We start from the raw sequence: 54,402 nt of genomic DNA, 5'->3' as shown, positions 1-54,402 counted from the left end.
CCAAGAGGAGCTGGATCGAGTTGCCAGAGAGCTTCTGCAACGCCGCCCCGAAATCCGCACCCTGTTTCTTGTGGGATCTTGCCCCAGCGAAGTGATCAAACTCGATCTGGCCAGGGCCGCGGAACGACTCAACGAGGAACTCAGCGGTCGGGTGCAAGTGGTGAACTACTCCGGGAGCGGCATCGAGACGACCTTCACCCAGGGAGAGGACGGCGCCCTCGCAGCCCTGGTACCAATGCTTCCGACCAGTGATGAGAAGCAATTGCTGCTGGTGGGGACACTCGCCAATGCAGTGGAAGATCGCTTGATCACACTGTTTCAGCGCATGGGAATCGCGACGGTGCGCAGCCTCCCCCCCAGGCAGTCCACCGAGCTACCTCCCGTGGGCGAGGGCACATGCGTCCTGCTCTGCCAACCATTTCTTGGCGATACCGCGCGCCGGCTCCGTGATCGGGGAGCAACCATCCTCGCGGCTCCTTACCCCTTAGGTGCGGAGGGAAGTCGTCTCTGGATGGAAGCGGCCGCTCAGGCCTGGGGCGTCGATCCAACAACCGTGAGCGACATCCTTGATCCCTTGATGCAAAGAGCCAAGCAAGCCCTGGAGCCCCACCGGCGCAGATTGGCAGGACAGAGAATCTTCCTCTTGCCCGAATCCCAGCTGGAGATCCCCTTAGCTCGCTTTCTGCACAGGGAATGCGGCATGGAGCTGGTGGAGGTGGGCACGCCCTATCTGAATCGGGAGCTGATGCAGGCGGAGCTGGACCTGCTGCCCGACGGCACTCGGGTGATGGAGGGACAGCACGTGGAACAACAACTGGATCGGGTGCGAGACAACCGACCCGATCTCGTCGTCTGCGGCATGGGTCTGGCCAACCCCTTGGAAGCCGAAGGCATCGCCACCAAATGGTCGATCGAACTGGTCTTCAGCCCCATCCACGGCATCGACCAGGCCGGAGAGCTGGCAGAGCTCTTTTCCAGACCCCTTCAGCGCCACCAGCTGCTTCACCCCACAGCCCCCTAACCAATGGACCTCACTCTCTGGACCTATGAAGGGCCGCCCCATGTGGGGGCCATGCGCATCGCTGCCTCGATGGAGGGTGTGCATTACGTGCTCCATGCCCCCCAGGGCGACACCTATGCCGATCTGCTCTTCACCATGATCGAACGGCGCGGCCGGCGCCCACCCGTCACCTACACCACGTTCCAGGCCCGCGACCTCGGCGGCGACACCGCCGAGCTGGTGAAGCGGCATGTGCGCGAAGCCGTCGCACGCTTCAGGCCCGATGCCCTGCTGGTGGGGGAGAGCTGCACTGCCGAACTGATCCAGGACCAGCCAGGGGCCCTCGCCGCCGGCATGGGACTGGACTTACCAATCGTGAGCCTGGAACTTCCCGCCTACAGCAAGAAGGAGAACTGGGGTGCAGCAGAAACCCTGTATCAGCTGGTGCGCGGGTTACTCCTCCACGACGCCGCTGCCCAATCTCCTGGGGCTGCCAACCCTGGCCCCCAGGCCTGGAAAGAGCAGCAACGACGCCCCAGGGTGAACCTGATGGGCCCATCCCTCCTGGGCTTTCGCTGCCGGGATGACGTGCATGAGATCCGAGGACTGCTGAAGGACCACGGCATTGACGTTCAGGTCGTGCTGCCGATGGGAGCCTCCGTGGCTGATGTGATGCGACTGCCCGACGCGGACGCGAACATCTGCCTCTACCCGGAAATCGCTGAGCCCTGCTGCAGCTGGCTGGAGCGCAACTACGGCATCCCCTTCACACGCACTGTGCCGATCGGAATTGGGGCAACAACACAGTTCTTACAGGAACTGCACTCACTGCTCGGCATGGAGCCGCCGGATCCGGAGGAGGGAAGGCAGCGCTCGCGCTTGCCCTGGTATTCGGACTCCGTCGACTCCACTTACCTCACCGGGAAGCGGGTGTTCATTTTCGGCGACGGTAGCCATGTGCTGGCAGCGGCCCGGATCGCCCGACAGGAACTGGGCTTCCAGGTGGTGGGCCTGGGCACCTACAGCCGAGAGATGGCGCGACCGGTCCGGACTCTGGCGAAGGAGCTGGGCCTGGAAGCCTTGATCAGTGATGACTACCTAGCGGTGGAGGCCGCGATGGCGGAGGCGGCCCCTGAACTGGTGCTCGGCACCCAGATGGAACGTCATAGCGCCAAGCGACTGGGGATTCCCTGCGCCGTGATCAGCACACCGATGCATGTGCAGGACGTTCCAGCCCGCTACAGCCCACAGATGGGCTGGGAAGGAGCCAATGTGATCTTTGACACCTGGGTGCATCCGTTGATGATGGGCCTGGAGGAGCACCTGATCGGCATGTTCCGCCATGACTTTGAGTTTGTGGATGGCCACCAAAGCCATCTCGGTCATCTTGGCGGGTTGCAGGCAGGCCAAATGACGGCCGAAATCAGCGCTGACAGCGAGGAACAATCGACTGCAGCGCACTCACTAACCCTGCAATGGACCGCCGATGGAGAAGCGGAACTCAAGAAGATCCCCTTCTTCGTGCGCGGCAAGGTTCGTCGTAACACTGAGGCCTATGCCCGGGAAAGCGGGCGGAAGGAGATCAACAGTGAAACCCTGTATGACGCCAAGGCTCACTTCAGTGCATGAGCACGAGGATGCGCAGCGATTCATGCAAGAAATACCTAGGCAGAAACCACCAGACAATCTGTGATTAATGTCGGCAAACGCACACTCCTCAACCTGTTATGTCATTTCCAGATCGATTACCTGCAATCCACCCCTGCTGCAGTTCAATGAAAACAAGTGGTTCTTTCCAATGACAACAACCCTGAGCAGGCCTGCCGATGGCGAAGGCAGCGTGCAGGTCCACCAGGATGCCTCGGTGAGCATCCAGGAGGGAGCTCTGGTCATCGCCGTTTATGGCAAAGGGGGAATCGGCAAATCGACCACGTCCTCCAATCTCTCCGCTGCCTTTTCCAAGCTGGGCAAACGGGTGCTTCAGATCGGGTGCGACCCCAAACATGACAGCACCTTCACCCTCACCCACCGCATGGTGCCAACGGTGATCGACATCCTTGAGGAGGTTGACTTTCACAGCGAAGAACTACGACCGGAAGATTTTGTCTTCACGGGATTCAATGGCGTGCAATGCGTGGAAAGCGGGGGGCCTCCTGCTGGAACGGGCTGTGGTGGTTACGTGACCGGACAGACCGTGAAGCTGCTGAAGGAGCACCACCTTCTGGAAGACACCGATGTGGTGATCTTCGATGTGCTCGGCGATGTGGTGTGTGGTGGTTTTGCCGCGCCGCTGCAGCACGCCAACTACTGCCTGATCGTGACGGCCAACGATTTCGATTCAATCTTCGCGATGAACCGAATCGTGGCGGCGATTCAAGCCAAGGCAAAGAACTACAAAGTGCGCCTTGGTGGAGTGGTTGCCAACCGCTCAGCTGACACCGACCAGATCGACAAATTCAATGCGCGTACTGGCCTTCGCACCATGGCCCACTTCCGCGACGTGGATGCGATCAGGCGCTCACGCCTGAAGAAATGCACCATCTTCGAAATGGACGACAGCGACCCAGCCGTGAAGGAGGTCCAGAACGAATACCTCAACCTCGCCCAGGCGATGCTCGACAAGGTGGAACCCTTGGAGGCCGAGCCTCTCAAGGATCGGGAGATCTTCGATCTGCTCGGCTTCGACTGAGCTCAGCTTTCGGCCTCGGAGCGGCCCACAAGCTTCATCGACAGATCCCAAACCCGTTCAGCGGTTGAGGGGTCCGTGGCCTTGTCCGAGAGCTCTTGGTTGAACTGACGGCCATCTTTTTTCTGGCGATTGCCCCAGCTCCAGTGCACCCCGGAAACAGCAAACTCCGGATCAGCAACCACCTGGGCCACCCGCTCACCAGCCAAGGCCTGACTGACATAGCCGCCGGTGATGTTTTTCTGAAACCAGGGGAAAATGGTTTGGAACGCCTTCGGCGTGTTGCGGAACAAAGGGGTATCCGCCACACAGCCTGGGTAGAGCGAACTGAACACGATTCCTGACCCCTCATGAAGCCGACGATGCAGCTCCTGGGTCGTGATCATGTTGCAGAGCTTGCTGTCTTTATAGGCTTTTCCAGGCTTGAAGGCTTTGCCGCTGGCCATGCTGATCGGGGCCTGAAAACCCTGCTCGAACCCTGAGAGATCACCAAGATCAGCGGGTGCAGGAATTGGAATCTTGCCCCCAAGTTCTTTGGAATTGGCGGTGACGGTGCCGAGGATCACCACCCGGCGTGACGGATGACTGGAGGCCTTCAGGGACTCCATGAGCATCTGAATCAGGAGGAAATGGCCAAGGTGGTTCGTGGCCATGGAAATTTCGTACCCCTGGGGTGAACGCTCGGGCTGCTTGAGGCGAGGCTTGTAAACCGCCGCATTGCAGACGAGGGCGTCCAACTCACCGGACAGGGAACCCACGAGAGTCTCAACACCAGCACGCACACTCTCCAGATCGCCAAAGTCGATGCGCAGGTGATTCAGCTGTCGGGAATCAATGCCGAGAGCGTCCGCAGCCTCGGCAGCTCGAACAGGGTCACGGTTGGCAGTCACAACCCGCCAACCCCGATCCACCATCGCCTTGGCGGCATTGAGTCCGACCCCGGACGTGGTGCCAGTGATCAACACGGTTCCAGGTGTACCGGCCTGGACACCGGAAGGAATTGATGGGGCAGCCATCAGAGCGATTCTTGCGACTCAGGGGAGTCAAGCTAAGCGGGGGGAGCCCCCCCCAAGACCCCAGCAAAGAGGGAGTGCAACAGTTGGCGGATCAGCGCCAGATCACCCTCAACCGATTGGGCTCGATCCACTGATCCTGCTCATCCATGAGTCGGCGGTCACCGCCAAGGCTGAAGAGACGATCAAAGCGTTGCTGCAGTCCGTGAAGCTTGCTGGTCTCGACCTCAACAACTGCAGCCAGCTCACCATGACGATCGAGCCGTTGTTGGTAAGCCAAGGAGAGCTTCACAAGGCTGACCGTCCCAAGGGCAATCAAACCAACTTTCACAGCCAGAGCGAGGGCACTGCAGACCATCTCCCTGCGCTCGGCCTCGAGCTGGAGCTCAGATGCAATGCTCGCAGCATCAGCTGGACCGCCTGCAGTGGTGACAGATGGACGACCACGAAGGGATCGGCTTGATTGAGCCAGGGAGGAGGCCACCGCTTGAGTTCAGATGCCCGCTTGTAACGCAGCAAACATCAGTTGCCTAGGCCTCCCCAGATGCATTCAGGCGCGTGCATTCAGGCGCGATAGAGGCTGACGCACAGACGCACGGCCAGCACACCGGCGTGAGCCGCCACCACAAGAGCGATCAGCACTTCAGCCTGGGTGAGGGAGCTGGCCATGATTGTCGGGGAAAAGCCTTTCCATTCTTCCTGCATTGCCGCACAGGACGCCATCATTCGCAAAGGCCTGTCACACCATCCATGTCTGTGCTGATCTCGGAGGAGGCGATCCGCCGCCTGGATCTCGCTCCCCTCTCCGAATGGCTGGCGTTACCTCTGAAGGATCGACTCGAAGCAGGTGCTGTACTAACGCTGGAGTACGTCTGGCCCCGAGAGTCGGAGGATCCCCGGGAGCTGAGCGAATGCCCAGAGCCAAGGCTGTGGGCGCTTCGTGCGGATGGCCGCTGCCCCTGGCTACCGCTTCTCCTCGACCGGAACAGTGGCTCCCTCGCTCAGCACGTGGCGATGCTCGTTCCCCATCACTTCAGCCGCAGCGAAGGTCTTCGCTTCGATCCCCAGGCCCTGGAGCTCTGGATCACCCAACGCTTGATGCTGCTGGATGACCTCACAAAGCAAAGGGGCGAGAGCCAGCGCGGCAATCTCACCCAGATGGCCCAAAGCCTTGGCTACGAACTGGAACCCGCCTTCTGGGCCCTGCTGGATCAGGCGTGATCCAGGAGCGCAAGCATCAGCGCCCTGCGACCGCTATCGAAAGCCAGCAGTAAGGAAAGGGCTCGGAGCATCCAGGCGAGCCTGGCCCCGCCGACCCGATCGAGCCGGGAGGCACTCCACTGAGCCGCCAGAGCCGCCACTCCCCCCAGCACCAGACCAAGCAGGGGGACCCCCCGCCCCATCTCCAGAAACTGCAGGGAGGCGGCACTGGCTGAACAGGCCACCGCGAGGGTGCTGAAACGAATCGCCAGATGAATCGGCACAGAGAGTCCCCGCACCATCAAGGGCACCATCAGAAGTCCACCCCCGAGTCCCAACAATCCACCAGCCAGGCCGGCCACGCCGCCGATGGCTGCCATCCCGACCAGAGGTTCTCGCGCGTCAGAGCGCGTCTCAAGCCCGGCATGATCTGCCTGGATCGTGAGTGCCAACAGCAGATACAGAAGAGCCTGTAGTGCCAGGAGGTGCCAGCCGGCCGCAAAGCGACCGAGGCGGCTGAACAGGAGTGCCGCCACGAAGGCGGCTAGACCCAAGACGAACCCGGCTCGGCCTGGGAGCCCCCTGGCGCGAAGGTGGGTGAGCGTGCCCCCAAGGGCCGTGGGCACAATTGCGAAAGTGCTGGTGGCTAACGCTTGATGGGGACTCAGCCCCATCCAGAGGAGCAGAGGCGCGAAGATCAACCCGCCACCAATTCCCAGCAGACCGGCCAGCAGGCCAGCGAGCAGCCCGAGGGGCAGCACCAGCAGCAGATCCCCGAGCTCCATGCCGATCCTTTCAACCACCGCATCCTGCCGACCCATGCCCGCGGGACAGGGCTGGATGCTTCCGTTTCTGGAGCTGGACGGGCCCAGTCAGATGGCTCTGGACCGCTGGCTGCTCGAGCAGAGCGTGACCTCCGGAACGAAAAGCCCGGTGCTTCGCTTTTACGGTTGGAAGGGCCCCTGGCTTTCCCTGGGTCGCCACCAGGTCGCGACGCCGCCCCACTGGCAGGCCCTAGCGGATGCAGGTGTCATCAAGCTCGTGCGACGGCCCAGTGGCGGCGGCGCCGTGCTCCACTCCGGAGGGCTGACCTACGCACTGATCTGGCCGGATGCCCACCGCCAGCGGCGCGAGGCTTACAGGCAGACATCGACCTGGCTGATCGACAGCTTCAAGAGCCTGGGTCACACGCTTGAGCCCGGCCGATCTGCGGCCACTGCAAGGCTGCAGAACTGCTTTGCTGGCGCCAGTGCAGCGGACCTGGTGGACCGTGAAGCTCACAAACGGATCGGTAGTGCTCAGTACTGGCTGCATGGACACCTGCTCCAGCACGGTGAGATCGTGCTTCAGCCCCCAGCTGATCTCTGGGAGACGCTGTTCGACAGCACTCCCCCCGCCCCGCTGGAAGCATTAACCCAACAAGAGCTGATCACCGCCCTCACCCAAACACTGCAGAACCGTTGGCCGGAGGTCCATTGGCATGGGCAAACCCTTGGGGATGATGCCTGGCAACAGGTGAAGTCGGCTAGCGGGAACTACCGCCTGGCCTGAGCATCCGCCGGAACTTCAGGGTCCTCCTCCAGGAGTCCCGAGGCCCGCATGGTCTCCACGGCCTGCACAAGCGGAAGTCCAAAGGGATAAATGTTCTGGCGCCTGGCGGCCTCAAGCAGCGAGGGCGGCAGGCGCAGAGACAGGGCTTTGAGCACCGCTTCCCCCACATCACAGCGATCGATCGTGCCCCCGGGCAGTCCTGCCCGATTCATCACGAGCAGGCGGCCCTCCGCACTGCTCTCCAAGGCCAGAACCGCCCTCCAGAGAGGAGCGGTGTCAGCGATCGAGGGAAGCTCCTCCAGCGGGCGCAGATGATCCCCCAGCCGCTGTCGATCCCACTGCTGCACGGGCAGATCCCTGAGGGGGGCATCGGTGACATAGCCAACCCAGCGCCCGGATCGGGTAATCAGCACCCAGTCACCCACAGAGTCCGTCCCGTCATTCGCGCCGGAGGAAGCCAGTCGCAGCTGACTGAGGCGTCTGAGGGTCTGATCAAACTCAAGGACCCGGAAGCGGCGGCGGCTGGCATCAGCGACGGTGATGCGACGCAGCACCTGCTGAAGAGCGAGAACCTGACCCTGGCTGCGGGAAGCCCCGAGACCAAACCAGCCCAGCATCACCAACCAGAGTGCCCCAAGACCGCCGCCTCGCAAAAACAGCCAGGCTCCCATCACCATCGCAAACAAGGAGAGGGTTCGACCCGTGGCACTGGCCACCTGGATGCCCTTGCGCTGACTGCCGGTCCACTGCCACACGAGGGCCTTAAGAATCAACCCACCATCGAGGGGAAGTCCTGGCAGCAGATTGAACAGCGCCAGCACCAAATTGAGGGCACCGAGCTGGCCGACCAGATTGCCGAGCAGAGGATTGAGGTGTCCGGCCGGGTGAATGGATAACAACAGCAGGGCCGCAAGGCCGAGGCTGACCAAGGGGCCGGCAGCAGCGACCCGCAGGGTGCCCATGGGGGTCGAGCACTCGCGTTCGACACTGGCGACACCGCCCAACAGGAAGAGCGTGATGCTGCGCACCTTGACCCCCTCCTGCAGCGCGACAAGGGAGTGGCCGAGTTCGTGGAGCAGCACCGAAACGAACAGAAGCAGCGCCGTCACAAGGCCGAGCAACCAGCTGAGCCAAGCTCCAGCTGCCTGAGCAGCAGGCTGAGTCGCCACCTGGTTCTGAAACGCCAGGGTGGCCAGCATCAAGATGAGAAACCAACTGGGGTGGACCCGTAAGGGGATACCCCGAATCCTCATCAACTGCCAGCCTTCACCCACGAAACCCTCCACCGGGCAGTTCAAGATCCCGGGCTGTTCAAAATCCCGAGTTGATTCAATCCTAGAAACTGTGCCCGTCATGCCCAAGCGACGCCCGAACCTGAAGATCTGTGGCCTGAAGGACCCACAGCAGGCCCAAGCAGTCGCAGCCATGGGTGTGGAGGCGATCGGTGTGATTGGAGTACCGGAATCCCCGAGACACCTGAATGCAACGGAACGCCGTGATTTGTTCGCTGGCCTTCAGACATCGTTCCCAGACCTGGAGCGGGTCTGGGTGGTCGCCAACCTCGACGATGCCGCGTTAGCAGCGGCTCTCTGCGGTGACGGCGCACCGAGCGTGGTGCAGCTGCATGGAGGCGAATCGGCTGAACGCTGCCGCAGCTTGCGGCAGCGTCACCCTGAGGTGCGCTGGTGGAAAGCCATGCGGATCCGGGAGCCAGCGGATCTGGAGCAACTCGCCGCCTACGAGGACTGCGTTGATGCCCTACTGCTCGACGCCTGGAGCCCTGAGCAGCTCGGTGGTACCGGGCATCGCCTGAATCTCGACTGGCTCCAGACCCTACAAAGCCTGCGTCCGTCCAGCCTGCCCTGGTGGCTGGCCGGGGGGATCAGTGCGGAGTGGATCCCAGACCTGCTGGAACGCGTTCAGCCCGATGGACTGGATGCCTCCAGTCGCCTGGAAATTTCCCCGGGCGTGAAAGACCTTCAAAAAGTGCAGGCTCTGGTGGACGCCATCGGGAGCAACCAGGGATAGCGTTAGCGCCTAAGCTCTTTTGACTGATGGGATCCGCACTGATCCGCCTGGCCCCCCTAGGACTCGCCAGCGTGCTTGCATTCCTTGGAACCCCTGGCGTGCGCAGTCAGGGAATGCTGGCGGGATGCCGGCTCGAGAACGGAAGCCTTCAATGCGTGCCAGGGATGACGGCGGATCCTCAGCAGCAGATCCAGGTGCTGGATGGGGAGATCAGCAGTGGTCTCCAGGCTGAAGGACGGATCCAACAGACCATCAGCGATCTGCAGCGTTTTGTACTGGTGGGTGAGGCCCGACAGGGGCAGCTGCTGAAGGCAGAGCTGATGCTGAATGGCGGATCCATTTCAGCCGTTCATATCCACTGGTACCGCCACCAAGGCAACGGGACCTGGATCTTGGTGCAGGACGTGAGCGAGAGCACCTACACCATCGGGCCTGACGATGCAGGCAGTTCAGTGATGGCTGTTTTGACTGTCACCGACCAGAACGGAAACGTGAGCCGCGTGAACAGCAACACAATCGGACCTGTGCCTGTGAACTGACGCTGTGGGCGGTCAGGTGCTCAGAAGGGCTTCCTGCTGACGCACCAATTCAAAAAATTCCTGCTTCAGGCTTGGGTCGTGACGGAAATCTCCCCTCACGACCGAGTTCACCATGCTGGTCTGCGGCTCACGAACACCACGCCACTTCATGCAGTAGTGCTGGGCTTTGACAATGATGCCAAGACCCTGGGGTTCACAGAGTCGCTCAATTTCGTCCGCCAGGATCATCACGGCTTCCTCCTGGATGTGAGGCCTTGAAAAGACCCAGTCGGCTACACGGGTGAACTTAGAAAGACCGATCACCCGGCTACCAGGCTTGATCCCGATCCAGCAGTTGCCCATGATCGGCACCAGATGGTGCGAACAGGCGGAGCGCACCGTGATAGGTCCCACGGTGTAAATCTCATCGAGATTTTTGACGTTGGGGAAACTGGCGACCTTGGGCTGCTGGTGGTAGCGACCCTTGAACACCTCCTGGAGATACATGCGCGCAACACGCTCGGCTGTCTCCTCAGTGTTGTGATCGTTCTCAATGTCAATAACTAGAGAGCGAAGAAGATCACGAACGCGATCCGCAACCTCACGTTCCAACCCCTCAAGTTCACCCTCGAGGATGTAATCAGCAATATTGTCGTTCGCCAGGAAGCTGACGTCAGCTGCTTTCAGGCGCGCCCGAATCCTGGCAGAGATGCTCTGAGGCAGCACCGGGGCTTTTTCACGGCTGAGACCGTTGGCTGAGGCAGAAAGCGTAGAAGTCATGAATGCCGGGTTCAAAAAGCGCCAGTTGCTGGCATCAGAGTGAGATCCTCAATCACCTGCGTAGCAGGTTGCTGAGCGAGATGGAGGAGGGCTGCCGCTGCCTGTTCGACAGGAAGCATGGCACGGCGGTCGAAGTCGCTCTGCACCGTGGGGGAATCCCAGAGAGGGGAATCCACTGCACCGAGCGTGAGCGTGCAAGCACGCACTCCATGCTTTCGCTCCTCCTCTGCCAAACATCGAGTGAAGCTAGCCAGAGCAGCCTTGGTGGTGCAGTACGCCCCCCAGCCTGGGAAGGCGTTGCGAGCAGCATGGCTGCCCACATTGATGACGAGACCTCCGGAGGGGCGCATCACCGGCACCACTGCTGCACAGATCTGAAAGACGCTGGTGAGATTGAGCTGGAGCAACCACTGCCAGCGGTCAAGGGGCATCTCCAGGAGCTCACCGGTCCAGGCAGCGCCTGCGTTGTTGATGAGCACGGAAGGACGCAGCCCCAAGCTGAGGAGTTCCTCCGCGCCGGTAGCGATGGCTTCGGGGTCACTCAGGTCAATGGCCCGGTAGTGCACTTTGCGACCGGTGCTGGACAACTCCGAGGCAAGAGACTGAAGAGCCGCCTCACTGCGGGACACCAAAAGGAGATCCCATCCGGCATCGGCGAAGCGTCGTGCTGTCGCATGACCGATGCCTCGTGAAGCACCGGTGATCAGAACAGAAGGCAAATCGGCCTTGCAAGCCGGGACACCCTAGACAGCCGGATCGATTTCCGGAGTCCCCGATGAAAGGACCCGACCCATCGCGCGGAATTTGCGGTACCGCTGCTCCCGCAGATCATTAGGAGACAGCAGCTCGAGTTCGCTCAGGTGGCGCTCAATCGCTTCCTTGAGCACTTCACCGGCCTGAAGAGGGGCCCAATTGTTGCCTCCAGCCGGCTCAGGGAGCACTTCATCCACCACTCCGAGGCTTTGGAGGTCAGGGCCGGTGATACGCAGGGCCGCTGCGGCCTCAGGGGCCTTCCCTGCATCGCGCCAAAGAATGGACGCACAAGCCTCCGGACTTGCCACGGTGTAGACGCTGTGCTCGAACATCAACAGGCGATCGGCCACACCAATTCCCAAAGCACCACCTGAACCGCCCTCACCAATGACCGTTGCGATGATCGGCACGCGCAATCGGAACATCTCACGCAGGTTGACCGCGATCGCCTCACCCTGTCCCTGCTCCTCGGCCAGCAGACCGGCGTAGGCCCCTGGTGTGTCGATGAAGCTCAAGATCGGCAGACCAAAACGATCGGCGTGATCCATCAGACGCAAGGCCTTGCGATAGCCCCCTGGAGTGGCCATCCCAAAATTGCGGGCCACGTTTTCCTTGGTGTCCCGCCCCTTCTGATGACCAAGCAGAAGCACGGAACGCGATCCGATTCTGCCCAGACCTCCCACAAGGGCCTGATCATCGCTTCCGCGGCGATCACCATGAAGCTCAACCCAGTCGTCACAGAACATCTGAATGAAATCCAGGGTGCTCGGACGATGGGGATGACGGGCGACCTGAATCTTCTGCGCGGGCGTCAGGTTGGAGAAGATCTCTTCACGACGCCGGGCGGCCAGGGTCTCCAACTGCAGGAGCTGCTGGCTCACATCGACCTCTGAGTCGCGAGCCAGCTGTCGAATCTGCTCGATCTGCTGCTCCAGCTCCACCAGGGGCTTCTCAAAATCGAGCAGGGGACGACGGGCCATGACAGAGATGGGGGAAGAGTTCAGGCGGCTGCGGCCTGAACAGAGGTGGGCAGGTTGAGCGTGGAGAAACCGTGGCGCTGGGATGCTGCACCAATGAAGTCCATCTTCTCGAGCGTGATGTTGTTGCGACCCCAGCTGAAATTCGTATGACAACCCTCAAATTCCAGAAGCATTGCTTCAGCGAAACAAGCAAACATCTGTCGTTGCGGCTTTTCCATCTCAGCGATCTCCATCATGGTCCAGCCGATGTCGGTGCTGAACTCGACAATGCCACCTTTGAGCACATGAACGCCTGAGCCGGCGACACGAGCGTCGAGATTCTTTGGATAACCGCCATCAATCATCAGGCAGGGTTGATGCAATGTGCTGGCGTCGATTTCAAGTGTGCGCGGCATGCTTGCGACCCAAACCACCACATCCGCCTCTGGAAGAGCCTCCTCAAGGGTGAGAATGCGTCCACCACCAAGCTCTTGCTGCAAATCAAGCAGGGGCTGCTGCTGACGGGCCACCAACAGCAATTCAGCCACTCGAGTGCGCTGCGAAAGCCAACGGCAAACAGCGCTGCCGATGTCTCCAGTGGCTCCCACCACAGCCACCCTGGCCTTGGAGAGGTCAATCCCTAGCAGGGGCGCGTTCACTTCGACCTGACGGCTGATCACCCATGCGGTGTGGGTGTTTCCCGTGGTGAAGCGTTCCCACTCCAGGGTCGTGCTGCGCACGTGCTGATGCTGAAGCAGATTGAAGTTCTCGAAAATGATCGAGGTGAAGCCGCCGAGGGCTGTGATGCTGATGCCCTTCTTCTGAGCAAGCTCCATCGCATTGAGAACCTTGCGACGAGCGGTCTTGAATCGACTCAGCATCTCCGGCACGAAGCAGGAGTCGATATAGGCACCGGTAATGGTGGTGCCGGTGGGGCTGGTGACGTCAAAGGTCTCGACCAGCTGAGGGGGTGCGCTGCACCACACGTCCAAATCCCCTTCGGCAATGTGATCGAATCCAAGCTCCGAGGCTTTACGCCGGGCAGCCTCAAAGCTTGTGGAGTGTCCGATCAGACCAAACATGTCCCGCCGACGTTCAACAGATTTAGAGCCAGGGGCACAAGGGAAGGCGGCCTGGCCCGCCATGCTCCCACGAAAGCATGTATCCGAAGCTACGTGAGTGTGCACGAAGCAGAACCGGAGCGTCGTATCCCAGGCCTGGGAAACCGAGGCCCGGGATCCGGAAGATTGCCCTCAGATCAAGTGATTGCCCTTAACAGTTTGCTCAGATGGCGAGAGCAGCAGCGGCCATACGGGCGATATCGCGGGAACTAAAGCCGATCTCGCTGAGCGCTTCCTGGTAAGCGATCAGGAAATCCTCGATCAGGTCTTCTTTCTCCATCTGCAGAGCAGAGGCGTCGGCAGCGACTTGCTCGAGCATGGAGCGGATCAAGGGGAGGTTGACCTTGTTGGCCTCCATCAGCTCGTCTCGGCTGGCTTCGAAGTTGGCCTTGAGCCACTCCTGGCCGTAATTGAGATGGGTGTATTCATCCTTCACCACACCCTCAGTGATCTTGCGAGCGAAGGGATCAGCCACCGGGATGTAGATGTGATAGGCCGAAATCGCGAACGCCTCGATCAGGAGTGCCTGGATCAGCAGGCAAGTGACCACCTTGCCCTCCTTGAGCGCCGCCTGAAAGTTGCCGTGCAGGGGAGCAAAGAACTCACGGGCGAAGGGCATATCGGCGTCAACTCCGAGATTGCGTCCGCAGGACATGAAGCCCTTCATGTGCTTCATCTCCATGCGTGCAAGACGGGCCAGCTCCTCCTGCTGCTCGGGGATGAGCGTGCCAAGGGCGATGTAGTTGTCGTGCGCTTCCTGCTCGCCCTCGATGACGATCGCGTTGATGCGGCTGTAGGCGTCTTTGTAGGCCGCGCTGGTGAAGTCGGGCAGCTGGGATGCGGACCCTGACTGGACTTCAAGGACGGCGACCTCAGACGTCTCGAGGGTCGGCATGGGTCTCTCGTGATGAGCAATGGGACCGACTGTAACCAGCACATCCGCTGTTGGACTGCTTCCGCGTTCTGAGATCACAACCTGATGACCTGCGCTCTCGGAGGCCAGTCACTGGCAAGCAAGGCCTGGAAGCGATCCAGCCAATGGCGAACCAGGGCTTCCTCGAGTGCCTTCCCCAGCGCCTCTGATGCCTGACGGCTGTCCCCGATCACGCCGGTTGCACTGAGCTCCCTGGTGAACCAGGCACAGGGGGCATGCCCCTCCAGGCTCCAACCTGGAGGGGGTGTGGCCGGCAGGGACGGATCGTGATGGAGGCCATCAACGGGCCGCTCGGAGCCGACCAGATGGGGAGCTAGCGCCAGCATCAGGCTGGTCTCCGCCAAACCGGCATGGAGCCCCTCCCGAGCCTCCTGCTCGGGAAGCAAGGCCTCCAGACCCGCCACGCCACTCCAAAGGAAACAGGGCAGCACCGCCAGGGAAGGCCGAAGGGCCCGCAGGCTGCGAGCCGCCGCCTGAAGCAAACCGATTTGCCCACCATGGGCGTTGAACAACACCAACCTCTGCGCTCCGGCATCGGCCAGCTGAGATCCCACCTCCTTGAGCAGACGGATCAGGAGATCGGCCGAAAGGCTGAGCGTGCCTGGGAAGCCCGCGTGCTCAGGAGAAAACCCGATGGCCTGCACAGGCAATGCCCAGATCGGCAGCTCAGAAGGCAGTTGCTCCAGGACCACCTGAAGGATTCGTTCAGCGAACAGCGCATCGGTGGTCAAAGGCAGTTGAGGACCGTGTTGTTCACAGGCGCCGAAGGGCCAAACCACCGTGGAACCTTCTCGATTCAGGGCGGCCTTCACCTGAGGCCAGGTCAACGCATCCAGACGATTCAGTGGGGAAAGCATCACGACTGAAGACGGCGCTCAATCTCCACCCTGCCTGTCAGACTGTCCGATCGACACCCCCCAGGGCCCATGGCCGGATCCGGCAGTCCGCAGCCCAAGCAGCCGAAACCTGCAGTGCCATCGGCGGAAGCACCACGCAAACCCCAGCTGGTGATGCACATCAGCAAAAAGGAGGAGCAAGAGCGGCTGCTCAAGGAAGCCGAGGAAGCCAGGGCTGCGGCTGCGGCAGCCGAAGAGCGTGCCAGAGCCCTCGAGCAAGCTGCCGCAGCCGCCGGCAGCCCAATGGCCCCCAAGGCCCCCAGCCGGCCAGCTCCGCCGCAGCGATCCGTCGCTGCGGATTCAGAGGACGACAGCCGCTTCGACAGCTCCGAACTTGAGGGGCTGACCATGGCAGACCTTCTGGGCCCCGCAGACCAGAGCCGAGGCGGTGGTGCCGGCCAGCAGCAGCCGGCTGCTCGTGCCGCCAGCCGCAGCGTGGATGATTTCGATTTCGATGAGGACGCCTTCCTCGCGGCACTCGATGAGAACGAACCGGTCGGTACCACCGGAGAAGTGGTCACCGGGATCGTGATCGGGATGGAAAGCGACGGTGTCTACGTGGACATCGGAGGTAAAGCGCCCGGATTTATGCCCAAGAGTGAATGCGGGCTCGGGGTGATCACCAACCTGAAGGAGCGCTTCCCCAAAGGACTGGAAGTGGAGGTGCTGGTCACCCGCGAACAGAATGCGGATGGCATGGTCACGATCAGCTGCCGTGCGCTGGCCCTGCGCAAGAGCTGGGACAAGGTGAAGCAGCTTGAAAAGGAAGGGAAAGTTGTTCAGGTGAAGGTCAGCGGTTTCAACCGCGGCGGCGTGACCTGCGACCTGGAGGGTCTGCGCGGCTTTATTCCCCGCTCCCAGCTGCAGGACGGTGAAAACCACGAGGCCTTAGTGGGCAAGACCCTTGGCGTCGCCTTCCTGGAGGTCAATTCCGAAACCAGGAAACTGGTGCTTTCTGAAAAGCGGGCAGCCACCGCCGCCCGCTTTGCGGAACTCGAGGTCGGTCAGCTGGTGGAAGGCACGGTGGTTGCGGTCAAGCCCTACGGCTTCTTCGTGGATCTCGGCGGTATCAGTGGCCTGTTGCACCAGTCGATGGTGACCGGAGGCAGCATGCGCTCCCTGCGCGAGGTGTTCGATCAGGGCGACACGGTCAAGGCCCTGATTACTGAACTCGACCCAGGACGGGGGCGGATCGCCTTGAACACCGCCATGCTGGAGGGACAGCCCGGTGAGCTGCTCATCGAAAAAGACAAAGTGATGGCAGAAGCCGCCGACAGGGCCAACAGGGCTCGTAACGTCCTCAGGCAGCAGGAACAATACGCCGGATGATCACGGCCGACCCACCGTCGAGCGACGCGACTGCGAGCTCTCAGTCAGCCCGTCAGGCCGATTGGGAGCTTGATTTCTATTCCAGGCCGATCCTCGAACCCGACGGGAAGAAACGCTGGGAACTCCTGATCACCGGAACACCGGATCTTTCAGGAGCTGAGCCCTTTCGATTCGAACGGCGCTGCCCCGCTGGAGACGTCAACTCCACCTGGCTGGCCGCCGCTCTGCGGGATGCGCTTGAACAGGCCAGCAGGGAGGGCTGGGCACCACCGCGGCGCCTGCGTTCATGGCGCAGTGCCATGCGCACGATGGTGCTGCGAGCCGCTGCCGAACTGGAACTGGATGTGATCTCCAGCCGCCGCACCTATGCACTGATCGACTGGCTGGCCCAGCGCGATCAAGAGGTGTATCCGCTCGAGGAGGGCTATATGAGCGGTCCCCTCGCTCCCCCTCCAGCGCCCGTCAGCACCCCGGCCGTCCCTCTCCCTGAGGCGGTTCGAGGTGACGCACTCAGCTTGGCCAGCCTGCCTCTGGGCAGCCTGAGGGAGGCCGCCGACTGGCCTTTGGGATTCAGCGACCTGCTGCCGATTTCCGACAGCCTTGATCCAGAGCTTTCGGTGCCAGGACTGCGGCTGTTCAGCCGTTCCCGTGCCCTCGCCCTGGCCGGATGGCTCGGTGGGCTTGAACCAGTGCGCCTTCGAGTCGACGGTCAACAACTGGTGTTGGATGCCGGTCAAGACGACACCTGGCTGGTGACCGACCTCAGTGCCGATGCGGCAACTGAGACGATCGAGCTGCTGGCTTCAGCCCGTGAACAGGTCAAGGGTCTGCAATTCATTGCCGTGCAGGCCACGCCTGACACCCCTCGGTTTGAGGGCTTCTGGATGCTCCGGGACCAGCCGGAGCCATGAGCGCAGGCCAGGAGCGCGATCCGCTCGCCCAGCCCGATACCCGCTTCAACACCCTGAACGGATGGACCTGGGTTGGCTGCTACGGGGGCTACTACCTGAGCGCAGACCTGCTGCAGGACCAGGGCTTTGAGCATGGATTCTTCACCAGGCGCTGGCAGGGCCGAGACCCGGATGTGTTGGCGGCCTATCTCTCGGCCGGCGTCAGCGTGCACCGTCCCCAGCAGGTGCATGGCTCACGGGTGCTGGAGGCATCGGCGGCCAGCGGTCCTCCCTGGCCGGAGGCCGATGGACTGGTCAGCGACAGGGGAGGGCAAAGCCTCTGGGTTTGTGGTGCTGACTGCACCCCAGTACTGCTCGCAGATCCAGACACCGGCCATGCGGCGGCCTGCCATGCCGGCTGGCGTGGTGTGGCGAGCGGAATCCTGGGCGAAGCAGTGGCCCTCCTCGAGCAACGCGGCGCCAGTCAAAGCGCCCTGGTGGTGGCCCTTGGTCCTGCCGTGAGTGGAGCTTGTTATCAGGTGGAGGATTCCGTAGCGGATCAGGTCATCGCCTCCGTTGATCCCAACCTTCAGGAGGGCATCGCCAGCGATGATCCAGAACCGGGTCGCTGTCGGCTCGACATCCGTCAGGCGGCCCGCGCCCAACTCATCGGCCATGGACTGCGACCTGAGCGAATCAGCGTCTGCCCTCTCTGCACGGTTAGCGAGCCGGATCTCTTCCATTCCTGGCGACGGGATCAGGTGAAGGCTGTGCAGTGGAGCGGCATCGTTGCTCAGGCGCCGCTCTGAACCTCAAGCAAACGAAGAGCCACTGCTTCTGCTGCACGGATTCCATCGATCGCCGCTGAAAGGATCCCACCGGCATAACCGGCGCCCTCTCCCGCCGGCATCAGCCCCTGGGTGTTGATCGACTCTCCCCGCTGATCCCTGGTCAAGCGCACCGGTGAGGAGGTGCGGGTCTCAACTCCAGTGAGGATGGCGTCTGGATGGTCGTAGCCCTCAAGGCGTGTCGCGAAACGAGGCAACGCCTCCTGCAAGGCCTCAATCATGGCCGCAGGCAGAGCATCACGAAGATCGGCAGGGCGAACTCCTGGTTGATACGAGGGTTGAATCAGGCCTAGGGCTGTGGATGGGCTGCCGGAGAGAAAGTCCTCCAAACGCTGCACAGGAGCGCTGTAGTCCTCTCCACCCAGGGTGAAAGCCCGTTCTTCGAGTGCGCGCTGAAAGGCCATGCCTGCCAGTGGATCTCCTGAATAGCGTTCAAACGGCTCTAGATCCTCAGCCTGAACAGGAACCACTAAACCGCTGTTGGCATTACGTTCATTCCGAGAGTGCTGACTCATCCCGTTGGTCACCACTCGGCCTGGTTCGCTGGTGGCACCCACCACAAGGCCTCCGGGGCACATGCAGAAGCTGTAAACACAGCGTCCATTGCTGGCGTGATGCACGAGCTTGTACTCCGCGGCACCAAGGCGCGCATGCCCCGCCTGCTGCCCCCAGCGGGCGCGATCGATCAGTGGCTGCGGATGTTCGATGCGCAAACCAACCGCGAAGGGTTTGGCCTCCATCGCCACACCCACCCGCTCCAGCATCGCGAAGGTATCGCGGGCGGAATGCCCAGGTGCCAGAACAAGATGCCGGCAAGCCAAAGCCGAGCCATCAGCTAATCGAACCCCCACCAGGCGTTGGGTCTGCCCCTCCGCCTCGGCCTGGAGCGGTTCGACAAGCAACTCCTCGACCAGGGCTCCGAAGCGCACCTCCCCGCCCAGGGCCTCGATTCTGGATCGGAGCCCGCGCACAACCGTGGCGAGCTTGAAGGTGCCGATATGAGGGCGATGCACGGTGAGGATGTCTGGGTTGGCACCGCTGGCCACTAGCTCCTCCAGCACTTTGCGGCCGTAATGCTCAGGATCACTGACCTGGCTGTAGAGCTTTCCATCGGAGAAGGTGCCAGCGCCCCCCTCGCCGAACTGCACGTTCGACTCGGGGTTCAGAGGCAGGGCACCGCGCCAGAAACCGAAGGTGTCAGCGGTGCGCTGCCGCACGGGCTGACCACGTTCGAGAAGCAGGGGCCTGAAGCCCATCTGTGCCAGCAGCAAGGCTGCGAAATAGCCGCAGGGACCAGCCCCCACCACCACCGGACGCTGCTCCTGTGCGCTGGGGAACCCCTCTGGCGCCAGGCCAACGGCGCGGTAACCCGTCTCAGGTGCAGGACGTAGACGGGCTTCGCCGCGATGGCGCCGGAGCAGCGCACGCTCATCCTGCACCTCAACATCGACGCTGTAGATGATCTGAATCCGCTCGCGACGACGGGCATCGATGCTGCGCTTGACAAGCCGATGGCTAAGGAGCTGATCGGCCGGCAGCCGCAGCCGCCGCAGGATCGCAACCTCGAGATCCTCAACCCCATGGTCGAGGGGTAACCGCACTTCGCTCAAGCGCAACACGCGCGTCGCCCGCCGAACCTTTTCAAACCTACTGAGCCGCAATCAGGCGGGTGCTGGCACGGCCTGAGGGGGCCTGACCGGCACGCAGATCAAAGCGGCTGGCCACTCCCTCCAGTCGCACCCTTTGTCCATCACGACGACGCACCATCGCTTCACACAGAGGGCGGACCTCGGCATCCGGATCGATCCAGCCGAGGGGATCACGGGTTCCCTCGCTGGAGACGGGCGATGGTGCCAGCGTGGAAAGGGCAAGAACACGCGCTGTCTCATAACCAGCCGCGGCCAACTGATCAGGTTCCCGACCAAAGCGCTGCTGAAAGCGATTGGCGAAGGCAGCCCAGGCAGGCCCCACCGCCGGGCGCTTCAGAGCCAGCTGGGGCCAGTCCTGAGATGGCAGCCTGGCCGCCTGATCCGCAGGCAAAAGCCAGATCCAGGCGGGATGTGCCGGGACGAACTCACCCTGCCGCTGGGCTTGGCGCAGGGCCTGAGCAAGCGCGCCATCCGGAGGAGCCGCCAGCACCATGGCATCAGGAGCCAGCCAGGCCAAATCCTGCGCCAACTGCGACAGCTGTTCAGGACGGGATGGATCCACGTCCTGCACCAGGGTCTCGTTGTACGAGAGCACCTGCCCCCCATCGCCCTGGAACAGCTCCACAAAGGCGGCGGCAGCCTCGCCCTGCAGGGTGGTGGGGTCACGCACCACCACAAGCCGCTTCCAGCCTCGTTTCAAGGCATCGATGGCAAGGGCGCGGTAATCCTCCTCCCGCGAAGGCACGAGCGGCCAGAGCCGAGCGCCGGCATCCAGGCCCTTCAATCCCTGAAGGGAGGCACCTCTCTGCAGGGGCAGCAAGACGCGAGCATCACTGATCTCCGCCAGCTTGCTGAAGGCACGCAGATCAGCCGCATAGGGAGCAACCACTAGCGGTGGCACCGTCCCAGTCGGGAACAAGGCGAGCGGATCTCCATCCCAGGCAAACGGTCGCCAGTCGGGGATGAGGGGCTTCAGACCGCAGGAGCGCACGGCATCCTGTCCGAGTTGAAAGCCATCGAGGAAGGACACCCTCGCCCGATCGGGCCCAGTGGGCAGAAGCAAGGCCACAGAGGCCCTCGGCATCTGCGCCGCTGCCATGGCCTGACAACCGAGCAGAGTCGCCAAAACGATGGCCCCCTGCCTCGAGCGGCGACCCTGACGCCACCAGAACGTCCCAAGAACCCGCTCGTTCCGATCAGGGCCGAGGGGCCCTGAAACAGCAGAATCTTGAACGGGAGCCTCCGGCGAGGCGGCCATGGCAGGGAGGGGTGCGCTCTGAAGACTTCAAGCTAGGGAGAGTCTTCAACCCCGTCCGGCTTTGTCACAGGATCCGGCAGACCCGCGTCGGCCACCGCTGGCAGACGCAAGGACGCCAGACCTGCCAGCATCAGAAGAACACCGATCACCGCTGCCAGAGGTCGGTTCTCCCCAGCCGCTTCGGTCCACACCGCCGTACTCAAGAACGCGGCCCCAAGCAGCACACAGGGCACCATCACCACGCCTGCAGCCACACGATTGCGCTCCATCTCAGAGGCTGGCGACAGTGGGAGGTTCAGAGGGGCAAGTGAAATGCCCGACACCGGCCTGATCCATCGCCATCGATAGATCCTGTTCTGCACCAAGCGGAGTCACACGGGCGAGCAGGGTTCCGTCTTCAGTACCCACGGGACGAAGATTGACACGACGGCGCCTCGGCAGGGCCTGACGCAGCCAATCGATGGCCTCCGCCTCCTGAGCTGCATCCACCTCCAGGCAAGCGAGACGAACGGTGTAATTGCGGTTGCGGTCACCGATTTGCAGCAGCGAGGGGCTGCGCACCTGCAGGACTTCTGCGGCAGCGGCAGCCAACGGCAGAGTCAGGAGCAACACCACCACGCAGACCAGATGGAGGAGTCGGGCTTTCCAATCCCTCCCCATCAGAGCGAAGCCCCACAGGATGGACAGAAGCGATGTTCATGGGCCGTTGTGGCACCACAGCTGCCACAGCTGCGGGTTGTATCCATGGCCAGCTCGGGATGGGCCGGCAAGCCGACCATCTGAGCATTGCTCTTGCCAGGGGGAACCATCGGATAGCAGTTCTCGCCACGGCGCACATGCACGTCGATCAGCATCGGGCCAGGAGCACGCAGGGCCTCGCCGAGGTCTGCATGCAAGCGGGTGCGTTCCGTGATCTTGACGCCACCCACTCCGAAGGCGGAGGCCAGCGCGATGAAGTCAGGCATGCCATTGAGCATGTCGGAGGCCGAGTAGCGCTCCTCGTAAAAACTCTCCTGCCACTGGCGCACCATTCCCTGCCAATGGTTGTTCACGATCACCACCTTCACTGGCAAGCCATAGGCCGCAAGCGTTCCCAACTCCTGAATGTTCATCAGGATGCTGGCGTCGCCAGCGATGCAAATCACCTGACGCTCGGGACAGGCCATCTGAGCGCCGATCGCAGCAGGCATGCCAAAACCCATAGTGCCAAGACCAGCACTACTGATCCAGCCGCGGGGCCCATTGCGCAGATACTGGGCCGCCCACATCTGATGCTGGCCCACGTCCGTGGTGACGATGGCGTCGTTGGCAAGATCACGCACAGCCAACAGCACTTCCTGGGGATAGATCGGACCTTCCGGCTGGGGAACCGTGAGCGGATAACGCTGCTTCCAAGCCTCGATGCGCTCGAGCCAAGCAGCGGTTCGCGGCTCCTCATGACGCTGAAGACTCAGATCCACCAGTCGCGAGAGGCTGAGGCCAAGGTCACCGAGCACGGCCACATCGGCGGGGCGATTCTTGCCCACCTCAGCAGGATCAATCTCGAAATGCACAACTCGCGCCCGGGGCGCGAAGGTGTCGAGTTTGCCCGTGACACGGTCATCAAACCGGGCGCCTACGGCAATCAACAGATCGCATTCCGTCACCGCGAAATTGGCATAGGCCGTGCCGTGCATGCCCAGCATGCCCACCGAGAGGGGATGGTTCTCGTCAAAGGCCCCTTTGCCCATCAACGTGGTGGTGACCGGCAGCTGAAAACGTTCGGCAAGCATCCGCAGACTGGCGTGAGCTCCAGCTGAGATCGCACCACCTCCGACGTAGAGAAGGGGACGACGGGCCTCCTCGATCAGGGCCAGTGCCGCTGCCACCGCTGCCTCTTCAGGAGGCGCTGGCTGACGGAAACCGGCAGGAATCACACTGCCGGGCGCAACGGGCACGTAATCAAACTCCTCCTGGCCGACGTCCTTAGGGATGTCGATCAACACGGGACCGGGCCTGCCGCTGGCAGCAATCAGAAACGCTTGAGCAACGATCGAACCGAGATCGGCGGGATCACGCACCACCCAGGAGTGCTTCACGATCGGAAGGGTGATCCCGAAAATATCTGTTTCCTGGAAGGCGTCTGTGCCGATCGCCGCGCGGGGCACCTGACCGGTGATCACCACCATCGGCACCGAGTCCATCTGGGCGGTAGCAATGCCGGTCACCAGGTTGGTAGCGCCAGGCCCAGAGGTTCCGAAACACACCCCGACCTTGCCAGTGGCACGGGCATAGGCATCGGCGGCATGGGTACCCGCCTGCTCATGACGCACCAGGATGTGCTTCACCCAGCCTTGGCTTTCCGCCACATGCAAGGCGTCGTAGATCGGCAGGATCGCCCCGCCGGGGTAACCGAAAATCGTGTCAACGCCATGGCGATGCAGGGCATCCATCAGGGCCTCTGCCCCGGTGACCCGGCGACTGCCGGCTGCATCGGACGCACTGGAGACCGAGGGAGCGGAGGTCAGGGTCACTGCGTCATCACACGGGTCTAGCCCTCAAGATTAAGGGCCCGGGCGAAAGGCTGCTTCAGAGCAGGCCGAGGGCATGCAAAGGCCCCTGACCGGTGATCAACTCCAGCAAGAAAGCCGAGAAACCGATCATTGCGAGACGGCCGTTCCAGACCTCTGAACTGTTGTTCCAACCCCACTCCCACTTCTCCTGCGGGTAGAGCTTGACCTTGGTGGGCAGCTCTGCCGCCTGGTCGAGGTTGATCTCGGGCCCTTCAAGGCTGGTGGAGACCAGATCGGCCAATCCTTCGATGAAAGGTGCGTAGGTATCGAGCGCAGGCACACGGCGGAAATTCACCACCCCGGCCTCCGTCGCCAGCTCCCTGTATTCGATATCGATCTCCTCGAGGGTTTCGATGTGTTCACTGACGAAACTGATGGGCACCACCACCAGATCCCTGGTACCGGCATGGCCGAGCTCTTCAAGGGCCTCCTCGGTGTAGGGCTTGAGCCACTCAACGGGGCCAACCCGGCTCTGGTAAGCGAGGGTATGGGAATTGGACCATCCGAGGATCGCGCCAAGCTCGGCCATGATCAATTCCGTGCAGGCCTCGATCTCCCGTTGATAGGGATCGCCCGCTTCCTCCACATAGCTCTTCGGCACACCATGGGCGCTGAAGAACACATGGGCGGCCTCAGGACAATCAGAGGCGCGCACCTGACCAGCGATCAATTCCGCCATCGCACGCACGTAGCCGGGATGGTCGTACCAACTGCGAATGCAACGGATCGGCAAGGTCTGAAAGGCTGGATCCTGCTGACGCAGCCGTTGCAACTCCCTGAAGCTGGAGCCGCTGGTGCTGATCGAAAAATGGGGGTAGAGGGGGAGCACCACCACTTGCTCAATGCCATCGGCCTTGAGGTCGGCCACAGCGGATTCCGTAAACGGATGCCAGTAGCGCATGGCTACGTAGGTGGTGGCTTCGATCCCCCGCTGACGCAGCACGCTCTGGAGTTCACGGGCCTGCTGCTCGGTGATCCGTCTCAGGGGAGAGCCGCCACCAATCGAGCGATAGGCCTCCTGAGACTTGCCGCTGCGAAGGGTGCTGATCAACCAGGCCAGAGGCTTCTGCAATGCCGGGATCGGCAACCGGATGATCTCCGGATCGGCGAACAGGTTGTAAAGGAAGGGACCGACATCCTGAATGCGTTCGGGTCCCCCGAGGTTGAGAAGAAGGACACCGACCCGGGCCATGGAGGATGTGCGGGGCAAGAAGGGGCTTGAGCGTAACCCCCATCAACGCCAACGTGGCATCAAAGCCAAGCCTGGAGGCGTCACCCGGACTGGATGGATCTGAGCAGCGCACTGACAACAATCAACGCTGACCTGGCGGCGCATGGCATCCGCCTGCGGATCGAACAGCGGGGGGAACGCCTGAATCTCCGCGGTCCCCTGCCCTGCCGCAAGGACTCCGCAACGCTGCGGGTGCAACGGCTGAGCCTTGGACTTTCCGCTGCTGAGGAGAACCTGCAGGAGGCTGAACGACTGCTGCAGATGGTGGATCTGCAGCTGAGGCGTAGCCAGTTCCGCTGGGACCAGTGGCAGAGCCCTGCCCGCCAATCCGCTACTCCCGAAGCACGCTCAGACCAGAACTCGCTCAACAGCCAATCGCTGAACAGCCAACTGAACAACTTTAAGGACGCCTTTTTCCGCGATCCGATCCGACGACGGGCGGCTGCCGGCAGCCGCAGCACCTGGACGGCCGCCTACCGCCCTTACCTGCGCCGGCTCCAGATGCTGGCGGAGAGCAGGCCGTTACCGCTGGGCGTCGAATTGCTGAAGGCCACCCTTGAGAGCTACGAGGAGGGCAGCCGCAGCAGACAGCAATGCGCCACGGCCCTCGCCGCCCTGGCGCGGCACTGCGCCATCACACTCCCCCAGAACTGGCGCGCAGAGGCCGGTGGCTACGGACTGCACCGGGCCCGCTTCCGCAGCCTGCCGACTGACGGGGAGATTCTCGAAACCTGCCTGCGGATTCCCAACCCCCGATGGCGACTGGTGTTCGGCTTGATGGCCACCTATGGCCTGCGCAATCACGAGGTGTTTTTCTGCGATCTCTCAGCCCTCGCCCCAGGAGGTGATCGTGTGATCCGCGTGCTGCCCACCAGCAAAACGGGAGAACATCAGGCCTGGCCCTTCCATCCTGAGTGGGTCGAGCGCTTAGGGCTGGAGCCCCTCGGCAGCGATGACTCGCTACTGCCAGCTGTCTGTACCGATCTACGCCGCACCACCCTTCAGCAGGTAGGACGCCGGGTGGCGGAACAGTTCCGGCGCTACGAACTGCCCTTCACCCCCTATGACCTGCGCCATGCCTGGGCAGTGCGGACCATTCACATCGGCCTACCCGACACAGTCGCCGCAAGAATGATGGGCCACTCCGTGGCGATTCACACCCGCACCTACCACCACTGGATCACCCGCCGTGACCAGCAGCAGGCGGTGGATGCAGCCTTGGCGCGCCACAGAGCCTGATCGGAATCCATGGCCTCACCTCTACGTCAGCTCGCCTACCGCCACCGCTGGATCTACGACAGTGTCACCGCGATTTCAGCGCTGGCGGTGGGAGGCGTTCCTCGGCTGCGTGCCCTGGGGTTGGAAGCCCTGCAGCCGCTGTTGCCCCAGCAGGCCACCGTGCTGGACCTCTGCTGCGGGAGTGGTGAAGCGGCCTCCCCCTGGCTGGCCTCCGGCTTTCAGGTGACGGGGCTCGACGTTTCACCCAGGGCCTTAGCACTGGCGGCCCAGCGACACCCAGCCTTAAAGCGGGTCGAAGGCCTTGCCGAAGACCCGCCACTGCCGGAGGCCAGTTTCGACGCCATCCAAATCAGCCTGGCGCTGCATGAATTCAGTCGCCAGGAACGGGAGAGGGTGCTGCGCAGCAGCCTTCGGCTGCTGAAGCCGGGGGGCTGGATCGTGATCGTTGACCTGCATGCGGCAGGTCCGTGGCTGCGCTTGCCCCAGAGGCTGTTCTGCGCCCTGTTTGAAACCGAAACGGCCCTGGCGCTCCTGGAGGACGATTTACCCCGCCAACTGACAACAATCGGCTATCGAAGCGTGGATTGGGAGTCGCTCGCAGGCGACGCGCTGCAACGGATCGTGGCGCAACGCGATCCTGCGGCCATGCTGCTCACAGACCAGGACGCGATGGCATGAATTCTGGAGCAACCCACGAGGGCAACACGCTCGATCAATCCGCAGAAGAACTCGGCATGGGGGGCGATCTCGCCCCTGAACGCGATGCGGAGGCCTACCAGGCGCGCATGCGTCGACGGCAGGAAGTGCAACAGCAACGCGTGCAGGAACGCTCCCTTGAAAAGGGTCTGGTCATGGTGTTCACAGGTCATGGCAAAGGCAAGACCACAGCCGCCCTTGGCCTGGCTCTGCGCACCCTCGGCCATGGCCATCGGGTCGCCATTGTGCAGTTCATCAAGGGTGGCTGGGAGCCTGGGGAAGCACGAGCCCTACAGACCTTTGGTGATGCCCTGAATTGGCACGCCCTCGGGGAGGGATTCACCTGGGAAACCCAGGATCGTGAACGGGATCGGCTGCTGGTGCAGGGAGCCTGGCGACAGTCACTCGACTACCTGCGCAGCGAAGAGCACCAGCTGGTGATTCTCGATGAGGTGAATGTGGCCCTGAAACTGGGTTACCTAGACCTTGAGGACGTGCTGGCCGGCGTGGATGCCAGACCGATCCTCACCCATGTAGCTCTGACGGGCCGAGGTGCACCCCAGGGACTCATTGAACGGGCTGATCTCGTGACGGAAATGACTCTGGTGCGCCATCCATTCCGCGAACAAGGCGTCAAGGCCCAGGCAGGGATCGAATACTGACGCAAGGTTCAGGAGCGGTTGAGATCGGCCTCCAGAAGGCTGGAGGCGGTGGTGAGCACAGACAAACCACTCACGAGCAAGGCCCGATGGACGATTGGGTCTCGCCAGCAGGCCGGATCGCGACTGGCCCGATCGAGCGCGGAAAGGGTGAGACGGGCCATCACACCGCTGCGAGGTTCCTGCTCCGCCGCCATGCACTGCTCAGCACTGCTCCATGGAAGCGATTCCAGGGGCGATTCACCAGCCCCTGGCCACTTCAGTTGCGAAGTCCCCACCGGAAGAAACGTTGAGTGGCTGTTGCTACTGTCAGCAAGATCTGGTGGATGCATGGCCTACGCGCGTGCCCTTCTCAAGCTCAGCGGCGAAGCGCTGATGGGTGATCAGGGGTATGGAATTGATCCAGCCATCGTTCAATCGATCGCCGAGGACGTGGCACGGGTCGTTGCCAGTGGCACCCAGCTGGCGATCGTTGTCGGCGGAGGCAACATTTTTCGGGGTCTCAAGGGATCAGCTGCTGGGATGGATCGAGCCACTGCTGATTACGTCGGCATGTTGGCCACGGTAATGAACGCGATCACACTCCAGGACGGCCTGGAACGCGCCGGTGTGCCGACCCGAGTGCAAACCGCTATCGGCATGCAGGAAGTCGCCGAGCCTTACATCCGCCGCAAGGCGATCCGGCATCTGGAGAAAGGTCGCGTCGTGGTGTTCGGCGCCGGCTGCGGCAACCCCTTTTTCACCACGGACACCACCGCTGCCCTGCGGGCTGCAGAGATCAGCGCCGACGTTGTCTTCAAGGCCACCAAGGTGGATGGGGTCTACGACAAGGATCCGGAGAAGCACAGCGATGCCGTGCGCTACGACAGTCTCACCTTCCAACAGGTCCTCAGTGGGGAACTGGCCGTGATGGACAGCACCGCCATCGCCCTGTGCAAAGACAACAACATTCCGATTGTGGTCTTCAATCTGTTTGAACCCGGCAACATCGGCAGGGCCGTGGCCGGTGAACCGATCGGATCCCGCATCAGCAACTAGAGAACGTCATGACTCAGAACGAGATCGAAGCCAGCATGCAGAAGTCGGTGGAATCCACCCAGCGCATGTTCAACACGATCCGCACCGGGCGGGCCAACCCCTCCCTGCTCGACCGCATCAGCGTCGAGTACTACGGCGCCGACACCCCCCTGAAGTCGCTGGCAACCCTCTCCACCCCCGACTCCCAGACGATCCAGATCCAACCTTTCGACATCGGTGCCCTTGGCGCGATTGAGAAGGCGATTGCCATGAGCGAACTGGGCTTCACCCCCAACAACGACGGCAAGATCATCCGCATCAACGTGCCGCCCCTCACCGAAGAACGGCGCAAGGAGTTCTGCAAACTGGCCTCCAAATATGCAGAGGAAGGGAAGGTGGCCCTTCGCAACATCCGCCGCGATGGCATCGACAAGGTGAAGAAGCTGGAAAAGGAGGGTGAGTTCTCGGAGGATCAGAGCCGTGACGAGCAGGACGGTATCCAGAAGCTCACCGACCGCTACATCTCCGAGATCGAGAAGCACCTCGCCACGAAGGAAGCCGACATCCTGAAGGTGTGAGCAGACACCTGTGACCGGTTCTGCATGGCGTAGCGATGCCGATGTGCTGATCCTGGGGGGTGGTGCAGCCGGCGGTGCTGCGGCCTTCCATCTGGCCAGCGCGGGACATCGGGTGGTCGTTCTTGAACGGGATCCCTCACCCAGGGTCAAACCCTGTGGCGGGGGCATGGCGGCGTCCGTGCAGCAATGGTTCCCCTTCCCACTCACCCCGGCGGTGGAGGAGGTGATCAACAGGGTCGATTTCAGTTGGTGCCTGGAGGATCCTGTGGTGGCGAACCTTCCTGGCTCGGCACCGTTCTGGATTGTGCGCCGCGAACGACTCGATCAGCTTCTCCTGGAGCAGGCCCAAGCGCAGGGGGCTGAACTTCTGCAGGGCTGGTCAGTGAAGGAGCTGGAGCGGAAGAATGAGCGTTGGCTGGTCCGCAGTGACGACGGCCAGGAATGTGTCGGCCGAGCCGTGGTGATTGCCGATGGTTCGAACTCCCCCTGGCCGGCGCGTTTCGGCCTGGGCCCCTCCAGCCTTCACACAGCACGCACCACCTCTGTGCGCCTTCAGGGTCGCGGAGCGCTGCAACCCGGTTCGGCCCGGTTCGAATTCGGCCTGGTGCACCACGGCTTCGCCTGGGCTTTTCCGATCGGTGACGGGGTCAATGTGGGGGTCGGCACCTTCATCGGTCGTCAGGACACCGACAGCGAGGCGATCCTGAAGCAACTGCTTCCGGATCTGGGTTTCGCTGCGGATGCGGGGCTACGCCAACAGGCTTCCTTGCGGGTCTGGAATGGCCATCAGCGCCTCCACGGCGAGGCCATCCTGGCGGTGGGTGATGCTGCCTCTCTCTGTGATCCCTTCCTGGCGGAGGGGTTGCGGCCCGCGCTGATGAGCGGGTGTGAAGCGGCGACCCATCTGGATGGTTGGCTCCGAGGCGAGAACCGCGATCTCAGCGGCTACAGCGCCGGCATGCGGCGACGCTGGGGAGACTCCATGGCCTGGGGTCGCCGGATTGCTCAGGTCTTCTACCGCTTCCCGAAGGTGGGCTACCAGCTGGGAATCAAGCGGCCAACAGCTCCCCAGCGCATTGCCCAGATTCTCTCTGGTGAGATGGGCTACGGCGACATTGCCCAACGGGTGATCCGCCGTCTGATGCTGCAGCGCGGTTAAATCTCTGCCCCCAGATCCAGGGTCAGCTGCTGGGCGCCTGCCCCCTCCAGGGTCCGGCGTGATCGACGTTTGCCCAAGGGCCGAAGCCCCGCACGCCGCGATCCATGGCGCTCCTGGATTGCATCAGCAAGCTGATCGAAACCGGAGGCGCGCCGAATCGCCCAGATACGATCGCGCGCCTCCCGGGCCGCAACCATTGGATCGACGATCGGCCGTGGATGGTCAGGGTTACCCCGCCAGGGTTCGTGCAGCACCACATCAGGAACTGCTGCCAGCTCTGGACACCAGCGACGGATGAACACCCCGTGCGGGTCATGGTCGAGCCCCTGCTTGATCGGGTTGTAGATGCGAATCGTGTTGATTGAAGTGCTGCCCGACTGCATCTGGCACTGACTCCAATGGATCCCAGGCTCGTAGTCCACGAACAACCGGGCCAGGTACAAACCGCTCTCTCGCCACGGAAGCCAGAGGTGGTAACTCGCCACTGACATCAACATCGCCCGCATCCGGAAGTTGAGCCAGCCATGGGCGATCAGCGCACGCATGCAGGCATCCACGAACGGCAGACCGGTGCGCCCCTCCGCCCAGGCCTGCAACCGCTCGGGGTGCGACGGACGGATGCCGCGCATGAAGGGGTGGAAGTCTTGGAATTCGATCGCAGGCTCGCTTTCGAGCTTCTGGATGAAATGACAATGCCAGTGCAGGCGGGAGCGGAACTGACGTCCACCGCGTCCCTGAATCGGCGCACTGGCCTGGACCACTTCCCGCAGGGACAGACAGCCCCAGGTGAGATAGGGCGAAAGCCTGGAACAGACCTCGAACGCGCTGAGCGGGCTGGAGATGCCACCGGCGTAGCGGTTCACACGACGACGCAGGAAGGTGTCCAGGGTCTGTTGTCCTTCACGACGACCGCCGATCTGACGATGGGGACAGGGATCGGAGCGCAGATGCAGATCGGCGGATGTGGGGATCGCCCCAGGGGCCAGGCCATCGAGCCGGAGCAGAGACTGCGGCTCAGGAGCAAGCTCGGCCCGCATCCGTGTCTCCCAGTGCTGTGCCCACCCCTGCCGCCGTCGCAACCCCCTGATCACCCCGAACTGGGGAATCTCCCTCCAGGGAATGCCATGCTCCCGAGCCCAGGCCGCCACCCGCCGATCGCGGGCGTAGCTCAGCGCATGGCCTGTTTCCTCATGGCTCCAGAGAGCCGCAATACCCAAGCGCTGCCGAGCCCGCTCAAGCACAGAGATCGCATCCCCCACACGCACCACAAGCGGTTGCCCGAGCTGCTGGAGTCTCTGGCGCAGATCTGCAAGCGCTTCAGCGCAAAAAGCCCACTGCCTGGCGGAAGCATCGGGCTGACGCCAAAACTCAGGCTCAACGATGTAGAGGGGAAGCACTGGCCCCTGCTGCAAAGCCTCAAACAGGGGCCAGTGATCAACCGTGCGCAGATCACGCTTGAACCAGACCAGCTGGAGGGGCCGGTCGTGATCCGGCATCAGCCTTAAAGCACCGGAAATGACCCTAGGAACAGAGCGCTCTGTTCAGCGGCTTCCCAGCTTCAGGCCTGGCCCTTGAGCTTGAGATCACGCAGCCGTTCATCGACGGAAGCGAGCAACTCGATCGCAAACATCGGGGCCTCCTGCACAGCAAACAGGAACTTCTCCCGGTTCATCTCAAGAAGCCGACAGGGCGTGACGGCGATGGCGGTGCCGAGCCGTCGGTGATCGCTCATCACGAGAGCACCAGCACCGAACACATGGCCCGCTTCGATCAGCTCGTAGCCCTCCGTGCCGGCATCGGTGTGCCAATTCAGCCGGACCGATCCCTCGAGCACACCAAACATTGATGTGCCCGAATCACCGGCCGCAAAGATCACATCCCCGGCATTGCAACTGCGAGATTCACCCTTGGCGGCAAGAGCTCGCATCGTATCGAGAGCGTTCATCTCAGGCGGTGGCCAGGGTGAGTGCGGCCCCGAAGCCCTGACGCACGTCCTCGGGAGTGAGGCGACCGTCATGGTCCTGATCGAGGGCATCGAAAACGGCATCACTACCGAGCCACTCGTCACGTGTGATCGAACCGTCGCCATTCATGTCATTGAGCATGAAGATCTCCTGAACGGCATGACGGAATGCCGCTCCCCCCTCCAGCTCGGCCAGTCGATGCGCCAGCTGCTGCTCGAGGGTCTCGATGGCCTTGCTGAAGCCCTTGATGCCCTCACCGAGCTTGTCAGTCGCCATGCGATCGGCACGCATGAGTTCATCAAAGCGATCACGATCCACATGGATCTGCTCTTCGCTGCTCACCGGATTGGAGCCATCAAGCTTGCGGGTGAGTAAGGCATCACTCTCACGCAGCTGATCAAGAAGCTTGGGTGAAATGGTGAGCAGATCGCAACCGGCCAATTCGACAATCTCATCGATGTTGCGGAAGCTCGCACCCATGACTTCGGTTTTGTAGCCGTAGGTCTTGAAGTAGTTAAAGATTCGCGTCACCGACAGCACGCCCGGATCCTCAGGACCGGGATAGAAGTCGCGGCCGGTATCGGCCTTGTACCAGTCGAGAATGCGCCCGACGAAGGGGGAGATCAGGGTGACACCTGCCTCGGCACAGGCCACGGCCTGACCGAAACCGAACAGCAGGGTGAGATTGCAATGAATGCCCTCTTTTTCCAGCACTTCTGCGGCCTTAATCCCCTCCCAGGTGGAGGCGATTTTGATCAGGACACGATCATTGCTGATCCCAGCATCGTTGTAGAGCCGAATCAGCTTGCGACCCTTGGCAATGGTGGCCTCAGTATCGAAGCTGAGGCGAGCATCAACCTCAGTCGACACCCGGCCGGGCACGATCTTGAGGATCTCCTTACCGAAGATCACGCTGATCTCATCGAGGGCCTCATGCACCACGTCCTCCACGGGTGCGTTCTCGCCGATCAGCTTGCGTGAGCAGCGCAAGGCTTCATCAATGAGGCTCTGGTAAGCGGGAATCTGTGCCGCTGCCAGGATCAGGGACGGATTGGTTGTGGCATCCCGAGGGGTGAACCGACGGATCGCCTCGAGATCACCGGTGTCGGCCACGACAACGGTCATGGCGGACAGCTGCTCGAGAAGTGAAGCCATGGGGCAAAGAACAGGCTCAATGCCCGTAACGTAGCGGCGGTTTTCGAACTGACAGCCCTCTGCGCTACTCGGGTGCTGCGTTGACCGCGACCTGGGGCGGAATCTGTTCCAACACCAGCAAGCCATCAATGATCTGCTTGGCCACAGGCACGGCAACGGTGGATCCATAGGCGTTGTCTCCCTGAGGTTCATCCACCACCACCACCACCACGAAGCGGGGGTCGTTGACGGGAAGGGTGGCCACGAAACTGCAGATCCGGGCCCCGGGGATATACACACCGTTGTGGGCTTTTTGAGCCGTCCCGGTTTTGCCCCCGATCCGGTAGCCGGGGGTTTTGGCTCCCTTGCCGCTGCCCTTATCCACCACCGACTCCATCCAGGCCATCACGGTGCGGGTGACCTCCGGTCGGAGCAACTGCTGACCAGACGAACGCCCCGAGCTGGCGAGGGCATCACCGGCGCGAAGACCACGCGTGATGTGGGGACTGACCAGCCGACCACCATTGGCAAGCAGGGCATGGAGCTGAGTGAGCTTCAACGGCGTGAGGGCGAATCCTTGGCCGAATGCGGCTGTAGCAGGCTCAATCGGCTGGGTTGTGAAGAGCTCCTTCGCTTTCAACTGGCCAGCCTGGGCACCAGGGAGATCCGTATCCGGACGGGTCTCGATGCCGAGTCGGTAAAGCCAATCCCAATAAACGGACGGTTTGAGATTGCGCATGGCCTGCACCATGCCGACATTGCTTGACACCTGAAGCACGGTGGGGAAATCAATCACGCCATTGCCCTGGCGGTCATGGTTGAAGATCGGCCAGCCACCGACCTGAAGCTGACCGGTGTCATTCACTCGACCGTTGGCTTGGATCACCCCCTCCTGAAGAGCGATCGCAAGATTGATGGGCTTGAAGGTGGAACCAGGTTCATAGAGATCCTGCACAGACCATTCCCGGAACCGTGCCGCAGGGAACGACCAGTAGCGATTGGGGTTGTAGGTGGGGGTGGAGGCAAGGGCAAGCAGCTCGCCGTTGCGCACATCCATCACGATCGCAACACCCTTGCGGGCCTTCCATTTCTTGACCTGAGCCGTCAGTGCCTTGGCAGCCAGCTCCTGCAGTCGAGCATCGAGGGTGAGCTGCAAGCGCAGATCATCTCCAAAGAAGACCCCGGGGCTGAGGCTGTCGGGCAGGGGCGTGCCGTCAGCACCGCGCCTCAGGCTTCGGGACTGCTCATGACGGCGTAGGTCTTCATCCCGGCTCTGCTCCAGACCAGCCTGTGGAACCCGCTCCAGATTGAGAAAGCCCACCACATTGGCGAAAAGGTCACCCTGCGGATAAACGCGATAGGGGTAGGCCTCAAGATCAAGACCACTAATGCCAAGCCGCCGGATCTCGGATGCGGTTTCAGGATCAATGCCCTCGGCGAGACGAATCCCCGAGGGACGATCACCGATTCGCTTCACGAGTTCAGCCATCGGCACCGCCAGTAGGCCGGAGAGGCGACGGGCCACCTCAAGGGGCGGGCGCACCCGCTGGGGGTCATCACCGGGGAAGTTGAAATAGCGGGGATGAGCCCAAAGGCGAAAGCGCTCCTCATCAAGAGCGACAAGACGACCGGAACGATCGACGATTGGACGCCGGGTTCCGAGCGGATCGGTGCGCTGGGTCTGCAAGGAACGCGCCCGAGCCTCAAGGTCCCGTGACTGCACCACCTGCAACCAGGCCATCCGCCCGCCCAGACCGATCAATCCCAGGCAGAGCAACGCATAGACAATGCGCATCCGACCTGCGGGAACCGGTTCAAGGTGAATCACCCGCTGGCGGGGACGCGCCGGCCTGCGCGTCCTCTCATCCATCGCCCTCGGCATCAGCTCAGTACCCCTGATGAATGGGCCTGTCCATCCAGGCACCGATCATCGCCAGATGATTCAGCGGTGGCTGACTCGCAGCAGCGGGCCGCTCTAGATAGACAAGATCCGATGCCTTGGTGGGAACCAAGGTGCGGGGAAGTCGCGCTTTTTCGAGAAGATGTCGCTCGAGCATCGCCGTGGATTCCGTCAAGCGATGGGACAGGGAGCGGGTGACTTCCAGCTGGCGGAACGCCATGGTCCAGCGGTGCTGCCAATGAAGGGTGAGGCCACTCAGCACGACCACAGCCAGGAACACGCCGAGCAAGGCCCCATCAGCTGCACGATGACAACTGGCTAGCAAGGGGGAACGCCGAGCCACCCTCTGGGCTGACATAGAGCCCTGAATCAGCTCAAAAGCCGCGTTAGCGCGACTGCGCTTATGGGCAGTCTCTCTGGGCTGGGGAACGGCGGTCACGGCAGCTGCCAACCAATGCGCCAGTGAACCACCTGAGACAGGCTGCTGCAAGCGGCAGACACCTGATCATCACAGGGGCTTTGGGCTAGCCACCCAGCAGGATCAGATTGAGGAAAGTGGCGCCGTTCCAGAAGGCGTGCATGACCACACAGGGCAACAGACGACCGCTGCTGAGACGCAGCAACGCCAACCCCAGACCAAGCACGAGCAATGGTGGCAACTCCCCGATGCTCAGATGCGCAACTGCAAAAACAAGACCGCTGAGAAACACACCCCAGCCGCGGCCGAGAGAACGCACAAGCACCGGCAGCAGCACCCCCCGGAAGACGGTCTCCTCAAACAGGGGAGCGAGCACGATGGCCGTGGTGGCCAGCAAGATCAGCGCAAGCGGATCCTGGCTGCGCAGCACAAGTTCGAGCAAGGGATTGCTGCCCCCCTGATCGCGGAGAAGACGCCCCATCAGCCAACCCGTGAACACCACCGGTGGCATCACCATGAGCCAGGCCCGTCCCCCCTGGATCAGGGACGTCCCAGCAGGACGGAGCCGCCACTGCAGCCAACCACCCTCAGGCCTTGTGGCCGGGTCCACACCCTTGAGCTGCTGGCGGATGATCAACAAGGGAGGCAGAGCCAGGGCGGCGTAACCAAACAGGACCGACACCGCCTGACCCAGGGGAGGAGCCAACCCCCGGGACAGCGCCGCCGTCACCGGACTCACCACCAGGGGCAGAAGCACCTCCCCGAGCACGACGAAACCACCCGCCACCAGGAGCACCATGTCAACGAGCGTCAGGGGCGGAGCCGTGAGCGCTGGCCAAGGGTTGAGCACCCCCCGCCAGAGCAGCCACAGATGACGCAGCAGCAGGCCGGCACCAAGCACCAGAGCGAGCAAGGGCAGCAATTCCGCTAGGACCAGACGACGGGCGACGGCCCTGGCGATCGCCGGCTGCCGGCAATCAACGGTGGTGCCACCAAGCGCCAGACAACTCAACTCCCGCAGGAGTGGATCGGCCTTGGGGTCAGCAAGCAGTTCTCGCTCCGACACCGACAACTGTGCGGACTGCGTGTCATCCACCAGAGCGCGCTGCAGTGGTTGCAGGTCAGGGCTGCCGAGCGGTGGTGCCAGCACAAGTCGCCGCTTGTCTGAGTCAGCCTCCAGGGAAGCCAGCAAAAGACGCTGCCGATCGTCCAGTCGATCGAGAGGGATCTCTCTTAGAGCATCCCGAAGGGTGGCCGCCGGATCGGTGCCGACCAAGAGGGAGCGCAGCGGACCCGGCAAGGCGGATCCGGCCAGCAAAGCCATCTCCTGCTGCTGGAGGGACAGGGCTGGCGCCACTGAGGGGCGACCGAGACTATCCAACAGTCCCACCACCCACACGGTCACTGCCAAAAGCAGAGAGAGAACGGCCAGAAATCCCTTGACGGGAGTGGTGCGTCCGAGCGGGGGCGTGGTCAACGGCCGGCGGCGACTGGCACTGATTCTCACCGGCCGCCCATACGATGGCCGCGCCTTCGCCCCTGATCCGGTGTCTCTGCGACTTCTCCTCGTTCGCCATGGCCTGAGCAGCTTCAACGTGGAACGCCGGATCCAGGGACGGGATGATCTGTCCAAGCTCACCAACGAGGGTGAAGCGCAGGCGAGGCGGACCGGCGAAGCCCTCCAGGAAGTGCCGATCGATGCGGTCTACAGCTCCCCGCTCCAGCGAGCGGCAGCCACCACCGCAGGCCTGCTCGCCGCGAAGGGCGGTGATCTCCAACCTGTGCTGGATGAGGGATTGCTGGAGGTGGACCTGGAGCCCTGGAGTGGTCTCACGGCCGATGAGCGGGCTGCCAGAGATCCAGAGGCCTACAGCGCTTGGCGCCTGCACCCAGAAACACTGGAACTCACCCGCAAGGACGGCAGTCGCTACCGGCCTGTGCCCGAATTAATGGAGCAGGCCCGCCACTTCCTGACCCGACTGCTCGAGAAGCACCCGGTGGATGGGAACGAAACCGTTCTCGTGGTGGGGCACAACGCGATCCTGCGCTGCCTGATCCTGGTGCTCCTGGGGGAACCGGAGCGGGGATTCCGACGCCTTCAGATCGACAATGCCTCCCTGTCGGTGTTCAACCTCACGCCAAAGGCCGATGGCCATCAGGTGCAGATCGAATGCCTCAACAACACCTCCCACCTCGGCCAGGCCCTGCCGGCGAAGGGCAAGGGCGCCCGCCTCGTCCTGGTTCGCCACGGAGAAACCAATTGGAACCGAGAGGGTCGCTTCCAGGGACAGATCGACATCCCCCTCAACCAGAACGGTCACGCCCAGGCGGAGGCCGCCAGGGCCTTCCTTGCTGACGTCTCTCTGCAGCGGGCCTACAGCAGTTCCATGTCCAGACCCCGTCAGACCGCAGAGGGCATCCTGCGCTCCCACCCAGGTGTACCCCTCACCGTGACCCGCGGCCTGGTGGAGATCGGCCATGGGCTCTGGGAGGGCAAGCTGGAAGCCGAAATCCAGGCGGAGTGGGGTGCCCTTCTCGAGGAGTGGAAGCGCACGCCGGAAACGGTTCAGATGCCGGAGGGGGAAACAATCCAGAAGGTTTGGGATCGCTCCGTCAAAACCTGGTCCACCATCGCCGACAGCCTCGAGCCTGAGGAGACCGCCCTTGTGGTTGCCCATGACGCGGTCAACAAAACCATTCTCTGCCAGCTGCTCGGCCTCAGCCCCGGGGACATTTGGGCGGTGAAACAGGGCAATGGTGGTGTGACCGTGGTCGACATGCCGGTCGATCCGGGCCAGCCTGCAGTGGTGACCTGCCTCAATCTCACCTCCCACCTGGGAGGCGTTCTCGATCGCACCGCCGCCGGAGCCCTCTGAGCTGATGCGCCAGACCCTGTTGCTGGATCCCGTCCGGCTCCTGATCAGTCGTGACCAGGAGCCCAATGATGGTGGCGCCGCACTGATCCAGGACGGCGTTCTCGTGGCCTTCGATGACGAGGCACGGCAACAGGCTTCCACGCTCGGGGTGGCGCCCGATCCAAGGCCGGGCCAGATCCTGGCCCCCTGCCTTGTGGACCCCCATTCGGTGCTGGATCGCCCCTTCTCAGGAGCGGCCGAGACGCTCCTGAGCCTGCGCCATGCCGCCGCCCGAGCGGGCTACGGCCAGGTGGCGCTGCTGCCCAGAGCCAACTCGTGGCGCGACCGGGTGGAGCGCCTGCAGGGATTTGCCGGGGAGGACAGCGATGTGCGAGTGCACCTGTGGGGTGGCTTCAGCCTCGAGGGCCGTGGAGAGCAGCTCTCAGCCCACGGCGACCTGCTGGATCAGGGTGCATGCGGTCTCGCCGAAGACGATGCCTGCCCGCCGATCGCTCTGCTGCAGCGGGCACTCGTGCTTGGTGAAATGGGTGAAGCGCCAGTCCTGTTGGCACCCCGCGATCCCGGCATCCAGGGTGATGGCCTGGTGCGCGAGGGGGTCGCCACCCTGCGGGCCGGATGGACGCCTGACCCTGTCGCCAGCGAAACGCTGCCGCTCGGACAGCTGCTAGACCTTCAGCGCCAGTTTCCACAGCGGCGGCTTCGGCTGATGAATCTCTCCACCGCCGCGGCCGTCAGCCAGCTTGCAGCTGCGAGCGTCCGCCCGCAGGCGAGTGTTTGCTGGTGGCATCTGGTCAGCGACCACAGCCGGCTGAGCCCCACGGAGATGGGCTGGAGCATGACCCCATCCCTCGGTGCCCCGGAGGACCGGGAGGCCCTGATCCAAGCCCTAGGGGCCGGCGTGATTCAGGCCGTGGCGGTGCATGCGGTGCCGATCGACGAGGAGGACTGCCTGCTCCCGCCGGACCAGCGAAAACGAGGCTTAGCCGGTCATCAGCTGGTGCTGCCTGCGCTCTGGCAAACCCTGGTGCTGGAGCGGGGCTGGACGATCCGTCAGCTCTGGGAGGTGCTGAGCTTTGGCCCCTCACGCCTTCTTGGCCGGCCGGAGGAGCGCCTGGAAACTGGCAGCAGACGCTGGCTCCTGTTTGATCCGGAGCACAGCTGGCGCATGGATCGCCGAGACCCTGATCAACCCCGAGCTGCCAATCAGCCCTGGCAGGGTTTGATGCTTCAGGGTCGGGTGACCAGCTCAGGCCTCAGGAGCCCAGGGAACCGGTGCGATTGAGGGGCCAGAACCTCCAGACCGCACGCCCAAGGATCTCCTTTTCAGGCAGAAAAGGACCACCGGGCCAGTAGCGGCCATCCCAGCTGTTGCGGCGGTTATCCCCAAGCACAAGCACATGCCCCTTCGGCACGGTCACATTGAGGGTGCGGCAACGGCTCATTCCCTGCTCGTCCAGCGGGCAGTCATGGCTCACATAGGGCTCTGATACCGCTTCACCATTGACGCTCACTTGCCCGCGGGGGTTCACCACCACCTGATCACCTGCCACGGCAACCACTCGCTTGATGTAGGCGTCACAGGCCACATCGCCGACCCCGGGAATCAAGCCGACGAGAGGCAGGTTGGCCAGGGCGCAACGCAGGCCGGATGGAGAGGCGTTGGACTTGAGGACAGGGTCGAAGGCATAGGGCGAGTGGAACACGACGATCTCGCCACGACGGGGGGATCGGCGGCGGTAAGTGAGCTTCTCCACCAAGAGCCGATCCTGAATCTGGAGCCCTGGCAGCATGGAGCCCGAGGGAATGAAGCGGGCTTCAGCCACGTAGTGCCTGATGCCTAGATAAAGAGCGACGGTGAACAGCACCGGCCCCCAGAAATCCCAGAAGGGATGGGTGTTGCTCTTCTTGGCCTCCGACTGGGCATCGGGCTGCGCCTGAAGCTCTGGATCCCTCTGCTCGTCAGCCAAGGCGCTGCAAGTCTCGTTTGATCCGGAAGGATAGGCGCGACCGGTGCCGGCTTCTAGGCTGACGTCAGACAGACAGGTCTATGGTCCGTCCCCGCTGGCAAGCGTTGCAACCCACGGCCACCGGCCGCTTCTGGCTGCGCTGGGACCGACTGATCGCACTGGTGGCGACCGCCAACTTGGCCTGGGTGGTCTTCGACGTGACCTATGTGCCACTGCGCACCTTCTGGCAACAGCGGACCCTGTACCCCCTGCCATCGGTGAACCTGGCCCTGCCCCTGCCCTGGCTGCCTGACATCACTCCGGCCTATGACCGGGTGAAGGGCATCGAACCCCACCGGGACACGCAGGCCTTCATCTCCCAGTTCCGTCAGTTGGAGCGGGTTGCGGAGTCGCAGGGGATCCAAAGCGCGGCGGCTCGACAGCTGCGCCTGGAGATGGTGGTCCGCAACAGCCAGCTGATCGATGAGAACCCATTCATCGGATCGGGCAATGCAGGAACGCTCGAGAAGCTGAAAAACCATCTGAGGGCTCGCGCCGGCCTCGATTCAGCGAAACAAGCCGCCGCACGACTGCTGAGCGATTCCTATCTCAAGCAGAGCGACTGGGAGAAAGAGCGTGCCTTCTGGAACACCCGCGTCCTTCCCCTGGCCGCAACCAATTATTGGCGGGGAATTGACGAGAACGGCCAGCCGATCGATCACGCCTGGAGGATCGACACCCCTTTTCAGGTGCTGTTCCTGCTCGACATCCTCATCCGTGCGGTACGGCTCAAACGGCGCTATCCAGCGATCCACTGGAGAGATGCGTTGCTGAGACGCTGGATTGACCTGCCTTTGCTTCTGCCCTTCTGGCGCCTGCTGCGGATTATTCCGGTGACCGAGCGGCTCTCGAGCAGCGGCCTCATCCAGCTGGAGCCCCTGCGCACAGCGGTGAGCCGTGCGGTGGTCGCCGTGCTGGCCCTGGAACTGTTTGAAGTCCTCACTCTGCGAATCCTCGATGCTCTCCAGGGACTGATCCGATCACCACGGCTGCCTCAGCGGATCCGAGGGCTCTGTAGTCACCAGTCCGTGGAAGAGAACGGCGAACGAGAGATTGCGGAACTGGTGCGGCTCTGGGCCCCCCTGATGCTCACCCAGGTCGGCCCTGGCATGCGCCCACAGCTGATCGCCCTCTTCGGCCATGCCTTGCAGCGCAGCATGAATGATGTGATGGTGCCCTCTCCGCTGCGTGAGCTGGCTGCCGTGCAGCAAGCAGAGAGCGGGATCAGCCGCCAACTCGCAGCAGGAATGGTGGATGCCTTTCTGGATCTCTCCCGGCAGACCGGTCAGCGCCTGGGCCGCAAAGACGCACAGATGGAGGAGCTGACCATCAAGGCCTTCGATCGCTTCTGGGAGGAACTGGCCCGCACGCTGGAACAAGGTCCGGTTCTGGAACGCAGCCAGGAACTGGTGGCTTCGTTCCTGGAAGAGTTCAAGCGCAACAGTGTCGTGCAACTCCGCGACCAGGGTGGCGTCGATGAGCTGATCACCGAACTGGATGGCCTCAGCTTCAACCCTGAAACGTCTCGCTCCATACGGCCTCGTTGAATCCAACGAGGAAAGCGCCGTCTCCGCTCTCAAGGAAGGGACGCTTAATCAGCTTTCCGTCTGCGGCCAGAGCATCAAGAGCCTGCTCAGGCGTCATGGCTTTGACAGCGGCAGCTCCCAGGGCCCTGTAGCTCTGACCGCTGGTGTTAAACAGCGGCTGAAGGCGACCGAAGTGCTGGAAGGCTCGGACCAACCTGTCGCGTTCGGGTGGGTTGACGGTGATGTCGACGCACTCGTAGGCAATACCGCGCTGATCAAGCCAAGCCAGGGCTTTGCGACAGGTGGAACATTTTGAGTAGCTCCAGATCTGCAAGCCAGCCACAGAGAATCAGCGTCCGAGGAGGTTCTTGACGGCGCCGAGCAGGCTGTTGGAACCCTTACCCACCCCATCACTGGGCCTGGTACGGACGGTGACGTCACCGTTGACGCTGGTGCGGCAGCTCAGGCGGTAGTTCGCGGGACGGTCGGCCAGATAGACCTCCTCGACATCAGAGCGGGGAGAGAGGTTCTGGGCACCCTCGACAACCTCCACCACACAGGTGCCGCACTGGCCGACACCGCCGCAGTTGTTGAGGTTGTTCAAACCCTTGTAGGGGTTGATGCCGGCGTCGAGGGCGGCCTTTCGAAGATTGGCCCCTTCAATGCAACCGACCTGCTGGCCTTCCTGCTCGAAACGGATGGTGGGCACGGGTCGTTCACATGCTGGGCGCGCACCAACTTACAAGCATCCCGGCACCAACCCGCGGCTCTGCAACGGAACGTTCCCGGAACGTCACCAAGGAAGGGACCGCGCGCCGATCAGACCTGGGTGGCTCGGATACAAGTCTCCAGCAGCGGGGCAACCGCATCGGCATCACGCCAGCCACCGATGGAGGTCACCCGGCCTTCGAGATTCTTGTAAATCCGGAAAAATTCAGCCACATCCTCCAACTGGTTCGCAGCGATCTGACGGATGCTGGTGATGCCTCGTTGACGGGGGTCAGCCACGGGGACGCAGAGGATCTTGCCGTCGTAATGGCCTGTGTCGTGCATATCGAGCACGCCGATCGGCCGGGCACAGATCAGGCAACCCGCGAAGGTGGGCTCCTCCATGATCACCATCGCATCGAGGGGAGACCCGTCTTCGGCCAGGGTGTTGGGAATGAATCCGTAGTCGAACGGGTAACGCACCGAGGAGTGCAGCACCCGATCCAGGGCCATGATTCCCGCGTCAGCGAAATACTCGTATTTGTTGCGGCTGCCCGCCGGAATCTCCACCACCAGGTTCACCAACCCGGGTGATGGCGAAGGGGGAAGGGATCGCAGATCCATTGCGCTCCTGAGCAGTGGAGGGCAGAGCACCTCTGAGGGGCCGGTCCGTAATCACTGCAATCATCGGAACACCGAGACTGACGATTGCGAGGGCAAAACCAGCAAGAACGAGGGCCGGGCCAGAAAGGTCGAGGCCGTCGTGAGGGGAAGGGTCGGGCTGGGAACCGTGAGGAGGTTCGGGGTCCATGCAGGGGTGATCGGGGACATCCCAATGAGGAGGAGCACCATGGGGGGCTCGATCTGTCATCCGGGAGAGCCGCCCTCCATCACAAACAATGCAGGGCTAGCCAGTTCATCATGGCATCGCCTCCAGCAGACTGCAGGACAGGTGATCGATCAGGCGGCGCTGCGGTCCTGACGCTCACGGCGAGCGGAAAGATCGGAAGGAGCGTCCTGCAAGCCCTCGAGATGGGAGCGAATCAGACGCAGCTCCTCGAGAATCGCCCCCAGACATTGCTGTGTGGCGGTTGAAGGCGAGTTGAGCACTTCAACGGTGACCTCCTTGATGCGAAGGACGTCCTTAGCGAAGCGAGCCACCTCGTTGGGGTGGAAGAGGAGGGGATCTTTTTGGTCGCCGCGGTACTCGGGATTGAGCTTGCGAGGATTAAACGGAGGGTTGAGATTCCTGGGATCGGTGTTGGTGTAGCGATACACCGACGCGCGGGATCTGTTGAGGGATTTCTGAACGTCTTCGATGCCGACGAGCGCGTCGGAACGGGCCATCACCGCATCCACATCAGCGGTCGTTTCGACGGAGACTCCGCCGGCGGCGGAAGCAGGGTCGATCGACCGAGAAAGCATGGGAAAGCCTGATGACAACTGAAGTCTCAGGGACGTTAGCAGTTGAGACTCAGGAGTCACCCATTCCTCCTTCGATCAGGGCCACTTCGCCGATCGACCCTTAACTGAAGCGGTGGTAATTTCCCGCTTTCCCGTCATCCTCTCCCATGCGCGTCTCCTGCCTGATGCTGGTGACGCTGCGGGATGTTCCCGCTGACGCTGAGATCGCCTCGCATCAACTGCTCCTGCGAGGCGGCTACATCCGGCGGGTCGGATCCGGCATCTATGCCTACATGCCCCTGATGTGGAGGGTGCTGCGCAGGATCAGCTCCATCGTGCGCGAGGAAATGGACGCCACCGGAGCACTGGAGACCCTGCTGCCGCAGCTCCAGCCCTCCGAGCTCTGGGAGCGCAGCGGTCGCTGGCAGGGCTACACCGCCGGCGAGGGCATCATGTTCAACCTCGAGGACCGTCAGGGGCGCCGGCTTGGCCTCGGGCCGACCCACGAAGAAGTGGTCACCGCACTCGCCGGAGACCTGCTGCGCTCCTACCGGCAATTGCCAGTCACGCTTTACCAAATCCAGAGCAAATTCAGGGATGAGATTCGACCCCGTTTCGGCTTGATGCGCGGGCGTGAATTCATCATGAAGGATGCCTATTCCTTTCATGCAGACGAAGCCGATCTGCGCAGCTGCTATGAGGCCATGGATGGGGCCTACCGGCGCATCTTCGAACGCTGCGGCCTGCAAGCCGTTGCCGTGGATGCCGACAGCGGCGCCATCGGCGGCGCCGCATCTCAGGAGTTCATGGTCACGGCTGAAGCGGGTGAAGACCTGATCCTGATGAGCGAATCGGGTGACTACGCCGCCAATCTTGAGAAGGCGGTCTCGATCCCTCCCGATGCCGTTGCCCTGCCAGCGGGTGAGCGTCGTGTGATCGACACACCCGGCCAGCACACGATTGAGGCGCTCTGCCAAAACCAGGCTCTTGAGCCGAGCCAGGTGGTCAAGGTGCTTGCCCTGGTTGCCCGGATGGAATCCGGGGCCATGCGTCCGCTCCTGGTCAGCCTTCGTGGTGACCAGGAGCTCAACGAGGTCAAGCTGACCAACGCCCTGGCGGCCCACCTTGGTGAAGGAGTCCTGGATCTCAGTCCCGTGAGCCCGGAACAGATCGGCAGCCAGGGGCTCCAGGCCTGGCCATTCGGTGCCCTCGGTCCGGATCTGGAGGACGGGATCCTTCAGGGCGCCAAATCATGGGCTCACTCCTTCCTTCGCTTCGCCGACCCCACAGCCCTTGAGCTGGATCGTTTCGTCTGCGGCGCCAATGAGACGGACCGGCATCGCTGGGGCTGGAGCTGGGCCGATCTTGGGACGGCACCAATCCAGGTGGACCTTCGCAATGCCCGAGCAGGGGATCGCTGTTTCTCGGACCCTTCGCAGCAACTGATCGAGCGGCGCGGCATCGAAGTGGGTCACATCTTCCAGCTGGGGCGCAAGTACTCCTCCGCCATGGAAGCCACCTTCACCAATGCGGATGGCGTGCAAGAACCCTTCTGGATGGGCTGCTACGGCATCGGCGTCTCGCGCCTCGCGCAGGCCGCCGTCGAGCAGCACCACGACGAGGGTGGCATCTGCTGGCCCCTGGCCATCGCCCCCTTCCAAGTGATCGTGGTGGTGGCGAGCATGCAGGACGACACGCAACGCCAGCTCGGCGAGCAGCTCTACAGCCAACTCCTGGAGGCCGGCATCGATGCGCTGCTCGATGACCGCAACGAACGGGCCGGGGTGAAGTTCAAGGATGCCGATCTGATCGGCATCCCCTGGCGCCTCGTGGTCGGTCGCGATGCTGCCGATGGGAGGGTTGAGCTCGTGGAGCGCCAAAACCGAAGCACGGCGGTGCTGCCCCAGGGAGAAGCCCTCGAGAAAGTGATCAGCGCGATCCGCTCTGGGCTGACGGTTCGGGGCACAACTCGTACAGTCGCCTGAACCGGATCCGCCACCATGCTCTCCGCCCTGCATCGCCTCACCCAACAGCTGCTGAAGGTGGCGATGGCCTGGACCGTGGTGGCCTGCCTCAGCGTCACCCTGCTGCTGACCGCCTGCTCCGGGGCCTCAGCGTCCGGGCTGACCGGGGATTACGTGGAGGACACGGTGGCCGTTGCACACACCCTGCAGGCCACGATCGCCCTGAGCCAGGACGATGCCGAGCGTCCTGATGCAGAACTGGCAGCGCGCAGTCTGATCAATGACTACATGTCCCGGTACCGCCCACGCCCCCAAGTGAATGGCCTGGCCTCCTTCACCACGATGCAGACCGCTCTGAATTCCCTGGCCGGTCACTACAACACCTACGCCAACCGCCCACTGCCCGAGAGCCTGAAGGAACGGGTCGGCAAAGAACTGACCAAGGCCGAGCGTTCGGCTGTGCGCGGCAGCTGAGGAAAACTCAGCTGCCCGCATGCAGCTTCGCGCTGATCCGGACTGAAAATGTCACGCACTCAGGGGCATTTTTGACGCAGGGAAGGGTGAAGTGCGAAACTGCCGGATTGTGCAGATTGGCGGCTTCGGGCCGCAGTGTCTTTGGCCAACGTTGTCGTCATCGGTGCTCAGTGGGGTGACGAGGGAAAAGGAAAGATCACCGATCTCCTGAGCCGCTCCGCCGATGTCGTCGTCCGTTATCAGGGCGGCGTCAACGCTGGCCACACGATCGTCGTGGACGGTCGGGTGCTCAAGCTTCACCTGATCCCTTCCGGAATCCTTTATCCCGACACCATCTGCTTAATCGGTTCGGGAACGGTCGTTGACCCGAAGGTGATGCTCGGGGAGCTCGACATGCTCATCGAGAACGGGATCGACATCTCCGGCCTCCAGCTGGCCTCCACCGCCCACGTGACCATGCCCTACCACCGCCTGTTGGATCTGGCGATGGAGAAGCAGCGTGGTGATCGCAGGATTGGCACCACCGGACGCGGCATCGGCCCCACCTACGCCGACAAATCCCAACGCAGCGGGATCCGGGTGATTGACCTGCTCGACGAGCAGCGCCTCCGCGACCGACTCGAAGGCCCCCTCAGGGAGAAAAACCAACTGCTCGAAACCATCTACGGGATGGAGCCCGTCGATGGCGACGAAGTGATCCAGGAATACCTGGCCTATGGGCAGCGTCTGGCTCCCCATGTGGTCGACTGCACCCGGGCGATTCACAGCGCCGCCCGCAACCGCAAAAACATCCTGTTCGAAGGGGCCCAGGGAACACTGCTGGATCTCGACCACGGCACCTACCCCTACGTCACCTCCTCCAATCCGGTCTCCGGCGGGGCCTGCATCGGTGCTGGCGTCGGCCCGACCTTGATCGACAGGGTGATCGGCGTGGCCAAGGCCTACACCACCCGTGTTGGCGAAGGGCCGTTCCCAACAGAGCTGAGTGGCAGTCTCAACGACCAGCTGACCGAGCGTGGCGGCGAGTTCGGCACCACCACGGGCCGTCGTCGCCGCTGCGGCTGGTTTGATGGCGTGATCGGCCGCTATGCCGTTGAAGTGAACGGTCTGGATTGCCTGGCCGTCACCAAGCTGGACGTGCTCGATGAGCTCGATCAGATCCAGGTGTGTGTGGCCTACGAACTGGATGGAGAGCGCATCGATTACTTCCCCAGCTGCGCCGAGGAGTTCTCCCGTTGCAAGCCGATTTTTGAAAGCCTGCAGGGCTGGCAGTGTTCCACCGCCGACTGCCGGCGCCTGGAAGATCTGCCAGAGAAGGCGATGGCCTATCTGCGCTTCCTGGCCGACCTGATGGAAGTGCCGATCGCGATCGTGTCGCTCGGCGCCAGTCGGGATCAGACGATCGTGGTGGAAGATCCAATCCACGGCCCCAAACGGGCCCTGCTCAGCGCCTGAGTCGATCCGGCGAAGGGTGATACTGCGGCGTAACGCGTTCGCCATCACCCGATGACCACATCCCGATTCAGCAACTCCGCAGCCTCCCTGGATGTGGTGGGCATCGGCAACGCGATTGTGGATGTGCTGGTCCAGACCGGCGATGCATTCCTGGAGAGCCATGGCCTCACCAAGGGGGCGATGGCCCTCGTGGATGAAGAGCAGGCCCAGATCCTCTACCAGGCCAGTGGCGCCGGCCTCGAGACCTCCGGCGGATCTGCCGCCAACACCCTGGCGGGTCTCGCTCAACTGGGAAGCCGGGCCGGATTCATCGGTCGCGTGCGCAATGACCAGCTCGGTGAAATCTTCAGCCACGACATCCGAGCTGTCGGAACCCGCTTTGACACCCCAGCAGCGACCAGTGGCCCCAGCACGGCCCGATGCCTGATTCTGGTGACGCCCGATGCCCAGCGCACGATGTGCACCTACCTAGGTGCTTCGGTGCAACTGGAACCCGAAGACCTGGATCTCTCCATGGTCCGTGACGCCAAGGTGCTCTATCTGGAGGGCTATCTCTGGGACAGCCCAGCAGCCAAGCGCGCCTTCATTGCAGCAGCGGAAGCCTGTCGGGACAGCGGCGGACAAGTCGCCCTCTCCCTCTCCGACGGCTTCTGCGTGGATCGTCACCGCGACAGCTTTCTTGAGCTCGTGAATGGCCATGTGGATGTGCTGTTCGCCAACGAAAGTGAAATCACCTCGCTGTACGGCACCGACAGTTTTGAGAGCGCTCTTGAACAGGTGAAGGGGTGCTGCCAGGTGGCGGCCCTGACCCGCAGTGAACAGGGCTCCGTCGTGCTCAGCGGCGATCAGCGTTGGGACATTCCTGCTTATCGCCTGGGCACCCTGATCGACACCACTGGAGCAGGCGACCTCTACGCCGGCGGATTCCTGCACGGCTACACCCAGGGGCTCGAGCTTGAGAGCTGCGGCCGAATCGGGTCTGTTTGCGCCGGTCAGGTGGTCACCCAGCTCGGCCCCCGCTCCCAGGCATCCCTGCCCGAGCTCGTGCGGCAGCACCTCAGCTGAGCAGCTCCGCTACCACCCAGCCCCCGTACCCATCACTGGCCTCCACCGTCCAGTGGAGCAATTCGGGGGTGTCATAACTGTGCAGCTCACACAGCACGGGCTGGAGTTGCGGCCAAGCGGCCTCGGTCGTCTTGATCAGCAGCTGCACTTCCTCGCTGTGCTCGATCACCCCGTTCCAGCGGTAGCACGAGCGGATTGGATGCTGACTGACGCAAGCAGCCAGGCGCCGCTCCACCAAGGCCTGGGCCAGCGCATCCGCTTTTGCGGCATCGGCTTCGGTGGTGAGAACAAGCTTCAGCACAGGCGATCGAGCAGCTGATCCACGCTATGCACGGTTTCAAGTTGCTCCGGCAGAGGAGGGCGACGCAGCAGCCACAGCTGAAGCCCCTGTTGCTGGGTCACCCGGTGCCAGGCACGCTCCGTGATCCCCCCAGACTGTCGGCAGAGCACATCCGTGATCGCCCAGTGGCGACAGAGCGCAGCCTCCAGGGGGGCGCCATCACCGTCCTGCTGCGGACGGTGCACCGCCAGACGCTGGGCGGGCAGTCCGGCCGCCAGGGCCTGGCGAAGGGCGAGAGGGCTGGGCAACACGCGGGCATGGAGGTGATGCCCGCCGGGCTTGAGGGCTGCCACGACCGCCGGCAGGTGCCGAGCACCCAGAGCCAGAAGGATCCGACGCCCTCCCGCGGAGCTTGTGAGGGCGTCAACACCCTCGATCAGCCGTGCACCGGCAAGGGGCTCGATCGGTCGTTCGAAGCGGAACAACGCTGGCCCCTCGCCGCCGCAGGCCTCCAGCAGCTGGGCCGTAATCCGCGTGGCGAAGGGATGGGTGGCATCCACAACCCGATCAATCCCTTCGCGCTCGAAGAGTCCCCGGATCGCCTGCGGTCCGGCCAGGGCACCGATCCAGAGGTGACGCAGCGGCAGGCCGTCGTAAACGGTTGCAGCAGAAGAGGAGACCACACTCACGCTGACTTGCCAGCCTTTGGCCAGCAGGGTGCGGGCAATCAGAGGGCCTTCGCCGGTGCCGGCAAGCAGCCACACATGGCCCTGGCGGTTGCGCGGTTCGTGCATCAGGATGGCGACTCCATCAACGCGTCGGACGGCGATGAACCACTGTGTGCTCGAAGTGGAGGTGCTGGAGGCCCCCACCCTTCGCTACACCCAGGACAACCAGACCCCGATCGCGGAAATGGAGGTGCGTTTCGACGGCCTGCGTCCCGATGATCCAGCCGGCCAGATCAAGGTGGTGGGCTGGGGCAACCTTGCCCAGGACCTTCAGAACCGAGTTCAGCCGGGACAGCGCCTGATGATTGAAGGGCGCCTGCGGATGAACACCGTGGCCCGCCAGGACGGCACCAAGGAGAAACGTGCGGAATTCACGCTCGCTCGTCTCCATACCGTGGGCTCTGGAGCCACCACAGCACAGCAAGCTCCCCGCTCGGCTGCCCCCGCCTCGAGCGGGCCTGTGACGCCTGCCCCCCAACAGGGAGCTCCAGCGCAGCCCCAGGAGGCAGCCGCCACCTGGAACAGCGCACCGCTCGTGCCTGACACCGACGACATTCCTTTCTGAACAGCCAATGCCCTGAAGCCGGCGGTGAGGTGAGCGCTCAGGACCTGCCGCCATCCGTCTCCAGACGCTCCGCCGCCTTCACCAGCAACTGGCCCAGCTCCCGCTCCAAGGCCGCCAGATCCAGCCTCAGCTCTGCCCAGCGTCCACGATCGATCTGCTCGAGCAGCCAGGCCCTGTCCTGGTCGAGCTTGGCGATCAGGGTGGCCAGATCAGCAGACGTGCCCGGATCCTTTTGGGGGGAGCTCTCCATGGGGGCATAACCGCCGATGACCATCCCATTCTCCGTGTCCCCAGGCCCGGCTGCGCCACGCCAGGGCAGGCCCTTGCATCAGAGTGCACCGATGACCAACCTGATCTCTCCCGGCAACCTGATCACCGTGGCTGGCGGTGTGCTCACCGTGGTGGGTGCCATCGCCTACGGCAGCGGGAACGCCAACCTCAGCCTGCCGACGATCTTCTACGGGATTCCGATCCTGCTGGGGGGGCTGGCCCTCAAGTCATCCGAACTGCCCCCAGCCCGCCGGGTGATTCCAGCCACCACCTTTCGGCAACAGCGTGAAGCCGCCGCTCCGGAGCTGGGCAAGCTGCTCGGCGATGTGACCCGCTGGCGCTACGGGCAGAAAGCCCATCTGGAATCTTCGCTGGAAGCCCTCAAACTCTGGGATGAAGACACCCCGCCCCAGCTGCTGGAGATCGAGGAATTAGCCAGTGATGGCGGCTATGGCCTCAGACTTCGTTTCACCCTTGGAGCCGTGTCATTGGAGCGCTGGCAGGAGCGGGAAGAACGTCTGGGACGCTTCTTCGCCAAGGGCCTTCAAGCCAAGATCGCACCTCTGGGGAGTGATCGGATCGACCTGACCCTGCTGCCGGCGGCAGGCGAGCATGGAGAGCAGTGAACTGACGCGATGGCCACTGACGACGCCCTGAGGGTTTCGGTTCTCAGCGAAGCCCTTCCCTACATCCAGCGGTTCGCCGGTCGGCGGATCGTGGTGAAGTATGGCGGGGCTGCCATGGCCCATGCCTCACTGCAGGAAGCGGTGTTCCGGGATATCGCCCTGCTCACCAGCGTGGGTGTGCAGCCGGTGGTGGTGCATGGCGGCGGGCCAGAGATCAACACCTGGCTGAAACGTCTCGAGATTCCGGCCGAGTTCCGCGACGGCCTGCGGGTGACGGATCCAGCCACGATGGATGTGGTCGAGATGGTGCTGGTGGGACGGGTCAACAAACAGATCGTCAATGGCCTCAACCGGCTTGGCGCCAGGGCCGTTGGCCTCAGCGGCAGCGATGGAATGCTTGTTGAAGCGCGCCCTTGGGGGGATGGCAGCCATGGACTGGTCGGAGATGTGGCCCGGGTCAACCCCGATGTGCTCGAACCACTGCTTGAGAAGGGCTACGTGCCGGTGATCTCCAGCGTGGCCGCCACCGCTGATGGCCGTGCTCACAACATCAATGCCGACACTGTCGCCGGTGAGCTAGCCGCAGCCCTGGAAGCCGAGAAGCTGATCCTGCTCACCGACACCCCAGGGATCCTGAGGGATCGTGACGACCCCGACTCCCTCATCCGCCAACTTCGGCTCTCAGAGGCGAGGCAGTTGATCAGCGAGGGGGTTGTGGCTGGAGGCATGACACCGAAAACCGAGTGCTGCATCCGTGCCCTCGCCCAGGGGGTTGCAGCAGCACACATCCTTGATGGACGCGTGCCCCATGCCCTCTTGCTGGAGGTGTTCACCGATGCCGGAATCGGCACGATGGTGCTGGGTCGCGGTTGATCAATGAGCACGCCCGTAGCACCGGCGGAAGCCGCCCTTGAACGGGGGGACTATGGCCTGTGCCTGCAGCTGCTGGAGCCGCTGGTGGCCGATTGCCCGATCACGGATCCGGCCGGGGCCCAGATCCGAATGCTGATGGTGACGGCCTGGATGGGGCAGGGGCAGGAGGAGAAAGCCCTGAGCACCTGTCGCCTGCTGACTCGCTGCCGTGATAACGCGGTGCGCACCCGTGCCAAACAATTGTTGGAGGTGCTCGAAGCACCGAGCCTGCAGCGGCCAGCGCGGTGGTCGATGCAACTGCCAACCCTCGACATGGCGCCGCAGATGGGGGAACGTCCGCGCCCCATCCGTCGCCGCCGCAATCAGGGGCCACCCCCGCCGCCGCCACCGCCGACCGGCCCCACCACAGCCGCCGCGCCTGGATTCGCTGTCGTGGTGCTGCTGGTGTTCATCGGGCTGACCGTGCTGCTCAGTGGATGCGGACGCCTGACGGCGGACATCGGTCTGCCCGGTCCAGACCGAGTGCAGCTGGGATGGACGATCGACAGCGGCAGCAGTCAGCCGCTTCCCTGGCAGGGCCGCTTCGCTCGCAGCCTGGAAGCACTGAGCCCCCGCTGGTCGGTCTCCCAGCCCCGGGGGGGGTCACAACACTTCCAGGCCCCCGTGCTTCGGAGCAACGAAGCTCAACGGCTGCTGCAGAACACGGCGGCCGCCGCCGCCGCCGCCGCGGGCCTTGATCTGCCTGCCCCTCAGCTGGAGCTCAAAGAGCGCAACTGGTTGATTGGGGTGCAGCAACGGCTGGAACTAAGCCTGGATCTTCAAGCGCTGAAGGGGCTGCCGCTGCCCGAACTGCGCGTACGGCTGACGCCGCCAGCTGCGGGCCGCCACAGCCAGGGCAGCCCACAGAAGCCCATCATCGGCGACGACGCACTGCTCTGGCCCCTTGAGGCAGGTCAGGTGAACCGGCTGACACTGCGGATCTGGCGCTGGAGCCGGCTGGGTCTCGGCGCCCTCGTCGTGGTGGTGCTGCTTGGGGTGACCCTGCTGCTCCAGCGTCTGCGCCTGAATCTGGGCTTTGGTTACCCGGAGCTGCCGTCCTGATTCAGAGCTGCAGGGGATCGGGGTCAACAGCAAGGGCCACATCCCTGGGCAAGGCATCCCAAAGGGCCGATCCCGGTGGCAGGGGCAGATCAGTTCCGGAAGGACCATGCAGGAGCAACTGCCAGCGGCTGCGTCCGGCCACCCGGGCCACGGGAGCTGGGGCTGGTCCCAGTAACAGCCAACCCGAGGCCTGACACAGGGGGCGAAGCCGCTCGGCGAGCACGCTGGCAGCCGTGGCCGTGGCCGACGCCGACACACCCGAGAGGCGCAGCAGACAGGCCCGACTGAAAGGCACCAGCGCCGCCTCACGGCGAACGACTTCCTCCTCCTCAAGAAAACGCTCATAGCGTCCATCCACGAGATGTCGGATCACGGGATGATCAGGCGTGTAGGTCTGCACCAACACCTGGCCGGGTCGCTCCCCACGACCGGCCCGACCGGCGAGCTGAAGGAGCAGCTGGAGCGCCTGCTCACCGGCGCGCAGATCAGGCCGGTGGAGCAAGCCATCGGCAGCCAGAACG

General features: G+C 62.9%; 60 protein-coding genes (2 of these 60 only partly in view). 27 read left to right on the top strand and 33 right to left on the bottom strand.

Annotated features, from left to right (window positions below; all coding sequences use genetic code 11):
- From CWE16_RS08690 to bchL, 3 genes are all read left to right on the top strand, one after another.
- A protein-coding gene (locus tag CWE16_RS08690) for a ferredoxin:protochlorophyllide reductase (ATP-dependent) subunit N (RefSeq protein WP_131594679.1) crosses the window boundary here: on the top strand, positions 1-1,021 show its 3' portion. The gene continues 224 nt to the left of window position 1, outside the view; the window shows 1,021 of its 1,245 coding nt (coding positions 225-1,245); its start codon lies off the left edge, out of view; it ends in the stop codon at positions 1,019-1,021.
- Between the two features lie 3 nt (positions 1,022-1,024).
- Positions 1,025-2,629, top strand: coding sequence for a ferredoxin:protochlorophyllide reductase (ATP-dependent) subunit B (locus CWE16_RS08685; RefSeq protein WP_131594677.1), 1,605 nt, complete (start codon positions 1,025-1,027; stop codon positions 2,627-2,629).
- Positions 2,630-2,798: 169 nt separating this feature from the next.
- Positions 2,799-3,689 carry a ferredoxin:protochlorophyllide reductase (ATP-dependent) iron-sulfur ATP-binding protein gene (bchL, locus tag CWE16_RS08680; RefSeq protein WP_131454444.1) on the top strand — a complete coding sequence of 297 codons (891 nt, stop codon included), beginning with the start codon at positions 2,799-2,801 and terminating at the stop codon, positions 3,687-3,689.
- Positions 3,690-3,691: 2 nt separating this feature from the next.
- Here the strand turns inward: bchL and CWE16_RS08675 are convergent, their stop codons facing one another.
- The 3 genes from CWE16_RS08675 to psaM all read right to left on the bottom strand — a co-directional run bounded on the left by CWE16_RS08675 (position 3,692) and on the right by psaM (position 5,368).
- The gene (locus tag CWE16_RS08675) at positions 3,692-4,702 is read right to left on the bottom strand and encodes a protochlorophyllide reductase (protein WP_131594675.1); all 1,011 of its coding nucleotides are present in this window, start codon (positions 4,700-4,702) and stop codon (positions 3,692-3,694) included.
- A 91-nt stretch (positions 4,703-4,793) separates the two neighbouring features.
- Positions 4,794-5,183 (bottom strand): hypothetical protein, encoded by a 390-nt coding sequence (locus tag CWE16_RS08670; protein ID WP_236629656.1) that lies wholly within the window; start codon positions 5,181-5,183, stop codon positions 4,794-4,796.
- Positions 5,184-5,263: 80 nt separating this feature from the next.
- Positions 5,264-5,368, bottom strand: a complete 105-nt coding sequence (psaM, locus tag CWE16_RS08665) for a photosystem I reaction center subunit XII (RefSeq protein ID WP_007101959.1) — start codon at positions 5,366-5,368, stop codon at positions 5,264-5,266.
- An 81-nt stretch (positions 5,369-5,449) separates the two neighbouring features.
- Here psaM and CWE16_RS08660 point away from each other — a divergent pair, with 81 nt between their 5' ends.
- Entirely contained in the window at positions 5,450-5,920 is a 471-nt protein-coding gene (locus tag CWE16_RS08660) for a CRR6 family NdhI maturation factor (protein WP_131454446.1), read from the top strand.
- Here the strand turns inward: CWE16_RS08660 and CWE16_RS08655 are convergent.
- Complete coding sequence (locus tag CWE16_RS08655; protein ID WP_131594901.1) at positions 5,911-6,684, bottom strand: sulfite exporter TauE/SafE family protein; 774 nt, start codon at positions 6,682-6,684, stop codon at positions 5,911-5,913. The genes CWE16_RS08660 and CWE16_RS08655 overlap by 10 nt on opposite strands.
- A 34-nt stretch (positions 6,685-6,718) precedes the next feature.
- Between CWE16_RS08655 and CWE16_RS08650 the strand changes: the two genes are divergently transcribed.
- Positions 6,719-7,450 (top strand): lipoyl protein ligase domain-containing protein, encoded by a 732-nt coding sequence (locus tag CWE16_RS08650; protein WP_236629655.1) that lies wholly within the window; start codon positions 6,719-6,721, stop codon positions 7,448-7,450.
- On the opposite strand, the gene CWE16_RS08645 is transcribed toward CWE16_RS08650, so the two are convergent.
- Complete coding sequence (locus CWE16_RS08645) at positions 7,435-8,724, bottom strand: site-2 protease family protein (RefSeq protein ID WP_131594899.1); 1,290 nt, start codon at positions 8,722-8,724, stop codon at positions 7,435-7,437. The two genes, CWE16_RS08650 and CWE16_RS08645, sit on opposite strands and share 16 nt — an antisense overlap.
- 79 nt (positions 8,725-8,803) lie before the next feature.
- Between CWE16_RS08645 and CWE16_RS08640 the strand changes: the two genes are divergently transcribed.
- Entirely contained in the window at positions 8,804-9,478 is a 675-nt protein-coding gene (locus tag CWE16_RS08640; RefSeq protein ID WP_131594673.1) for a phosphoribosylanthranilate isomerase, read from the top strand.
- 26 nt (positions 9,479-9,504) lie between these two features.
- The gene (locus CWE16_RS08635) at positions 9,505-10,017 is read left to right on the top strand and encodes a hypothetical protein (protein ID WP_131594671.1); all 513 of its coding nucleotides are present in this window, start codon (positions 9,505-9,507) and stop codon (positions 10,015-10,017) included.
- A 12-nt stretch (positions 10,018-10,029) separates the two neighbouring features.
- Here the strand turns inward: CWE16_RS08635 and folE are convergent, their stop codons facing one another.
- The 6 genes from folE to CWE16_RS08605 form a co-directional block, all read right to left on the bottom strand.
- Entirely contained in the window at positions 10,030-10,776 is a 747-nt protein-coding gene (gene folE, locus CWE16_RS08630) for a GTP cyclohydrolase I (protein WP_131594669.1), read from the bottom strand.
- A gap of 11 nt (positions 10,777-10,787) precedes the next feature.
- Positions 10,788-11,495, bottom strand: a complete 708-nt coding sequence (locus CWE16_RS08625) for an SDR family oxidoreductase (RefSeq protein ID WP_131594667.1) — start codon at positions 11,493-11,495, stop codon at positions 10,788-10,790.
- Positions 11,496-11,519: 24 nt separating this feature from the next.
- Entirely contained in the window at positions 11,520-12,509 is a 990-nt protein-coding gene (locus tag CWE16_RS08620; protein ID WP_131454453.1) for an acetyl-CoA carboxylase carboxyltransferase subunit alpha, read from the bottom strand.
- Positions 12,510-12,529: 20 nt separating this feature from the next.
- The gene (locus tag CWE16_RS08615; RefSeq protein WP_131594665.1) at positions 12,530-13,570 is read right to left on the bottom strand and encodes a long-chain acyl-[acyl-carrier-protein] reductase; all 1,041 of its coding nucleotides are present in this window, start codon (positions 13,568-13,570) and stop codon (positions 12,530-12,532) included.
- A gap of 202 nt (positions 13,571-13,772) precedes the next feature.
- Positions 13,773-14,504 carry an aldehyde oxygenase (deformylating) gene (locus CWE16_RS08610; protein ID WP_131594663.1) on the bottom strand — a complete coding sequence of 244 codons (732 nt, stop codon included), beginning with the start codon at positions 14,502-14,504 and terminating at the stop codon, positions 13,773-13,775.
- A gap of 74 nt (positions 14,505-14,578) precedes the next feature.
- Positions 14,579-15,400 carry a creatininase family protein gene (locus tag CWE16_RS08605; protein ID WP_131594661.1) on the bottom strand — a complete coding sequence of 274 codons (822 nt, stop codon included), beginning with the start codon at positions 15,398-15,400 and terminating at the stop codon, positions 14,579-14,581.
- Positions 15,401-15,469: 69 nt separating this feature from the next.
- Between CWE16_RS08605 and CWE16_RS08600 the strand changes: the two genes are divergently transcribed.
- The 3 genes from CWE16_RS08600 to pgeF are packed head-to-tail and all read left to right on the top strand — an operon-like array spanning position 15,470 to position 18,467.
- Positions 15,470-16,768 (top strand): S1 RNA-binding domain-containing protein, encoded by a 1,299-nt coding sequence (locus CWE16_RS08600; RefSeq protein ID WP_131594659.1) that lies wholly within the window; start codon positions 15,470-15,472, stop codon positions 16,766-16,768.
- On the top strand, positions 16,765-17,679 hold the full coding sequence (locus CWE16_RS08595; protein ID WP_131594657.1) for a Tab2/Atab2 family RNA-binding protein: 915 nt from the start codon (positions 16,765-16,767) through the stop codon (positions 17,677-17,679). Before CWE16_RS08600 ends, CWE16_RS08595 begins: the two co-directional genes overlap by 4 nt.
- A complete protein-coding gene (gene pgeF, locus CWE16_RS08590; RefSeq protein WP_131594655.1) occupies positions 17,676-18,467 on the top strand; it encodes a peptidoglycan editing factor PgeF in 792 nt (263 codons plus the stop codon). The genes CWE16_RS08595 and pgeF overlap by 4 nt, the downstream gene beginning before the upstream one ends.
- On the opposite strand, the gene CWE16_RS08585 is transcribed toward pgeF, so the two are convergent.
- Genes CWE16_RS08585 through hemH form a run of 6 tightly spaced genes read right to left on the bottom strand, consistent with a single transcriptional unit; the run spans position 18,452 to position 25,157 of the window.
- Positions 18,452-20,125 (bottom strand): NAD(P)/FAD-dependent oxidoreductase, encoded by a 1,674-nt coding sequence (locus CWE16_RS08585; RefSeq protein ID WP_131594653.1) that lies wholly within the window; start codon positions 20,123-20,125, stop codon positions 18,452-18,454. The genes pgeF and CWE16_RS08585 overlap by 16 nt on opposite strands.
- Positions 20,126-20,153: 28 nt before the next feature.
- Positions 20,154-21,413 carry a histidine kinase gene (locus CWE16_RS08580; protein ID WP_236629654.1) on the bottom strand — a complete coding sequence of 420 codons (1,260 nt, stop codon included), beginning with the start codon at positions 21,411-21,413 and terminating at the stop codon, positions 20,154-20,156.
- Positions 21,414-21,445: 32 nt separating this feature from the next.
- Entirely contained in the window at positions 21,446-21,682 is a 237-nt protein-coding gene (locus CWE16_RS08575) for a GIVxVP protein (protein WP_131594651.1), read from the bottom strand.
- Between the two features lies 1 nt (position 21,683).
- The gene (locus CWE16_RS08570; protein ID WP_131454461.1) at positions 21,684-22,073 is read right to left on the bottom strand and encodes a nuclease; all 390 of its coding nucleotides are present in this window, start codon (positions 22,071-22,073) and stop codon (positions 21,684-21,686) included.
- Positions 22,073-23,926 carry a biosynthetic-type acetolactate synthase large subunit gene (gene ilvB / locus CWE16_RS08565; RefSeq protein ID WP_131594649.1) on the bottom strand — a complete coding sequence of 618 codons (1,854 nt, stop codon included), beginning with the start codon at positions 23,924-23,926 and terminating at the stop codon, positions 22,073-22,075. The genes CWE16_RS08570 and ilvB overlap by 1 nt, the downstream gene beginning before the upstream one ends.
- Positions 23,927-23,981: 55 nt before the next feature.
- A complete protein-coding gene (gene hemH / locus CWE16_RS08560; RefSeq protein ID WP_131594647.1) occupies positions 23,982-25,157 on the bottom strand; it encodes a ferrochelatase in 1,176 nt (391 codons plus the stop codon).
- A gap of 93 nt (positions 25,158-25,250) precedes the next feature.
- On the opposite strand from hemH, the gene CWE16_RS08555 reads away from it, so the two are divergent.
- From CWE16_RS08555 to cobO, 3 genes are read left to right on the top strand one after another with little or no spacing between them, the layout of a single operon-like run.
- On the top strand, positions 25,251-26,435 hold the full coding sequence (locus tag CWE16_RS08555; RefSeq protein ID WP_131594645.1) for a site-specific integrase: 1,185 nt from the start codon (positions 25,251-25,253) through the stop codon (positions 26,433-26,435).
- A gap of 9 nt (positions 26,436-26,444) precedes the next feature.
- Positions 26,445-27,113, top strand: a complete 669-nt coding sequence (locus tag CWE16_RS08550; protein WP_131594643.1) for a class I SAM-dependent methyltransferase — start codon at positions 26,445-26,447, stop codon at positions 27,111-27,113.
- Positions 27,110-27,793 carry a cob(I)yrinic acid a,c-diamide adenosyltransferase gene (gene cobO / locus CWE16_RS08545; RefSeq protein WP_131594641.1) on the top strand — a complete coding sequence of 228 codons (684 nt, stop codon included), beginning with the start codon at positions 27,110-27,112 and terminating at the stop codon, positions 27,791-27,793. The genes CWE16_RS08550 and cobO overlap by 4 nt, the downstream gene beginning before the upstream one ends.
- An 8-nt stretch (positions 27,794-27,801) precedes the next feature.
- On the opposite strand, the gene CWE16_RS08540 is transcribed toward cobO, so the two are convergent.
- Positions 27,802-27,987 carry a hypothetical protein gene (locus CWE16_RS08540; RefSeq protein ID WP_131454795.1) on the bottom strand — a complete coding sequence of 62 codons (186 nt, stop codon included), beginning with the start codon at positions 27,985-27,987 and terminating at the stop codon, positions 27,802-27,804.
- A 133-nt stretch (positions 27,988-28,120) separates the two neighbouring features.
- Between CWE16_RS08540 and pyrH the strand changes: the two genes are divergently transcribed.
- From pyrH to CWE16_RS08525, 3 genes are read left to right on the top strand one after another with little or no spacing between them, the layout of a single operon-like run.
- On the top strand, positions 28,121-28,828 hold the full coding sequence (gene pyrH, locus CWE16_RS08535; RefSeq protein WP_131454466.1) for a UMP kinase: 708 nt from the start codon (positions 28,121-28,123) through the stop codon (positions 28,826-28,828).
- 8 nt (positions 28,829-28,836) lie between these two features.
- Positions 28,837-29,385 carry a ribosome recycling factor gene (gene frr, locus CWE16_RS08530; protein WP_131454467.1) on the top strand — a complete coding sequence of 183 codons (549 nt, stop codon included), beginning with the start codon at positions 28,837-28,839 and terminating at the stop codon, positions 29,383-29,385.
- Between the two features lie 10 nt (positions 29,386-29,395).
- On the top strand, positions 29,396-30,544 hold the full coding sequence (locus CWE16_RS08525; RefSeq protein WP_131594639.1) for an NAD(P)/FAD-dependent oxidoreductase: 1,149 nt from the start codon (positions 29,396-29,398) through the stop codon (positions 30,542-30,544).
- Here CWE16_RS08525 and CWE16_RS08520 read toward each other — a convergent pair.
- The 6 genes from CWE16_RS08520 to CWE16_RS08495 form a co-directional block, all read right to left on the bottom strand.
- Complete coding sequence (locus tag CWE16_RS08520) at positions 30,541-32,040, bottom strand: FAD-binding domain-containing protein (RefSeq protein ID WP_131594637.1); 1,500 nt, start codon at positions 32,038-32,040, stop codon at positions 30,541-30,543. The genes CWE16_RS08525 and CWE16_RS08520 overlap by 4 nt on opposite strands.
- 62 nt (positions 32,041-32,102) lie before the next feature.
- Complete coding sequence (locus CWE16_RS08515) at positions 32,103-32,489, bottom strand: Crp/Fnr family transcriptional regulator (RefSeq protein ID WP_131594635.1); 387 nt, start codon at positions 32,487-32,489, stop codon at positions 32,103-32,105.
- A gap of 1 nt (position 32,490) precedes the next feature.
- Positions 32,491-33,663, bottom strand: coding sequence for a transaldolase (locus CWE16_RS08510; RefSeq protein WP_131454471.1), 1,173 nt, complete (start codon positions 33,661-33,663; stop codon positions 32,491-32,493).
- Positions 33,664-33,727: 64 nt separating this feature from the next.
- On the bottom strand, positions 33,728-35,512 hold the full coding sequence (locus CWE16_RS08505) for a peptidoglycan D,D-transpeptidase FtsI family protein (RefSeq protein ID WP_236629653.1): 1,785 nt from the start codon (positions 35,510-35,512) through the stop codon (positions 33,728-33,730).
- 16 nt (positions 35,513-35,528) lie between these two features.
- Positions 35,529-35,981 (bottom strand): hypothetical protein, encoded by a 453-nt coding sequence (locus CWE16_RS08500; RefSeq protein ID WP_131594629.1) that lies wholly within the window; start codon positions 35,979-35,981, stop codon positions 35,529-35,531.
- An 85-nt stretch (positions 35,982-36,066) separates the two neighbouring features.
- A complete protein-coding gene (locus tag CWE16_RS08495) occupies positions 36,067-37,437 on the bottom strand; it encodes a CPBP family intramembrane glutamic endopeptidase (RefSeq protein ID WP_131594626.1) in 1,371 nt (456 codons plus the stop codon).
- Positions 37,438-37,507: 70 nt separating this feature from the next.
- On the opposite strand from CWE16_RS08495, the gene CWE16_RS08490 reads away from it, so the two are divergent.
- Together CWE16_RS08490 and CWE16_RS08485 are read left to right on the top strand one after the other, a co-directional pair.
- Positions 37,508-38,836: a 2-carboxy-D-arabinitol-1-phosphatase gene (locus CWE16_RS08490; RefSeq protein WP_131594624.1), complete on the top strand. Its 1,329-nt coding sequence runs from the start codon at positions 37,508-37,510 to the stop codon at positions 38,834-38,836.
- A 4-nt stretch (positions 38,837-38,840) separates the two neighbouring features.
- Entirely contained in the window at positions 38,841-40,118 is a 1,278-nt protein-coding gene (locus tag CWE16_RS08485) for a dihydroorotase (RefSeq protein ID WP_131594621.1), read from the top strand.
- Here the strand turns inward: CWE16_RS08485 and lepB are convergent.
- Positions 40,090-40,803: a signal peptidase I gene (lepB, locus tag CWE16_RS08480; RefSeq protein ID WP_131594618.1), complete on the bottom strand. Its 714-nt coding sequence runs from the start codon at positions 40,801-40,803 to the stop codon at positions 40,090-40,092. The two genes, CWE16_RS08485 and lepB, sit on opposite strands and share 29 nt — an antisense overlap.
- A gap of 80 nt (positions 40,804-40,883) precedes the next feature.
- Between lepB and CWE16_RS08475 the strand changes: the two genes are divergently transcribed.
- Entirely contained in the window at positions 40,884-42,389 is a 1,506-nt protein-coding gene (locus tag CWE16_RS08475) for a hypothetical protein (RefSeq protein WP_131594616.1), read from the top strand.
- On the opposite strand, the gene CWE16_RS08470 is transcribed toward CWE16_RS08475, so the two are convergent.
- From CWE16_RS08470 to CWE16_RS08455, 4 genes are all read right to left on the bottom strand, one after another.
- Entirely contained in the window at positions 42,352-42,711 is a 360-nt protein-coding gene (locus tag CWE16_RS08470) for an arsenate reductase family protein (RefSeq protein ID WP_131594613.1), read from the bottom strand. The genes CWE16_RS08475 and CWE16_RS08470 overlap by 38 nt on opposite strands.
- A 6-nt stretch (positions 42,712-42,717) precedes the next feature.
- The gene (locus CWE16_RS08465; RefSeq protein ID WP_131454480.1) at positions 42,718-43,077 is read right to left on the bottom strand and encodes a 2Fe-2S iron-sulfur cluster-binding protein; all 360 of its coding nucleotides are present in this window, start codon (positions 43,075-43,077) and stop codon (positions 42,718-42,720) included.
- 110 nt (positions 43,078-43,187) lie between these two features.
- Complete coding sequence (locus tag CWE16_RS08460; RefSeq protein WP_131454481.1) at positions 43,188-43,700, bottom strand: inorganic diphosphatase; 513 nt, start codon at positions 43,698-43,700, stop codon at positions 43,188-43,190.
- A gap of 336 nt (positions 43,701-44,036) precedes the next feature.
- Positions 44,037-44,501, bottom strand: coding sequence for a resolvase (locus CWE16_RS08455; RefSeq protein WP_131594610.1), 465 nt, complete (start codon positions 44,499-44,501; stop codon positions 44,037-44,039).
- Between the two features lie 146 nt (positions 44,502-44,647).
- On the opposite strand from CWE16_RS08455, the gene CWE16_RS08450 reads away from it, so the two are divergent.
- The 4 genes from CWE16_RS08450 to CWE16_RS08435 all read left to right on the top strand — a co-directional run bounded on the left by CWE16_RS08450 (position 44,648) and on the right by CWE16_RS08435 (position 49,438).
- The gene (locus CWE16_RS08450; protein WP_131594608.1) at positions 44,648-46,465 is read left to right on the top strand and encodes a proline--tRNA ligase; all 1,818 of its coding nucleotides are present in this window, start codon (positions 44,648-44,650) and stop codon (positions 46,463-46,465) included.
- Positions 46,466-46,480: 15 nt separating this feature from the next.
- Positions 46,481-46,918: a photosystem II protein Psb27 gene (gene psb27, locus CWE16_RS08445; RefSeq protein ID WP_131454484.1), complete on the top strand. Its 438-nt coding sequence runs from the start codon at positions 46,481-46,483 to the stop codon at positions 46,916-46,918.
- A gap of 141 nt (positions 46,919-47,059) precedes the next feature.
- Positions 47,060-48,373, top strand: coding sequence for an adenylosuccinate synthase (locus CWE16_RS08440; RefSeq protein WP_131594606.1), 1,314 nt, complete (start codon positions 47,060-47,062; stop codon positions 48,371-48,373).
- A 51-nt stretch (positions 48,374-48,424) separates the two neighbouring features.
- The gene (locus tag CWE16_RS08435) at positions 48,425-49,438 is read left to right on the top strand and encodes an adenosine kinase (protein ID WP_131594604.1); all 1,014 of its coding nucleotides are present in this window, start codon (positions 48,425-48,427) and stop codon (positions 49,436-49,438) included.
- On the opposite strand, the gene cutA is transcribed toward CWE16_RS08435, so the two are convergent.
- Complete coding sequence (cutA, locus tag CWE16_RS08430; RefSeq protein WP_131454487.1) at positions 49,431-49,739, bottom strand: divalent-cation tolerance protein CutA; 309 nt, start codon at positions 49,737-49,739, stop codon at positions 49,431-49,433. The two genes, CWE16_RS08435 and cutA, sit on opposite strands and share 8 nt — an antisense overlap.
- Entirely contained in the window at positions 49,733-50,512 is a 780-nt protein-coding gene (locus CWE16_RS08425; protein ID WP_131594602.1) for a precorrin-6A/cobalt-precorrin-6A reductase, read from the bottom strand. The genes cutA and CWE16_RS08425 overlap by 7 nt, the downstream gene beginning before the upstream one ends.
- A 34-nt stretch (positions 50,513-50,546) precedes the next feature.
- On the opposite strand from CWE16_RS08425, the gene CWE16_RS08420 reads away from it, so the two are divergent.
- Positions 50,547-51,011 (top strand): single-stranded DNA-binding protein, encoded by a 465-nt coding sequence (locus CWE16_RS08420; protein ID WP_131594600.1) that lies wholly within the window; start codon positions 50,547-50,549, stop codon positions 51,009-51,011.
- 37 nt (positions 51,012-51,048) lie between these two features.
- Here CWE16_RS08420 and CWE16_RS08415 read toward each other — a convergent pair whose 3' ends face one another.
- On the bottom strand, positions 51,049-51,261 hold the full coding sequence (locus CWE16_RS08415) for a hypothetical protein (RefSeq protein WP_131594599.1): 213 nt from the start codon (positions 51,259-51,261) through the stop codon (positions 51,049-51,051).
- A gap of 91 nt (positions 51,262-51,352) precedes the next feature.
- Between CWE16_RS08415 and CWE16_RS08410 the strand changes: the two genes are divergently transcribed.
- Genes CWE16_RS08410 through CWE16_RS08400 form a run of 3 tightly spaced genes read left to right on the top strand, consistent with a single transcriptional unit; the run spans position 51,353 to position 53,881 of the window.
- On the top strand, positions 51,353-51,907 hold the full coding sequence (locus CWE16_RS08410) for a DUF2854 domain-containing protein (RefSeq protein WP_131594597.1): 555 nt from the start codon (positions 51,353-51,355) through the stop codon (positions 51,905-51,907).
- A 9-nt stretch (positions 51,908-51,916) separates the two neighbouring features.
- Positions 51,917-52,780, top strand: coding sequence for an acetylglutamate kinase (argB, locus tag CWE16_RS08405; protein ID WP_131594596.1), 864 nt, complete (start codon positions 51,917-51,919; stop codon positions 52,778-52,780).
- Between the two features lie 3 nt (positions 52,781-52,783).
- Entirely contained in the window at positions 52,784-53,881 is a 1,098-nt protein-coding gene (locus CWE16_RS08400; protein ID WP_131594594.1) for a DUF3153 domain-containing protein, read from the top strand.
- A 1-nt stretch (position 53,882) separates the two neighbouring features.
- Here CWE16_RS08400 and priA read toward each other — a convergent pair whose 3' ends face one another.
- Positions 53,883-54,402, bottom strand: partial view of a replication restart helicase PriA gene (gene priA / locus CWE16_RS08395; protein WP_131594895.1) — the final stretch only. The gene runs 1,703 nt beyond the window's last position; only the last 520 of its 2,223 coding nucleotides appear in the window; its start codon lies off the right edge, out of view; the stop codon is at positions 53,883-53,885.

The sequence above is a fragment of the Synechococcus sp. BS55D genome (assembly GCF_004332415.1).
Taxonomy (GTDB): domain Bacteria; phylum Cyanobacteriota; class Cyanobacteriia; order PCC-6307; family Cyanobiaceae; genus Synechococcus_C.
Note: the sequence above shows the minus strand (reverse complement) of the source record. Positions and strands in the feature narration are given on the sequence as shown.

What these genes read in the sequence shown, in the direction of transcription:
- CWE16_RS08685 (WP_131594677.1), top strand. Translation starts at nt 1,025, where the DNA reads ATGGACCTCACTCTCTGGACCTATGAAGGGCCGCCCCATGTGGGGGCC.
- bchL (WP_131454444.1), top strand. Translation starts at nt 2,799, where the DNA reads ATGACAACAACCCTGAGCAGGCCTGCCGATGGCGAAGGCAGCGTGCAG.
- CWE16_RS08675 (WP_131594675.1), bottom strand. Translation starts at nt 4,702, where the DNA reads ATGGCTGCCCCATCAATTCCTTCCGGTGTCCAGGCCGGTACACCTGGA.
- psaM (WP_007101959.1), bottom strand. Translation starts at nt 5,368, where the DNA reads ATGGCCAGCTCCCTCACCCAGGCTGAAGTGCTGATCGCTCTTGTGGTG.
- CWE16_RS08660 (WP_131454446.1), top strand. Translation starts at nt 5,450, where the DNA reads ATGTCTGTGCTGATCTCGGAGGAGGCGATCCGCCGCCTGGATCTCGCT.
- CWE16_RS08655 (WP_131594901.1), bottom strand. Translation starts at nt 6,684, where the DNA reads ATGGAGCTCGGGGATCTGCTGCTGGTGCTGCCCCTCGGGCTGCTCGCT.
- CWE16_RS08650 (WP_236629655.1), top strand. Translation starts at nt 6,719, where the DNA reads ATGCCCGCGGGACAGGGCTGGATGCTTCCGTTTCTGGAGCTGGACGGG.
- CWE16_RS08640 (WP_131594673.1), top strand. Translation starts at nt 8,804, where the DNA reads ATGCCCAAGCGACGCCCGAACCTGAAGATCTGTGGCCTGAAGGACCCA.
- CWE16_RS08635 (WP_131594671.1), top strand. Translation starts at nt 9,505, where the DNA reads ATGGGATCCGCACTGATCCGCCTGGCCCCCCTAGGACTCGCCAGCGTG.
- folE (WP_131594669.1), bottom strand. Translation starts at nt 10,776, where the DNA reads ATGACTTCTACGCTTTCTGCCTCAGCCAACGGTCTCAGCCGTGAAAAA.
- CWE16_RS08620 (WP_131454453.1), bottom strand. Translation starts at nt 12,509, where the DNA reads ATGGCCCGTCGTCCCCTGCTCGATTTTGAGAAGCCCCTGGTGGAGCTG.
- CWE16_RS08615 (WP_131594665.1), bottom strand. Translation starts at nt 13,570, where the DNA reads ATGTTTGGTCTGATCGGACACTCCACAAGCTTTGAGGCTGCCCGGCGT.
- CWE16_RS08610 (WP_131594663.1), bottom strand. Translation starts at nt 14,504, where the DNA reads ATGCCGACCCTCGAGACGTCTGAGGTCGCCGTCCTTGAAGTCCAGTCA.
- CWE16_RS08605 (WP_131594661.1), bottom strand. Translation starts at nt 15,400, where the DNA reads ATGCTTTCCCCACTGAATCGTCTGGATGCGTTGACCTGGCCTCAGGTG.
- CWE16_RS08600 (WP_131594659.1), top strand. Translation starts at nt 15,470, where the DNA reads ATGGCCGGATCCGGCAGTCCGCAGCCCAAGCAGCCGAAACCTGCAGTG.
- CWE16_RS08595 (WP_131594657.1), top strand. Translation starts at nt 16,765, where the DNA reads ATGATCACGGCCGACCCACCGTCGAGCGACGCGACTGCGAGCTCTCAG.
- pgeF (WP_131594655.1), top strand. Translation starts at nt 17,676, where the DNA reads ATGAGCGCAGGCCAGGAGCGCGATCCGCTCGCCCAGCCCGATACCCGC.
- CWE16_RS08580 (WP_236629654.1), bottom strand. Translation starts at nt 21,413, where the DNA reads ATGGCCGCCTCGCCGGAGGCTCCCGTTCAAGATTCTGCTGTTTCAGGG.
- CWE16_RS08575 (WP_131594651.1), bottom strand. Translation starts at nt 21,682, where the DNA reads ATGGAGCGCAATCGTGTGGCTGCAGGCGTGGTGATGGTGCCCTGTGTG.
- CWE16_RS08570 (WP_131454461.1), bottom strand. Translation starts at nt 22,073, where the DNA reads ATGGGGAGGGATTGGAAAGCCCGACTCCTCCATCTGGTCTGCGTGGTG.
- hemH (WP_131594647.1), bottom strand. Translation starts at nt 25,157, where the DNA reads ATGGCCCGGGTCGGTGTCCTTCTTCTCAACCTCGGGGGACCCGAACGC.
- CWE16_RS08555 (WP_131594645.1), top strand. Translation starts at nt 25,251, where the DNA reads ATGGATCTGAGCAGCGCACTGACAACAATCAACGCTGACCTGGCGGCG.
- CWE16_RS08550 (WP_131594643.1), top strand. Translation starts at nt 26,445, where the DNA reads ATGGCCTCACCTCTACGTCAGCTCGCCTACCGCCACCGCTGGATCTAC.
- cobO (WP_131594641.1), top strand. Translation starts at nt 27,110, where the DNA reads ATGAATTCTGGAGCAACCCACGAGGGCAACACGCTCGATCAATCCGCA.
- CWE16_RS08540 (WP_131454795.1), bottom strand. Translation starts at nt 27,987, where the DNA reads ATGGCGGCGGAGCAGGAACCTCGCAGCGGTGTGATGGCCCGTCTCACC.
- pyrH (WP_131454466.1), top strand. Translation starts at nt 28,121, where the DNA reads ATGGCCTACGCGCGTGCCCTTCTCAAGCTCAGCGGCGAAGCGCTGATG.
- frr (WP_131454467.1), top strand. Translation starts at nt 28,837, where the DNA reads ATGACTCAGAACGAGATCGAAGCCAGCATGCAGAAGTCGGTGGAATCC.
- CWE16_RS08520 (WP_131594637.1), bottom strand. Translation starts at nt 32,040, where the DNA reads ATGCCGGATCACGACCGGCCCCTCCAGCTGGTCTGGTTCAAGCGTGAT.
- CWE16_RS08515 (WP_131594635.1), bottom strand. Translation starts at nt 32,489, where the DNA reads ATGAACGCTCTCGATACGATGCGAGCTCTTGCCGCCAAGGGTGAATCT.
- CWE16_RS08510 (WP_131454471.1), bottom strand. Translation starts at nt 33,663, where the DNA reads ATGGCTTCACTTCTCGAGCAGCTGTCCGCCATGACCGTTGTCGTGGCC.
- CWE16_RS08505 (WP_236629653.1), bottom strand. Translation starts at nt 35,512, where the DNA reads ATGGATGAGAGGACGCGCAGGCCGGCGCGTCCCCGCCAGCGGGTGATT.
- CWE16_RS08485 (WP_131594621.1), top strand. Translation starts at nt 38,841, where the DNA reads ATGCGCCAGACCCTGTTGCTGGATCCCGTCCGGCTCCTGATCAGTCGT.
- CWE16_RS08475 (WP_131594616.1), top strand. Translation starts at nt 40,884, where the DNA reads ATGGTCCGTCCCCGCTGGCAAGCGTTGCAACCCACGGCCACCGGCCGC.
- CWE16_RS08460 (WP_131454481.1), bottom strand. Translation starts at nt 43,700, where the DNA reads ATGGATCTGCGATCCCTTCCCCCTTCGCCATCACCCGGGTTGGTGAAC.
- CWE16_RS08455 (WP_131594610.1), bottom strand. Translation starts at nt 44,501, where the DNA reads ATGCTTTCTCGGTCGATCGACCCTGCTTCCGCCGCCGGCGGAGTCTCC.
- CWE16_RS08450 (WP_131594608.1), top strand. Translation starts at nt 44,648, where the DNA reads ATGCGCGTCTCCTGCCTGATGCTGGTGACGCTGCGGGATGTTCCCGCT.
- psb27 (WP_131454484.1), top strand. Translation starts at nt 46,481, where the DNA reads ATGCTCTCCGCCCTGCATCGCCTCACCCAACAGCTGCTGAAGGTGGCG.
- CWE16_RS08435 (WP_131594604.1), top strand. Translation starts at nt 48,425, where the DNA reads ATGACCACATCCCGATTCAGCAACTCCGCAGCCTCCCTGGATGTGGTG.
- CWE16_RS08425 (WP_131594602.1), bottom strand. Translation starts at nt 50,512, where the DNA reads ATGCACGAACCGCGCAACCGCCAGGGCCATGTGTGGCTGCTTGCCGGC.
- CWE16_RS08420 (WP_131594600.1), top strand. Translation starts at nt 50,547, where the DNA reads ATGAACCACTGTGTGCTCGAAGTGGAGGTGCTGGAGGCCCCCACCCTT.
- CWE16_RS08415 (WP_131594599.1), bottom strand. Translation starts at nt 51,261, where the DNA reads ATGGAGAGCTCCCCCCAAAAGGATCCGGGCACGTCTGCTGATCTGGCC.
- CWE16_RS08410 (WP_131594597.1), top strand. Translation starts at nt 51,353, where the DNA reads ATGACCAACCTGATCTCTCCCGGCAACCTGATCACCGTGGCTGGCGGT.
- argB (WP_131594596.1), top strand. Translation starts at nt 51,917, where the DNA reads ATGGCCACTGACGACGCCCTGAGGGTTTCGGTTCTCAGCGAAGCCCTT.
- CWE16_RS08400 (WP_131594594.1), top strand. Translation starts at nt 52,784, where the DNA reads ATGAGCACGCCCGTAGCACCGGCGGAAGCCGCCCTTGAACGGGGGGAC.